This window comes from Streptomyces sp. P9(2023) (genome assembly GCF_032436795.1).
Lineage (GTDB): Bacteria > Actinomycetota > Actinomycetes > Streptomycetales > Streptomycetaceae > Streptomyces.
This window is the reverse complement of record NZ_JAUPWM010000007.1, coordinates 1-57,132: the sequence shown is the minus strand read 5'-3', so window position 1 is coordinate 57,132 and position 57,132 is coordinate 1. Positions and strand designations below refer to the sequence as shown.

The 57,132-nt window shown below is 71.9% G+C and carries 48 protein-coding genes and 3 pseudogenes; 21 read left to right on the top strand and 30 right to left on the bottom strand.

What is annotated here, in order from left to right; translation table 11 throughout:
• Window positions 1–207: 207 nt before the first annotated feature.
• Together Q5762_RS12545 and Q5762_RS12540 are read left to right on the top strand one after the other, a co-directional pair.
• Complete coding sequence (locus tag Q5762_RS12545; protein WP_315892117.1) at window positions 208–3,924, top strand: ABC transporter ATP-binding protein; 3,717 nt, start codon at window positions 208–210, stop codon at window positions 3,922–3,924.
• Between the two features lie 287 nt (window positions 3,925–4,211).
• On the top strand, window positions 4,212–4,619 hold the full coding sequence (locus Q5762_RS12540; RefSeq protein WP_399495004.1) for a hypothetical protein: 408 nt from the start codon (window positions 4,212–4,214) through the stop codon (window positions 4,617–4,619).
• 70 nt (window positions 4,620–4,689) lie between these two features.
• Here the strand turns inward: Q5762_RS12540 and Q5762_RS12535 are convergent, their stop codons facing one another.
• Window positions 4,690–4,860, bottom strand: coding sequence for a hypothetical protein (locus tag Q5762_RS12535; protein ID WP_315892116.1), 171 nt, complete (start codon window positions 4,858–4,860; stop codon window positions 4,690–4,692).
• Between the two features lie 86 nt (window positions 4,861–4,946).
• Between Q5762_RS12535 and Q5762_RS12530 the strand changes: the two genes are divergently transcribed.
• Window positions 4,947–6,110, top strand: coding sequence for a transposase (locus Q5762_RS12530; RefSeq protein WP_315892115.1), 1,164 nt, complete (start codon window positions 4,947–4,949; stop codon window positions 6,108–6,110).
• Here the strand turns inward: Q5762_RS12530 and Q5762_RS12525 are convergent.
• On the bottom strand, window positions 6,107–6,388 hold the full coding sequence (locus tag Q5762_RS12525; protein ID WP_315892114.1) for a hypothetical protein: 282 nt from the start codon (window positions 6,386–6,388) through the stop codon (window positions 6,107–6,109). The genes Q5762_RS12530 and Q5762_RS12525 overlap by 4 nt on opposite strands.
• A gap of 238 nt (window positions 6,389–6,626) precedes the next feature.
• On the opposite strand from Q5762_RS12525, the gene Q5762_RS12520 reads away from it, so the two are divergent.
• Complete coding sequence (locus tag Q5762_RS12520) at window positions 6,627–8,078, top strand: aminopeptidase (protein WP_315892113.1); 1,452 nt, start codon at window positions 6,627–6,629, stop codon at window positions 8,076–8,078.
• 69 nt (window positions 8,079–8,147) lie between these two features.
• On the opposite strand, the gene Q5762_RS12515 is transcribed toward Q5762_RS12520, so the two are convergent.
• The 3 genes from Q5762_RS12515 to Q5762_RS12505 all read right to left on the bottom strand — a co-directional run bounded on the left by Q5762_RS12515 (window position 8,148) and on the right by Q5762_RS12505 (window position 11,987).
• Window positions 8,148–8,804: a hypothetical protein gene (locus tag Q5762_RS12515; RefSeq protein WP_315892112.1), complete on the bottom strand. Its 657-nt coding sequence runs from the start codon at window positions 8,802–8,804 to the stop codon at window positions 8,148–8,150.
• Window positions 8,805–8,859: 55 nt separating this feature from the next.
• A complete protein-coding gene (locus Q5762_RS12510; protein ID WP_315892111.1) occupies window positions 8,860–10,695 on the bottom strand; it encodes a glycoside hydrolase family 3 protein in 1,836 nt (611 codons plus the stop codon).
• A 377-nt stretch (window positions 10,696–11,072) separates the two neighbouring features.
• Complete coding sequence (locus Q5762_RS12505; RefSeq protein WP_315892110.1) at window positions 11,073–11,987, bottom strand: LysR family transcriptional regulator; 915 nt, start codon at window positions 11,985–11,987, stop codon at window positions 11,073–11,075.
• Between the two features lie 102 nt (window positions 11,988–12,089).
• Here Q5762_RS12505 and Q5762_RS12500 point away from each other — a divergent pair, with 102 nt between their 5' ends.
• Window positions 12,090–13,076: an EamA family transporter gene (locus Q5762_RS12500; protein WP_315892109.1), complete on the top strand. Its 987-nt coding sequence runs from the start codon at window positions 12,090–12,092 to the stop codon at window positions 13,074–13,076.
• 68 nt (window positions 13,077–13,144) lie between these two features.
• Here Q5762_RS12500 and Q5762_RS12495 read toward each other — a convergent pair whose 3' ends face one another.
• A complete protein-coding gene (locus Q5762_RS12495; protein ID WP_315892108.1) occupies window positions 13,145–14,197 on the bottom strand; it encodes a LacI family DNA-binding transcriptional regulator in 1,053 nt (350 codons plus the stop codon).
• Window positions 14,198–14,375: 178 nt separating this feature from the next.
• Here Q5762_RS12495 and Q5762_RS12490 point away from each other — a divergent pair, with 178 nt between their 5' ends.
• From Q5762_RS12490 to Q5762_RS12480, 3 genes are read left to right on the top strand one after another with little or no spacing between them, the layout of a single operon-like run.
• On the top strand, window positions 14,376–15,527 hold the full coding sequence (locus Q5762_RS12490; protein WP_315892107.1) for a Gfo/Idh/MocA family oxidoreductase: 1,152 nt from the start codon (window positions 14,376–14,378) through the stop codon (window positions 15,525–15,527).
• Complete coding sequence (locus Q5762_RS12485) at window positions 15,524–16,726, top strand: dihydrodipicolinate synthase family protein (protein WP_315892106.1); 1,203 nt, start codon at window positions 15,524–15,526, stop codon at window positions 16,724–16,726. Before Q5762_RS12490 ends, Q5762_RS12485 begins: the two co-directional genes overlap by 4 nt.
• Window positions 16,723–17,544 carry a sugar phosphate isomerase/epimerase family protein gene (locus Q5762_RS12480; RefSeq protein ID WP_315892105.1) on the top strand — a complete coding sequence of 274 codons (822 nt, stop codon included), beginning with the start codon at window positions 16,723–16,725 and terminating at the stop codon, window positions 17,542–17,544. Before Q5762_RS12485 ends, Q5762_RS12480 begins: the two co-directional genes overlap by 4 nt.
• Window positions 17,545–17,655: 111 nt before the next feature.
• Here the strand turns inward: Q5762_RS12480 and Q5762_RS12475 are convergent, their stop codons facing one another.
• The 3 genes and pseudogenes from Q5762_RS12475 to tnpA form a co-directional block, all read right to left on the bottom strand.
• The gene (locus Q5762_RS12475) at window positions 17,656–18,165 is read right to left on the bottom strand and encodes a DUF937 domain-containing protein (protein WP_315892104.1); all 510 of its coding nucleotides are present in this window, start codon (window positions 18,163–18,165) and stop codon (window positions 17,656–17,658) included.
• Window positions 18,166–18,226: 61 nt separating this feature from the next.
• Window positions 18,227–19,693, bottom strand: coding sequence for a membrane-associated oxidoreductase (locus Q5762_RS12470; RefSeq protein ID WP_315892103.1), 1,467 nt, complete (start codon window positions 19,691–19,693; stop codon window positions 18,227–18,229).
• A 193-nt stretch (window positions 19,694–19,886) separates the two neighbouring features.
• Window positions 19,887–20,305, bottom strand: a pseudogene (tnpA, locus tag Q5762_RS12465) (IS200/IS605 family transposase).
• A gap of 25 nt (window positions 20,306–20,330) precedes the next feature.
• Here tnpA and Q5762_RS12460 point away from each other — a divergent pair.
• Window positions 20,331–21,551 (top strand): RNA-guided endonuclease TnpB family protein, encoded by a 1,221-nt coding sequence (locus tag Q5762_RS12460; RefSeq protein WP_315892102.1) that lies wholly within the window; start codon window positions 20,331–20,333, stop codon window positions 21,549–21,551.
• 96 nt (window positions 21,552–21,647) lie between these two features.
• Here Q5762_RS12460 and Q5762_RS12455 read toward each other — a convergent pair whose 3' ends face one another.
• On the bottom strand, window positions 21,648–21,998 hold the full coding sequence (locus tag Q5762_RS12455; RefSeq protein WP_315892101.1) for a hypothetical protein: 351 nt from the start codon (window positions 21,996–21,998) through the stop codon (window positions 21,648–21,650).
• 182 nt (window positions 21,999–22,180) lie between these two features.
• Between Q5762_RS12455 and Q5762_RS12450 the strand changes: the two genes are divergently transcribed.
• Window positions 22,181–24,424, top strand: coding sequence for an ATP-dependent RecD-like DNA helicase (locus Q5762_RS12450; protein WP_399494997.1), 2,244 nt, complete (start codon window positions 22,181–22,183; stop codon window positions 24,422–24,424).
• A 191-nt stretch (window positions 24,425–24,615) separates the two neighbouring features.
• Window positions 24,616–25,905 (top strand): citrate synthase, encoded by a 1,290-nt coding sequence (locus tag Q5762_RS12445; RefSeq protein ID WP_315892099.1) that lies wholly within the window; start codon window positions 24,616–24,618, stop codon window positions 25,903–25,905.
• A gap of 521 nt (window positions 25,906–26,426) precedes the next feature.
• Here Q5762_RS12445 and Q5762_RS12440 read toward each other — a convergent pair.
• Both Q5762_RS12440 and Q5762_RS12435 read right to left on the bottom strand, forming a co-directional pair.
• Window positions 26,427–28,669, bottom strand: a pseudogene (locus Q5762_RS12440) (heavy metal translocating P-type ATPase).
• A 74-nt stretch (window positions 28,670–28,743) separates the two neighbouring features.
• Window positions 28,744–28,977, bottom strand: coding sequence for a cation transporter (locus Q5762_RS12435; protein ID WP_315892098.1), 234 nt, complete (start codon window positions 28,975–28,977; stop codon window positions 28,744–28,746).
• Between the two features lie 138 nt (window positions 28,978–29,115).
• On the opposite strand from Q5762_RS12435, the gene Q5762_RS12430 reads away from it, so the two are divergent.
• Complete coding sequence (locus tag Q5762_RS12430) at window positions 29,116–30,330, top strand: cation:proton antiporter (protein ID WP_315892097.1); 1,215 nt, start codon at window positions 29,116–29,118, stop codon at window positions 30,328–30,330.
• Here the strand turns inward: Q5762_RS12430 and Q5762_RS12425 are convergent.
• Complete coding sequence (locus Q5762_RS12425) at window positions 30,308–31,018, bottom strand: TetR/AcrR family transcriptional regulator (RefSeq protein ID WP_315892096.1); 711 nt, start codon at window positions 31,016–31,018, stop codon at window positions 30,308–30,310. The genes Q5762_RS12430 and Q5762_RS12425 overlap by 23 nt on opposite strands.
• Before the next feature lie 163 nt (window positions 31,019–31,181).
• On the opposite strand from Q5762_RS12425, the gene Q5762_RS12420 reads away from it, so the two are divergent.
• A complete protein-coding gene (locus tag Q5762_RS12420) occupies window positions 31,182–33,452 on the top strand; it encodes an MMPL family transporter (RefSeq protein ID WP_315892095.1) in 2,271 nt (756 codons plus the stop codon).
• 130 nt (window positions 33,453–33,582) lie between these two features.
• Here Q5762_RS12420 and Q5762_RS12415 read toward each other — a convergent pair whose 3' ends face one another.
• Both Q5762_RS12415 and Q5762_RS12410 read right to left on the bottom strand, forming a co-directional pair.
• Window positions 33,583–33,780, bottom strand: a complete 198-nt coding sequence (locus Q5762_RS12415; RefSeq protein ID WP_315892094.1) for a MerR family transcriptional regulator — start codon at window positions 33,778–33,780, stop codon at window positions 33,583–33,585.
• 245 nt (window positions 33,781–34,025) lie between these two features.
• Window positions 34,026–34,934 carry a sugar phosphate isomerase/epimerase gene (locus Q5762_RS12410; protein ID WP_315892093.1) on the bottom strand — a complete coding sequence of 303 codons (909 nt, stop codon included), beginning with the start codon at window positions 34,932–34,934 and terminating at the stop codon, window positions 34,026–34,028.
• Between the two features lie 182 nt (window positions 34,935–35,116).
• Here Q5762_RS12410 and iolC point away from each other — a divergent pair, with 182 nt between their 5' ends.
• From iolC to Q5762_RS12380, 6 genes are all read left to right on the top strand, one after another.
• Complete coding sequence (iolC, locus tag Q5762_RS12405) at window positions 35,117–36,145, top strand: 5-dehydro-2-deoxygluconokinase (RefSeq protein ID WP_399495091.1); 1,029 nt, start codon at window positions 35,117–35,119, stop codon at window positions 36,143–36,145.
• A gap of 374 nt (window positions 36,146–36,519) precedes the next feature.
• Complete coding sequence (locus Q5762_RS12400; protein ID WP_315892319.1) at window positions 36,520–37,410, top strand: deoxyribose-phosphate aldolase; 891 nt, start codon at window positions 36,520–36,522, stop codon at window positions 37,408–37,410.
• On the top strand, window positions 37,407–38,225 hold the full coding sequence (iolB, locus tag Q5762_RS12395; protein ID WP_315892091.1) for a 5-deoxy-glucuronate isomerase: 819 nt from the start codon (window positions 37,407–37,409) through the stop codon (window positions 38,223–38,225). Before Q5762_RS12400 ends, iolB begins: the two co-directional genes overlap by 4 nt.
• A complete protein-coding gene (gene iolD / locus Q5762_RS12390) occupies window positions 38,225–40,093 on the top strand; it encodes a 3D-(3,5/4)-trihydroxycyclohexane-1,2-dione acylhydrolase (decyclizing) (protein WP_315892090.1) in 1,869 nt (622 codons plus the stop codon). The genes iolB and iolD overlap by 1 nt, the downstream gene beginning before the upstream one ends.
• Before the next feature lie 11 nt (window positions 40,094–40,104).
• Window positions 40,105–41,607, top strand: coding sequence for a CoA-acylating methylmalonate-semialdehyde dehydrogenase (gene mmsA / locus Q5762_RS12385; RefSeq protein ID WP_315892089.1), 1,503 nt, complete (start codon window positions 40,105–40,107; stop codon window positions 41,605–41,607).
• A gap of 229 nt (window positions 41,608–41,836) precedes the next feature.
• Window positions 41,837–42,814: a helix-turn-helix transcriptional regulator gene (locus Q5762_RS12380; protein ID WP_315892088.1), complete on the top strand. Its 978-nt coding sequence runs from the start codon at window positions 41,837–41,839 to the stop codon at window positions 42,812–42,814.
• A gap of 3 nt (window positions 42,815–42,817) precedes the next feature.
• On the opposite strand, the gene Q5762_RS12375 is transcribed toward Q5762_RS12380, so the two are convergent.
• The 15 genes from Q5762_RS12375 to Q5762_RS12305 form a co-directional block, all read right to left on the bottom strand.
• A complete protein-coding gene (locus tag Q5762_RS12375) occupies window positions 42,818–43,432 on the bottom strand; it encodes a GPP34 family phosphoprotein (RefSeq protein ID WP_315892087.1) in 615 nt (204 codons plus the stop codon).
• A 33-nt stretch (window positions 43,433–43,465) separates the two neighbouring features.
• Complete coding sequence (locus Q5762_RS12370) at window positions 43,466–44,341, bottom strand: lantibiotic dehydratase C-terminal domain-containing protein (protein WP_315892086.1); 876 nt, start codon at window positions 44,339–44,341, stop codon at window positions 43,466–43,468.
• Complete coding sequence (locus Q5762_RS12365; RefSeq protein ID WP_315892085.1) at window positions 44,338–46,863, bottom strand: lantibiotic dehydratase; 2,526 nt, start codon at window positions 46,861–46,863, stop codon at window positions 44,338–44,340. The genes Q5762_RS12370 and Q5762_RS12365 overlap by 4 nt, the downstream gene beginning before the upstream one ends.
• A complete protein-coding gene (locus Q5762_RS12360; protein ID WP_315892084.1) occupies window positions 46,860–47,912 on the bottom strand; it encodes a PqqD family peptide modification chaperone in 1,053 nt (350 codons plus the stop codon). Before Q5762_RS12360 ends, Q5762_RS12365 begins: the two co-directional genes overlap by 4 nt.
• Window positions 47,913–48,130: 218 nt before the next feature.
• Window positions 48,131–48,310 carry a thiocillin family RiPP gene (locus tag Q5762_RS12355; protein ID WP_315892083.1) on the bottom strand — a complete coding sequence of 60 codons (180 nt, stop codon included), beginning with the start codon at window positions 48,308–48,310 and terminating at the stop codon, window positions 48,131–48,133.
• 66 nt (window positions 48,311–48,376) lie between these two features.
• A complete protein-coding gene (locus Q5762_RS12350; RefSeq protein ID WP_260615470.1) occupies window positions 48,377–48,562 on the bottom strand; it encodes a thiocillin family RiPP in 186 nt (61 codons plus the stop codon).
• Between the two features lie 45 nt (window positions 48,563–48,607).
• Entirely contained in the window at window positions 48,608–48,775 is a 168-nt protein-coding gene (locus Q5762_RS12345) for a thiocillin family RiPP (RefSeq protein WP_141302866.1), read from the bottom strand.
• Between the two features lie 72 nt (window positions 48,776–48,847).
• Window positions 48,848–49,012, bottom strand: a complete 165-nt coding sequence (locus Q5762_RS12340) for a thiocillin family RiPP (protein WP_107105427.1) — start codon at window positions 49,010–49,012, stop codon at window positions 48,848–48,850.
• 70 nt (window positions 49,013–49,082) lie between these two features.
• Window positions 49,083–49,850, bottom strand: a complete 768-nt coding sequence (locus Q5762_RS12335) for a nitroreductase family protein (protein WP_315892082.1) — start codon at window positions 49,848–49,850, stop codon at window positions 49,083–49,085.
• A complete protein-coding gene (locus Q5762_RS12330) occupies window positions 49,847–51,466 on the bottom strand; it encodes a tpaE (protein WP_315892081.1) in 1,620 nt (539 codons plus the stop codon). Before Q5762_RS12330 ends, Q5762_RS12335 begins: the two co-directional genes overlap by 4 nt.
• Window positions 51,467–51,530: 64 nt before the next feature.
• Entirely contained in the window at window positions 51,531–52,190 is a 660-nt protein-coding gene (locus Q5762_RS12325; protein ID WP_315892080.1) for a TOMM precursor leader peptide-binding protein, read from the bottom strand.
• Window positions 52,191–52,212: 22 nt separating this feature from the next.
• Window positions 52,213–53,655 carry a YcaO-like family protein gene (locus Q5762_RS12320; RefSeq protein WP_315892079.1) on the bottom strand — a complete coding sequence of 481 codons (1,443 nt, stop codon included), beginning with the start codon at window positions 53,653–53,655 and terminating at the stop codon, window positions 52,213–52,215.
• Window positions 53,655–54,710, bottom strand: coding sequence for an ABC transporter permease (locus tag Q5762_RS12315; RefSeq protein WP_315892078.1), 1,056 nt, complete (start codon window positions 54,708–54,710; stop codon window positions 53,655–53,657). The genes Q5762_RS12320 and Q5762_RS12315 overlap by 1 nt, the downstream gene beginning before the upstream one ends.
• The gene (locus Q5762_RS12310; RefSeq protein WP_315892077.1) at window positions 54,707–55,633 is read right to left on the bottom strand and encodes an ABC transporter ATP-binding protein; all 927 of its coding nucleotides are present in this window, start codon (window positions 55,631–55,633) and stop codon (window positions 54,707–54,709) included. Before Q5762_RS12310 ends, Q5762_RS12315 begins: the two co-directional genes overlap by 4 nt.
• A gap of 113 nt (window positions 55,634–55,746) precedes the next feature.
• Window positions 55,747–56,004: a hypothetical protein gene (locus tag Q5762_RS12305; protein ID WP_315892076.1), complete on the bottom strand. Its 258-nt coding sequence runs from the start codon at window positions 56,002–56,004 to the stop codon at window positions 55,747–55,749.
• A gap of 286 nt (window positions 56,005–56,290) precedes the next feature.
• On the opposite strand from Q5762_RS12305, the pseudogene Q5762_RS12300 reads away from it, so the two are divergent.
• A pseudogene (locus Q5762_RS12300) lies at window positions 56,291–56,623 on the top strand (LysR substrate-binding domain-containing protein); the annotation flags it as partial.
• 179 nt (window positions 56,624–56,802) lie between these two features.
• Entirely contained in the window at window positions 56,803–57,009 is a 207-nt protein-coding gene (locus Q5762_RS12295; RefSeq protein ID WP_315892075.1) for a hypothetical protein, read from the top strand.
• Window positions 57,010–57,132 lie beyond the last annotated feature (123 nt).

Here is a 57,132-nt window from a genome sequence, read left to right as displayed (position 1 = left end):
CTTGAACGGGACGGCGCCCCGATTGCTGACAGGAGTCGAATGTGAGGTGGGTCACATGGTTCGCCGAGGGCGTGAGTCGAACGTGTGTTCAAGGTGGGTCCTAGGACCAGCGACCGGTCCTGCCGGGCACTTTGTTGCGGCGGGATGAAATCGCACGCCACCCGCGTTGGAGCCTTCCGGTAGAGCAGGACGAACGGGAGGCATCACGTGGCCGCGGCGGGGCGAACAGAGCAGGGGTGGGCGCGCAGGCTCGCCGGGTATGCCTGGCGGTACAAGGCCAACGTCGTGCTCGCGCTCGGGTCCTCCCTGGCCGGCATGGCCGTCCTCGCCCTCGTACCGCTCATCACCAAGGTGATCATCGACGACGTCATCGGCGCGAAGATCCGGTCCCTCACCGTGTGGACCGGCCTCCTCATAGCCGCGGCCCTCGTCGTCTACGTCCTCACGTACATCCGCCGCTACTACGGCGGCCGGCTGGCCCTCGACGTGCAGCACGACCTCCGTACCGAGATGTACGGCACCATCACCCGGCTCGACGGGCGACGGCAGGACGAGCTGTCCACCGGGCAGGTCGTCGGGCGCGCCACCAGCGACCTCCAGCTCATCCAGGGCCTGCTCTTCATGCTCCCGATGACGATCGGGAACATCCTGCTCTTCCTGATCTCGCTGGCCGTCATGGCCTGGCTCTCCCTCCCCCTCACCCTCGTCGCCCTCGCCGTCGCCCCCGCCCTCTGGTACATCGCCAAGCGCAGCCGCACCCGGCTCCACCCCGCCACCTGGTACGCCCAGGCGCAGGCCGCCACCGTCGCCGGGGTCGTCGACGGCTCCGTGACCGGCGTCCGGGTCGTCAAGGGCTTCGGGCAGGAGGACCAGGAGACCGGGAAGATCCGCGAGGCCAGCCGCAAGCTCTTCGCGGGCCGCCTGCGCACCATCCGGCTGAACTCCAGGTACACCCCCGCCCTCCAGTCCGTCCCGGCCCTCGGCCAGGTCGCCGTCCTCGCCCTCGGCGGCTGGCTCGCCACCCAGGGCCAGATCACCCTGGGCACCTTCGTCGCTTTCTCCGCCTACCTCGCCTCCCTCGTCGGCCCGGTCCGGATGCTCGCCATGGTCCTCACCGTCGGCCAGCAGGCCCGCGCCGGCGTCGACCGCGTCCTGGAGCTCATCGACACCGAGCCGGTCATCGAGGACGGCACGAAGGAGCTGCCCGCGGACGCCGAGGCGACCGTCGAGTTCGACGACGTGAGCTTCGCGTACGAGGACGGGCGGCCCGTCCTCGACGGCTTCTCCCTGGAGATCGGCGCCGGCGAGACCGTCGCCGTCGTCGGCGCCTCCGGCTCCGGCAAGTCCACCGTCTCGCTGCTCCTCCCGCGCTTCTACGACGTCACCCACGGCGCCGTCCTCGTCGGCGGCCACGACGTCCGCGAGCTGACCCAGGACTCCCTGCGCGCCGCCATCGGCCTGGTCCCCGAGGACAGCTTCCTGTTCTCCGACACCGTCCGCGCCAACATCGCGTACGGCCACCCGGAGGCAACCCAGGAGCAGATCGAGACGGCCGCGCGCGCCGCCCAGGCGGACCGTTTCATCGCCGAGCTGCCCGAGGGCTACGACACCAAGGTCGGCGAGCACGGCCTCACCCTCTCCGGAGGCCAGCGCCAGCGCATCGCGCTCGCCCGCGCCATCCTCACCGACCCCCGGCTGCTCCTCCTCGACGACGCCACCTCCGCCGTCGACGCGCGCGTGGAGCACGAGATCCACGAGGCCCTCGCCTCCGTGATGGCCGGCCGCACCACGCTCCTCATCGCCCACCGCCGCTCCACCCTCGGCCTCGCCGACCGGATCGCCGTCCTCGACGACGGCCGGCTCTCCGACATCGGCACCCACGAGGAGCTGGAGGCGCGCTCCGCCCTCTACCGGCGGCTCCTCACCGACCCGGACGAGCTCGGCGGCGTCTCGCCCGGCCACGCCCTCCCCGTCGAGCTGCCCGAGGACCGCACCCTGCGCGCCGAGCTCGACGCGGAGTTCGACGCCGAGCGCGGCATCACCCCCACGCTCTGGGTACGGGAGGAGGACCCCGCCGAGGAGTCCCAGGCCCCCGGGGCCACCCCCGAACTCCTCGCCGCCGTCGAGGCGCTGCCGCCCGCCACCGACACTCCCGACATCGACGAGGCGCGTGCCGTCACCCCGGAGGAGTCGTACGGACTGCGCCGCCTGCTGCGCGGCTTCCGCACCCCGCTCCTCATCAGCCTCGGCCTCGTCGCCGTCGACGCCGGCATGGGGCTGCTGCTGCCGGTCCTGATCCGGCACGGCATCGACGACGGCGTGAACAAGCTCGCCATGGGCGCCGTCTGGGTCGCCTCCGCGCTCGCCCTGCTGACGGTCGTCGTGCAGTGGTTCGCCCAGACCGCCGAGATCAAGATGACCGGCCGCACCGGCGAACGCGTCCTCTACGCCCTGCGCCTGAAGATATTCGCCCAGCTCCAGCGGCTCGGCCTGGACTACTACGAGCGCGAGCTGACCGGCCGGATCATGACCCGGATGACGACGGACGTGGACGCGCTGTCCACGTTCCTCCAGACCGGGCTCGTCACCGCGTTCGTCTCGGTCACGACCTTCTTCGGGATCATGGGCGCGCTGCTCGTGCTCGACCTCCAGCTCGCCCTGGTGGTCTTCGCGACGCTCCCGGTGCTCGCGATCGCCACGTACTTCTTCCGCCGCTCCAGCGTGAAGGCGTACGAGCTGGCGCGTGAGCGGATCGGCGTCGTCAACGCCGACCTGCAGGAGTCGGTCTCCGGTCTCCGCATCGTCCAGGCCTTCCGCCGCGAGCGTTCCGGCGTCGCTCAGTTCACGGCCCGCAGCGACGAGTACCGCGAGGCCCGCGTCCGCGGTCAGTGGCTGATATCGATCTACTTCCCCTTCGTCACGCTGCTGTCCTCCGTGGCCGCCGCCGCCGTCATGATCGTCGGCGCGAACCGGATCGAGGCGGGCAGCCTGACGACCGGCGCGCTGGTCGCGTACCTCCTCTACATCGACCTCTTCTTCGCGCCGGTCCAGCAGCTCTCCCAGGTCTTCGACGGCTACCAGCAGGCGACCGTCTCCCTGAAGCGCATGCAGGAACTGCTCCAGGAGCCGACGTCGACGGCCGCCGCCGAGAAGCCGCTGGACGTGCTGTCGCTGCGCGGCGAGATCGCCTTCGAGGACGTGTCCTTCGCGTACGGCTCCGACGAGGCGGCGCTCACCGGCATCGACCTGCGGATCCCGGCAGGGCAGACCGTCGCCTTCGTCGGCGAGACCGGCGCCGGAAAGTCCACCCTGGTCAAGCTCGTCGCGCGGTTCTACGACCCCACCTCCGGCCGGGTCACCGCCGACGGCACCGACCTCAGGGAGCTGGACCTCACCTCGTACCGCCACCGGCTCGGTGTCGTCCCGCAGGAGGCGTACCTCTTCGCCGGGACGGTCCGCGACGCCATCGCGTACGGCCGCCCCGAGGCGACCGACGCCGAGGTCGAGGCGGCGGCCCGCGCGGTCGGCGCGCACGACATGATCGCGACGCTGGACGGCGGCTACCTCCACGAGGTCGCCGAACGCGGCCGCAACCTCTCCGCCGGCCAGCGCCAGCTGATCGCCCTCGCCCGCGCCGAACTCGTCGATCCGGACGTCCTGCTGCTCGACGAGGCCACCGCCGCGCTCGACCTGGCCACCGAGGCCCAGGTCAACCAGGCCACCGACCGCCTCGCCGGCCGCCGGACGACCCTGGTCGTCGCCCACCGCCTCACCACGGCCGCCCGCGCGGACCGCGTGATCCTGATGGCGAACGGCCGTGTCGCCGAGGACGGCACCCACGACGAACTCCTCGCGAGGGGCGGCCGCTACGCACAACTGTGGCGCGCCTTCATCGGCGAGGAGGAGCCGGTGACAGCGGCCTGAGCCCAAGCCGCCTGGTTGTGGGCAATCGTTCCGCCGGGGCGGAACGGGTGGGCACAACGGAACGGCGCCCTTGCCGGGCCCAGGCTCCCGGTGCCCTGGCGGTGCCCTGGCGGTGCCCACGGGTGCGGCGCCGTCGTGGGTTGTGCCCACCCGTTCCGCCCTGCGGAACGATTGCCCACAACCCCGGGGGCGGGGGGCGAGTGGGCACCGCCCTGCGGAGGAAGGCAACCGCTCGGGGCTCCGCTGCGTCGTACGCATGTACGGCACGGCGTCGGGAGGGGATCCAGGTGTTCGGAGGCATTGGTGTGACGGCGCGCGGCAGACGGCTGCTCGGGGCGCTCCTCGCGGTTCTGCTCGCCGTCGGCACCCTCACCTTCGCCGGGCCCGGAGTCCGGGGTGCCGACGCCGCCTCGGCCTGCGTCGGACGGGCCGCCAAGACGGTCACCTTCGCCACCGGCGAGCTGCGGCTCTACCGGAGCCGGCAGTACGTCTGCGCCGTCACCGTCGCCAAGAACCCCGGCGCCCGCCGCGCGATGTCCGTCTCCCTGCAGCCCCGGGGCGGACGTCCCGCCGTCGACAGCGGCCGCTTCACCCGCCAGGCCGGACCCGTCACCGTCCACGCCCTCAACCGCTGCGTCCGGGCGTCCGGTTCGGTCGCCGGACGCAGCGTGTCGACGGGCTGGGTGCTCTGCTGACCCGTAGGTAGACCCGTAGGTGGACCCGTAGGCGGGGGAGAGGGGACCCCCGCCAGTCCCTACAGGTCCCCTACGGGGTGATGCTGAACAGCATCCGCTGCCCGGGATGTTCGGTGACCGTCCACAGCTGGTTCGTCGATCCGGGCCAGACCGAGTAGTCCTCGACCCCGATCGCCGACGTCCGGCGCGGGGACGTCTCGACGAGCCGTCCGGTGCTCGTGTCCGGCTCGGCGACGAGCACCCGGCCGGTCGTGAACGCGTCTGTGACGTCGGTGTGTTCGGAGGGCAGGTTGCCCTCCGACGGTCGGTTGCACTAGCGTCTTTTGCGTGAAGATTGTCGCGCAGGTGAAGTTGTTGCCGGCGTCCGCGTATGACTCGGACGCTCTGGCGGCGACCCTGCGTGCCTGCAACCGTGCCGCGAACCATGCTTCCGAGGTGGCGTTCGCCAAAGACCTCAAGCGGCGGAACGTGTTGCAGGACGCCGTGTACCACCGGGTCAAGGCCGACTTCGATCTGGGTGCACAGGCGGCGGTGCGGGTGGTGAAGAAGGTGTGTGACGCCTACGCCACGTTGAAGGGCAACATCAAGGCCGGCAACCTCGGCCCCGAGCGTTCGAAGCGCCGCACACGGGCGGAGTCGAAGCCGATCGTCTTCCGCGAGGACGCGGCGCAGCCGTTCGATGACCGCATCCTGACGTGGAACCTCGACCGGCGCACCGTCAGCATCTGGACCGTGGCGGGCCGGTTGAAGGGCATCCCGTTCGTCTGCTCCGAGCAGACGGTCAAGCTCCTGGCCTCCCGTAGGGGGGAGTCGGACCTGGTGATGCGCGATGGCATGTTCTTCCTCATCGCCACGATCGACGTCCCGGAACCCGAGGTGTACGAGCCGGACGGGTTCCTAGGCGTGGACCTGGGCATCGTCAACATCGCCACCACCAGTGACGGTCAGATCATGGCCGGGCGCACGCTCAACCGCTACCGCAAGCACCACCGTGACCTGCGGACCAAGCTCCAGAAAAAGCGCACCAAGTCCGCGAAGCGCGTTCTCAAGCGCGTCCGGCGCCGGGAGGCCCGGCACGCCGCCAACACCAATCACATCATCGCCAAACAGCTCGTGACCACCGCTGAACGCACCTCTCGCGGGATCGCCCTGGAAGACCTTTCGGGTATCCGGCAGAGGGTTACGGCCAAGAAAGACCAGCGGGCACGACTGCACTCCTGGGCCTTCGCCCAACTCGGCAGCTTCGTCGAGTACAAGGCACGCCGAGCGGGGGTGCCCGTGGTCCATGTGGACCCGCGCAACACCTCCCGCCAGTGCTCGGAGTGCTGGCACACCCACCGCACCAACCGGGTGGATCAAGCGCGGTTCGTATGCCGGTCCTGCGGGATCGTGCTGCACGCGGACCACAACGGCTCCCGCAACATCGCCCACCGGGGCGAGGCTGTGTGGCAGCGGGGCGCAGTCAACCGCCCCAGAACCAGCGCAAGCTAGTTCCGGACGCAGGGGACCACGCGACAGCCAGCCGCGCTCCACTTGCAAGCCTGGCCGTTCAGGGCCGGGTAGTTGACGCCTATGTTGGGCAGGTCGGCCTTCAGCTTGTCGACCCTGCCCTGGAGCTCGGCCTTGTTGGCGAGCGGGCGCAGCTCGAAGTTGCTCAGCTCGAGACTGGGATCGGCGGCGGCCTGCGCCGGTGCCGACGTCGCGAGCAGTGTCGCGGCGAGGGTCGCCATGAGCGCCACCATCGCCCTTGCTTTGTACCTCTTTGTCATGCAAATCCTCCCGTGGACTGCCATGCAATGCCCATGCATTGCCATGCACATGGCTTGCGGGAGTTTAGGTGATGGCTACAACTGCTTGCCGAATGTCCCCTCGTGGCCCGGTGGCGGCGACCTCCCGCCACCGCCGCGTACGACGGTGATGATCGCGGTAAGGGGCAACTGGGTCTGGCGGCACACACGTTGACCCCGCTAGGTTCGCGGACACCGTTGTGAACCAAGGGGAGGGTGAATGCGCAAGTCGCTGAGATGGCTGATGTCGCTCACGGTGCTCATAGGCACCGTCGGCGCGAGTGGCGCGGCTACCGCCGCCGAGCCGGCCACCGGCAGTCCGACCGCCGCCGCTGACAGCGCCGTCGGTACGGACATCAAGGACCGCATCCTGGCGATCCCCGGGATGAGCCTCATCGAGGAGAAGCCGTACGCCGGTTACCGCTACTTCGTCCTCGAGTACACCCAGCCGGTGGACCACCGCCGCCCCTGGAAGGGCACGTTCAAGCAGCGGCTCTCCCTGCTGCACAAGGACACGAACCGGCCGACCGTCTTCCATACCAGCGGTTACGGGCTGAGCACCACGCCCAGCCGCCGCGAGCCGACCCGGATCATCGACGGCAACCAGGTCTCCATGGAGTACCGGTTCTTCACGCCGTCCCGGCCGCAGCCCGCCGACTGGTCCAAGCTGGACATCTGGCAGGCCGCGAGCGACCAGCACCGCATCTTCACCGCGCTGAAGAAGGTCTACGGGCAGAAGTGGCTCTCCACCGGCGCCAGCAAGGGCGGTATGACGGCGACGTACTACGAGCGCTTCTACCCGCGTGACATGGACGGCGTCATCGCCTACGTGGCGCCGAACGACGTCGACAACAAGGAGGACTCGGCGTACGACCGGTTCTTCGAGAACGTCGGCACCAAGGAGTGCCGCGACCGGCTCAACGCGATGCAGCGCGAGGCGCTCGTCCGCCGCGAGCCGCTGCAGAAGAAGTTCAAGGAGCGGGCCGACGCCGACGGCGCCACCTTCAACACGGTCGGCTCCGTCGACAAGGCGTACGAGGCCGTCGTCCTCGACTTCGTCTGGGGCTTCTGGCAGTACTACGGCCAGGACGTCTGCGCCGACGTGCCGGACGCGGCCACCGCGAGCGACGACACCGTCTACGAGACGATCGACGCCTACTCCGGCTGGGCCAACTACACCGACCAGGGCCTGGAGCCGTACACCCCGTACTACTACCAGGCGGCCACCGAGCTCGGCGCGCCCGACATCGCGCTGCCGCACCTGGACGGCCTGTCCCGCTACGGCTACCAGCCGGCGCGGAACTTCGTGCCCAAGGACATCCCGATGAAGTTCAAGCCGGCGGCCATGCGGGACGTCGACACCTGGGTCCGCCACAACGCCAACCAGATGCTGTTCGTCTACGGCGGCAACGACCCGTGGGGAGCCGAGCCGTTCCGCCTCGGCAAGGGCGCCCGTGACAGCTACGTCTTCACGGCCCCGGGTGCCAACCACGGCGCCCAGGTCGCCGGTCTCGTCGAGGCCGAGCGCACCAAGGCCACGGCCCGCATCCTCGCCTGGGCCGGGGTCGACGCCCCGGCCGCCCAGGCCGGACAGCCGCTGGCCCGCTTCGACGCCCGCCTCGACAAGCCGGTGGACGACGAGCTGAGCAGGGAGCACGGCCTGCGCCCGTAGGCGTGTGAGGGCGTGCCCGGTGGCTTCGGATTCTCGGAGCCGCCGGGCACAGCCACACCGGCCCTCGCCTCACAGCCGCCGGGCACAGCCCACCGGCCGTTCCCCGCCCAGCGCCACGAACAGCGCCGTCGAGGGCGGGCAGCGGTCCCGGCTCGTGACCGCCGAGGTGACCCGGAACGCGGGCGGACGTTCCCCCGACCCGTCGCAGGCGGTCTCCTTCACCCGGCCTTCGCCCGCGCCCTTGCCCGCGTCCTGGCCTTCGCCCGCGCCCGCGCCCTCGCCCTCGCCGGAGGCCGAGACGCAGTCCCCGACGATCGTGTGCGGCCCGCCGCCCTGACCGGGATCGCCCGGATGCGGCGGTTCCAGATTGCGCATACAGGCGTACCCGCGCGGCACCGAGCCGTCGCCGTCCTCGTCCGCCGTGGGCACGCTCTCCGACACGTGCAGCACGAAGTCGGTGGTCGCCGGGCAGGTCGGACCGCCCGAGGTGAGCCCGTCGTACCGGGTGGTCACCCGCGCGACGGCCTTCTCGCCCGTGCAGGGGACCTCGCGGAACACCGCCCCGCGCGTCGAGCAGTCGCCGGGCCCCAGGAACACCGCCCCGTGGTCGTGGGGCGGGGAGGTGTACGTGACGGGGCGCGGGGGTCTGGCGTCGTCGGGGGTCTGCTGACAGCCGGTCACGGCAGCGAGGAGCAGCGCCGCCGTGAGAACCGTACGAGCACGCATGAAGGACCCCCCGTTCTCCGTGGCCGACGCCAGGGAGAACGGGGGGTCGGTGGTCTTAGTTACGTTCTCCGTAGGACAGGCCGTGGCCGACCGGGTACAGCACGAGCGTCGGATCGTCCGCCCGCTGGACGGGGACGGGCAGCCGGCCCCGCGGCCGGGCGTGTCCGGCGATCACCCGGACCGCGGCCCGCAGTTCGACGTCGGTCCAGGAGTAGGCGGCGAGCGTGGCGCGCTGGCCGGTGAGCTGGGCGATGTCGTACGGGTTGCGGATCGCGACCGTCACCACCGGGACCCCGGTCGCGACGAGCCTGGCGACGAGCGTGCGCTGCGGGCTGGTCGCCGACACGTTGTACGTGCCGACGACGACCACGTCCTGCCCGGCGGCGGCCGCCACCGCCTCCTCGATCTTCGCCGCCGTCGGGGTGATCCCGGTGGACAGCGCGGTGGCGGTGAAGCCGAGTGCGCTGAACTCGGCGGCGAGGGTGGTGGTCGGGGGACCGGTCGTACCCGACGGCGAGGCCGGGTCGGCGCCGACGACGAGGACCTTGCCGTGGGTGCGGCGGCTGATCGGCAGGAAGCTCTCCTCGTTGCGGAGCAGCGTCGTGGTGTCCTCGGCGATCCGGTCGGCCCGGGCCAGGTGGGCGCGGGTGCCGACCGTACGGTCGACGCCGGCGGCGGTCACGTACGGGCGCCGGAACAGCCCCAGCTTGGCCTTGAGGCGCAGGATCCGCAGGATCGATTCGTCGAGCCGGGCCTCGGTCAGTTCGCCGTCCTGGACGGCCTTGAGGACCGCGTTCCAGGCGACGTCCAGGCTCGGCGGGTTGAGCAGCTGGTCGACGCCCGCCTTGAGCGCGAGAACGGGCACGCGCGCGTCGCCGTACTTGGTCCGTACGCCCTCCATGCCGAGGGAGTCCGTCACCACCACGCCGTCGTAGCCGAGCTGTTCGCGCAGGATGCCGGTGAGGATGGGGCGCGAGAGGGTCGCCGGGTCCTCGCTCGGGTCGAGCGCGGGGACGACGATGTGCGCGGTCATGATCGAGTCGATGCCGGCGGCGATCGCGGACCGGAACGGCGGGGCGTCGAGCTCGGCCCACTGCTCGCGGGTGTGGCTGATGGTCGGCAGGCCGTAGTGGCTGTCGACGGCGGTGTCGCCGTGACCGGGGAAGTGCTTGGAGGTCGCGGCGACCCCGGCCTCCTGGTAGCCCTTCACCTGGGAGGCCACCAGACCGGCGACGGCCTGCGGGTCGGAGCCGAAGGAACGGACGCCGATGACCGGGTTGGCGGGGTTGACGTTGACGTCGGCGACGGGCGCGTAGTTCTGCCGGATGCCGACGGCGGCCAGTTCGGCGCCCGCGATCCGGGCGGCCTCGCAGGCGTCGGAGCGCGAGCCGCCGGCGCCGAGCGCCATCGCGCCGGGGAGCAGGGTGGCCGGCTCGCCGACCCGGCAGACGATGCCGTGCTCCTGGTCGGTGGAGATGAGGGCGGGGACGGGCGTGGGCTGGGCGAGCGCGGCCCGCTGGATGCCGTTGGAGAGATCGGCGATCTGGTGCGGGGCGCGGGTGTTGTGCGCCCAGGCGAAGTAGATGACGCCGCCGACGTGGTACTTCTCGACGAGATCGGCGGCCGTGCGGACGCCGATCTCCTTGAGGTTCAGGTCGATGTCGGTCTGGTCGGGGGCGGTGGCGGAGTGGCCGTACACCCGCATGACGAAGAGCTGGCCGACCTTCTCTTCGAGGGACATCCGGGAGATGAGCCGTTCGAGCGTGCGGTCGTCCGTGCGGTCGCTCGTCGCGTACGCGGGGGCGCTCACCCCGGTGACGGCGGCAGCCGCGGCTGCGGCGGACACCGTGAGAAGGGTGCGTCGGGAGGGGGCGGGGGCGCGGTGGTGCACTGATGCTCCTTCCGGCCGTGCAGGGTTGACGGAAGTGGGTGAAGGAAACTTCCAAGGAGCAACGGATAGTCCGAAAGTAACTGCCAGGTCAAGGACCTGAGCAGGAATCGGTGGTTCAGGTCGGGGCTCGGGGTGTGGCAAGAGGTGTCGCTCGGGTCGCGCTCGGGTCGGGCTCGGGTCGTCGCTCGGGTCGAGCCCGGGTCGTCGCCAGGGGGTGTCGCTCGGGTCGCGCTCAGGTCGGGGCTCGGGGTGTCGCAAGTGGCGTCGCTCGGGTCGCGTGCAGGCCGCCGCTCGGGTCGTCGCCGGGGGCGTCCCGTACGCTGCCCCAGGCCGTCCCTCTGCGCGTTCCTCTCAGCGCCTTCCTCTCAACACCTTCCTCAGCTCGTCGCCGCGGCCACCTCGGGCCAGAGTTCCTGGAGCGTGCGGACGGTCTCGGTGATCGCGGGGCGGCGGGCCGCTCCCGTACGCCACAGGGCGTGCAGCCGGCGCATCGGCACCGGGTCGAGCCGGACCGGGGTCACCTCGGGCGGCAGCGCCCCGCGCCCGAGGCGCGGCACCATCGCGATGCCGAGGCCGGCCGCGACCAGGGCGACCTGGGTGTGGTTCTCCTCCGCCTGGTGGACGACGTCCGGCTCGTAGCCGGTGGCCCGCAGCGTCTGCATCAGCCAGTCGTGGCAGACCGACCCCGGCGGCTGGGTGATCCACCGCTGCTCCGCCAGCTCCTCCCGCCGTACCGCCGCCCGCGCCGCCAGCGGATGGCCGCGCGGTACGAGGACGTCGCACAGGTCGTCGCCGATCACCGCCTGTTCGAGTCCGGGCGGGGACGGCATCGGGGAGATGTCCCAGTCGTGGGCCACGGCGAGGTCGATGACGCCGCGCGCGGCGAGCTCGATGGAGATGTGCGGATCGACCTCGGTGAGGCGGGCGTCGAGCCCGGGGTGACGGACCGCCAGATGGGCCAGGACCCGAGGCATCAGACCGCGCGCGGCGCTGGCGAAACAGCCGATCGACAGGCGCCCGGCGGGCAGTCCGCGCCGCTCTTCGAGCCGTACCTCCGCCTCCTCGACGATCGACAGCAACTGCTCGGCGGTCGCAGCGAGTTGGTGCGCCTCGTCGGTGAGCCGGACCCCGCGGCCGCGGCGTTCGAGCAGGGTCGTACGGGTCTCCCGCTCCAGCTTGGCGATCTGCTGGGAGACGGCCGAGGGGGTGTAGCCGAGGGCGGCGGCCGCGGCGTTCACCGAACCGTGGACGGAGACGGCGTGGAGGGCGCGCAGGCGACCGAGATCGAGCATGGGCGGGCTCCTTGTCGGGAGGTTGGATGAAGCGCTGCTTCATCCAACCGTGAAGGAATCAGCGCTGGTGCTACACGGTAGTGGCGGGTGACGCTTACGCGCATGCGCCCTGCACACATCGCCCTGGCCGCACTCGTCGCCGCCGTCTGGGGGTTCAACTTCGTCGTCATCGAGGTCGGTCTCGACCACTTCCCGCCGCTGCTCTTCAACGCCCTGCGCTTCCTCGCGGCGGCGCTCCCCGCCGTGTTCCTGGTCGGCCGTCCACTGGTCGCCTGGAAGTGGATCGTGGGGGTGGGTCTGGTCCTGGGCGTGGCCAAGTTCGGGCTGCTGTTCACGGGCATGGACCTCGGCGCCCCGGCCGGGCTCTCCTCGCTGATCCTCCAGATCCAGGCGGTGTTCACGGCCCTGTTCGCCTTCGTCGCGCTGGGCGAACGGCCGGGGAGGGTGAAGATCGCGGGCATGGCGGTGGCGCTTGCGGGCATCGGCGTGGCGGCGGTGGACGAGGGCGGCGGGGGCGCGCGGGGCGCGCTGCTCGGCTTCGCGCTGTGCGTGGCGGCGGCGGCCTGCTGGGGCGTCTCCAACGTCCTGACCCGCAAGGCCTCCCCGCCCGACGCCCTCAACTTCATGGTCTGGGTCAGCACCGTGCCCGTCCTGCCGCTGCTCGCCCTCTCCCTCCTCCTGGAGGGCCCGGAACAGGACCTCGCGGCACTGCGCGGCCTCGACTGGACCGGCGTGGGCGTCATCGTCTACGTCGCGTGGATCACGACCATCTTCGGCTTCGGCGCCTGGGGCTGGCTGCTGCGCCGCCACCCGGCGTCCTCGGTGGCCCCCTTCTCCCTCCTGGTCCCGGTCTTCGGCATGACCTCGGCGGCCCTCTTCCTGGACGAGTCCATCACCCCGCTGCGCTGGTGCGCGGCGGCCCTGCTGGTGGGCGGCGTGGCACTGGCGTCGCTGGCGGGGCGCGGGGGAGGAGGGCCGGGAGAGGCTGTCCCGGCGGCCGAGGAGACGGCGGCCGAGGAGACGGCGGCCGAGGAGACGGCGGCAGCGGCACCGGCCGCGAGGGGGCCGGTGACCGCCCGGAAGCCTTAGGAGTGCGGGAGGCCCAGGGCCCCGGGAGGCCGGCGGTCGGCCTGCGGTCGGCCTACGGTCGCGGGCGCCTAGCCCGCCGTGCGGGGCCGGGCCGTCGACTCCCGTACCAGCAGCTCCGCCGGGATCGTCGTCACGCCGCCCGGTGGGGGTTCCTCCGTGCCCACCGCCAGGCGGCCCGCGCGGGCGCCCGCCTCGTGGAGGGGGAGGCGGACGGTCGTCAGGGCCGGGACCGCGTCGATCGAGAACGGCAGGTCGTCGAAGCCCGCCACCGAGACGTCCTCCGGTATCCGCAGCCCCCGGTCCCGCAGCGCCGCGCACGCGCCCAGCGCGACGGTGTCGTTGGCGGCGAGGATCGCCGTCAGCCCGGGGTCCCTGCGGAGGAGTTCCAGCGTCGCGTCGTAGCCGGAGCGCCGGTCGTACGGGCCGTGCACCGTCGGCCCGTCGGGCAGCCCCGCCGCCGCCAGCGCGTCCCGGTGGCCCTCCAGCCGGTGCCGGGTCGTCGTCCGGTCGGCCGGCCCCGCCACGTAACCGATCCGCCGGTGCCCGAGCGAGAGCAGGTGCTCGGTGAGCCGCCGCGCGCCCGCCCGGTTGTCGAAGGTGAGCGCCGCGACGCTCGCGTCGCCCGCCACCGGCGGCCGGCCGCACAGCACGATCTTCGTCCCCGCGTCCGTCAGCTTCGCGAGCTTCGCCGACACCGCCGCCACGTGGTCCGGGTCCTCCAGGGAGCCGCCGGTCAGGATGACGGCGGCGGCGCGCTGGCGCTGGAGGAGCGTGAGGTAGGTGAGTTCGCGCTCCGGGGAGCCGCCCGTGTTGCAGACGACGGCCAGTTTCTCGCCGCCCGCCCGCCCCGGAGCGCCCTCACCGATCGCGTTCTGCGCCGCGCCCGCCATGATCCCGAAGAAGGGGTCGGCGATGTCGTTGACCAGGACGCCGACCAGGTCCGACGTGGCGGCGGCCAGCGAGCTCGCGGGCCCGTTCAGGACGTAGTCCAGCTCGTCCACCGCCCGCAGGACCCGCTCCCTGGTGGAGGCGGCGACCGGGTAGTTGCCGTTCAGGACGCGGGAGACGGTGGCGGGGGAGACCTGGGCACGCGCGGCCACATCCGACAGCGTGACGGTCATCGCGTACCTCCGGTGAGAGTCGGGCGAGTTGGGATGTTTCGAGCGGTGTTGCGGACGTTCCGGGGGTGCCGAGCCGGGTCCGGCCGACCCCTTGTCCGGTGTGTTGTCGGCAGGCTAGCGTCTCCGTTCGTAGAAAGCGCTTTCTGTTGGAGTACGGGTACGTGAGGGAGGCACCTTCGTGACACGCAGGACAGTCCGGATCGCCATGAACGGCGTCACCGGACGCATGGGCTACCGCCAGCACCTCGTCCGGTCGATCCTCGCCCTGCGCGAGCAGGGCGGCCTCGACCTCGGCGACGGTACGACCCTCTGGCCCGAGCCCGTCCTCGTCGGCCGCCGCGAGCCGGCCCTGCGCGCGCTCGCCGAGCGCCACGGCCTCACCGAGTGGTCCACCGACCTCGACGCCGTCCTCGCGGACGAGACCGTGGACATCTACTTCGACGCCCAGGTCACCTCCGCCCGCGTCGACGCGATCCGCAAGGCCGTCGCCGCCGGAAAGCACGTCTACACCGAGAAGCCGACGGCCGGAGACCTCGCGGGCGCCCTGGAACTGGCCCGGCTGGCCGAGGCGAAGGGCGTCAGGCACGGCGTCGTCCAGGACAAGATATTCCTGCCGGGGCTGCTCAAGCTGAAGCGCCTGATCGACGGCGGCTTCTTCGGCCGGATCCTCTCCGTGCGCGGGGAGTTCGGCTACTGGGTCTTCGAGGGCGACTGGCAGGACGCCCAGCGCCCCAGCTGGAACTACCGCGCCGAGGACGGCGGCGGCATCGTCGTCGACATGTTCCCGCACTGGGAGTACGTCCTCCACGAGCTCTTCGGCCGGGTCACGAGCGTCGCCGCGCACGTCACCACGCACGTCCCGGAGCGCTGGGACGAGCACGGCAAGCCGTACGCCGCGACCGCCGACGACGCCGCGTACGGCATCTTCCAGCTGGCGGGCGGGGCGGTCGCCCAGATCAACTCCTCCTGGGCGATACGGGTGAACCGCGACGAGCTGGTGGAGTTCCAGGTCGACGGCACGCACGGCTCGGCCGTCGCCGGGCTCCGGAACTGCCGCGTCCAGCACCGCTCGGCCACCCCGAAGCCGGTCTGGAACCCGGACGTCCCGGCGACCGAACCGTTCCGCGAGCAGTGGCAGGAGGTCCCGGACAACCGCGAGTTCGGCAACGGCTTCAAGGCCCAGTGGGAACTGTTCCTGCGGCACGTCGTCCTGGGCGAGCCGTACCACTGGGACCTGCTGGCGGGCGCGCGCGGCGTGCAGCTGGCGGAGCTGGGCCTGAGGTCGTCGGCCGAGGGCCGGCGCCTGGAGGTCCCGGAGGTCACGCTGTGATCCGCCTGCCTGACGCGTCCGGTGGGCTACGGGAGTACAGCCCGCGCGCGCCGCGTACCGCGGCGTCCGGCCCGGCTTCGGGGGGCGGCGCGCGCCAGACGCCCGCTTCGGCCGTCGGGGCCGGCGCGCTGACCTCCCGTACGGTCTTCGCTGCCGCGCACGTAGTGGCCGACCCGTACGCCGACACCACCCCCGACTCTCCCGCCGCCGTCGACTGGGACGCGACGCTCGCCTTCCGCCACCACCTCTGGGCGCACGGCCTGGGCGTCGCGGAGGCCATGGACACCGCGCAGCGGGGGATGGGCCTGGACTGGGCGGGCGCGGCGGAGCTGATCCGCCGTTCGGCTGCGGAGGCGAAGGCGGTCGGGGGCGCCCTCGCGTGCGGGGTGGGCACGGACCAACTCGCGGGCGACACCGCCGACCTGGCGACGGTCCGCAAGGCGTACGAGGAACAGCTCGCCCTGGTCGAGGAGGCCGGCGCCCAGCCGATCCTGATGGCCTCGCGCGCGCTCGCGGCGGCGGCGAGGGGCCCGGAGGACTACCTCGACACGTACGGCCGGCTGCTCCGCCAGACGAGCGAGCCGGTGATCCTGCACTGGCTGGGCCCGATGTTCGACCCGGCGCTCGACGGGTACTGGGGCTCGGCCGACCTCGACACCGCGACGGAGACCTTCCTGGAGGTCATCGCGGCGCACCCGGACAAGGTCGACGGCATCAAGGTGTCCCTCCTCGACGCCCGGCGCGAGATCGAACTGCGCCGCCGGCTCCCGCAGGGCGTCCGCTGCTACACGGGCGACGACTTCCACTACCCGGAGCTGATCGCGGGCGACGAGCGGGGCTTCAGCCACGCGCTGCTCGGCATCTTCGACCCGCTGGGACCGCTGGCGGCGGAGGCGGTACGGACGCTGGACACGGGGGACGTGAAGGGCTTCCGGGAGCTGCTGGACCCGACGGTGGAGCTGTCCCGCCACCTCTTCGAGGCGCCGACGCGCTTCTACAAGACGGGTGTGGTGTTCCTGGCGTGGCTGGCGGGCCACCAGGACCACTTCACGATGGTCGGCGGCCTCCAGTCGGCGCGCTCGCTGCCGCATCTCGCGCGGGCGTACGAACTGGCGGACGGACTGGGCCTGTTCCCGGACCCGGAGAGGGCGGAGTCGAGGATGAGAGCACTGCTGACGGTGTACGGGGTGACTCGATGAATCTCGCGCGTTTCAGCATCAACCAGATGACGGTGAAGCAGCTGTCGCTGCCGGAGCTGGTGGAGAGTTGCGTACGGCTCGGGGTCCCGGGTGTGGGCCTGTGGCGGGAGCCGGTGGCGGAGTACGGCCTGGAGGCGACGGCGAAGCTCGTACGGGACGCGGGCCTGACGGTCACGTCCCTGTGCCGGGGCGGCTTCTTCACGGCGGCGGAGTCCCTGACGGCCGCCCTGGACGACAACCGCGCGGCGATCGACGAGGCGGCGGCCCTGGGCACGAACACGCTGGTCCTGGTCTCGGGCGGCCTGCCCCCGGGCAGCAGGGACCTGGCGGCAGCGCGCACTCGGATCACGGAGGCGATCGCCGAACTGGCCCCCTACGCGGGGGAGCGCGGCGTACGCCTGGCGATCGAACCACTGCACCCGATGTACGCGGCGGACCGCTGCGCGGTCTCCACCCTGGACCAGGCCCTGGAGATCGCGGAACGCTTCCCGGCCTCGCAGGTGGGCGTGGTCGTGGACACGTACCACGTCTGGTGGGACGACCGCGCCCCGGCAGCGGTAGCCCGCGCGGGCGCGACGGCCCGCATCCACGCCTTCCAACTCGCCGACTGGACCACCCCACTGCCGGCCGGAGTCCTCAACGGCCGAGGCCAGTTGGGCGACGGCGCGATCGACCTCCGCGCCTGGCACACCCTGGTCGAGACGGCCGGCTACACGGGCCCGATCGAGGTGGAACTCTTCAACGACACCCTGTGGGCGAGGAACGGGGTCCAGGTCCTGGAGGAGACGGTGGCCCGTTTCGTACGGGAGGTGTGCTGACGGGGGGTGAGAGCCCCCCGCCCGTGGTCGCCCCGCCAGGGGGGCACCCCACCCAAGCCAGGCCGGTCGACCGACGCCGGGCCGGTCGAAGCGGTTCGGGGCGGCGGGCGGCTACTTCTTCTGGCCGCCGCCCAGGATGTCGCCCAGGCCGCCGGCGCCCGTACCCGTACCCGTACCTGCACCCGCACCTGCACCCGCGTCCGCCTTCTTGCCCGCCGCGCGCTTGGTGATCACCGCCAGGACCACGGGGATGAGGATCTCGATGGTGCGCTGGGCCGTGGCCGCCGGGATGCCGGTCTTCTTCGCGACCGCGTTGGCCGCCGGCCTCGACAGCTTGGCGAGCACTCCGGCCATGAGCCCGCCGCTCGCAAGACCGCCGAGGCTCGCCACGCCCTGGAGCGGCGGCTCGTCGGAGGTCGTCTCCTCGACGGCCTGCCGCACCTCGTCCGCGCTGCCCGGCTCGGACGCCGCCTGCCGCAGCTCACCCGAGAGCGCGGACGCCGAGCTGCCGACGGCCTGCTGCGCCTCGGCCGCATCGGTCCCGAGCAGCGCGGCGACCTCCTGGAGCCGGTCGTCGCCGAGCTCCTGCAGTACGTCCTTCTCGAAGGAATCGTCACTCATGCCGGAAACGCTACGTTTCCCGCCGCCCTTCGGCACGCCGAGACGGGCCTGCCGGGTTCGGTCATTGGCGGCTGACCGTGCGGGTCACGCCCGTGACGATCGTCGTCGCCAGGATCCAGCCGGTGATGATCAGGGCGTACGACAGCCACTGGTGCCAGCCGTCCGGCGCGAACGCCGACTCCTGGCCGAAGGTGATGACCGGCAGGAGCAGATCGAGGGTGTAGAAGGCGGGATTGAACTCGGGGGCCTCGTCCGCCTTGAGCGGACGTGGGTGGTCCAGGCCGTACGCGACGGATCCGACGGCCATGAGGGACAGCAGCCAGAGGGCCGCGCGCAAGGGGCGGAAGCCGTAGCCGACGGTCGCGTCCTGGACGTACCCCCACAGCCGCCCGTACCAGGCGAGTGTGGTGCGCCGGCGGCGCTGCTTGGCGAGCTGGACGAGCCGGGCGGCGTCGTCGTCACCGACGTGGCGGTACGCCGCCATCAACTGCTCGTACCCGTACGGCTCGTACCGGTCGCCCTCCCGCTCCAGCATCGGAAGGCGGCGCTCGGCGGGCTCGTGCGGGGTGAGCACGGTGTACGTGAGATTGCTGAGATACACCTGGTCCGGCAGCATCTCCGGTTCAAGGGTCAGGATCTCTATCTGGGAGCGCCGCAGATTCAGGGCGCCCTCGATGCGATCGCCGCCGCGCAGCCAGAGTTCACCGATGACACAACTGCTCGCCCGCAGCGCCGTGTCGCCGGGATGCGACAGGCGGGCGTGGAGCAGGTCAAGACGGCCCGGTATGCGCGCGCCTCGGAACTCGATCCGGCCCCGCGCACGCAGGCACCGTGCCCGTACGTGGGCTCCGACGGTGAGGTTCTGCGCGTCGAGCGCGATCCCGTCGGGTGTGTCGAACTCGGCGTCCTGAAGGTTGATCCGCCCGGCGACCGAGGCGCCGGTGAGACGTACCTGCCCGTGGGCGCGCAGCTCCGGCGCCCACAAGTCGTCCCCGATCGCGGCCTGGTTGAGCTGCAGCACCGGCTCGGAGTCGTCCGGTGCCGTGAACTCCGTCCGTTCCATGAACAGCGCCCCGGAGATCTGAGCGCCGCCGAGCCGTACCGGCCCCCGCATACGGCAGTCCGTCATCCGCAGCACTCCCTCGACCCGCACGGTCGCCGAGGTCAGGCCCGGCAGGGCGGACCCGCTCAGGTCGAGCTGGCGCAGCTGGGCGCCGTACAGGTCGGGAACGTCGTCGAACCAGCAGTGGCTCAGCCGGACGGCGGCGTCGATCGTGGCGTACTTCAGGTCCAGCGCGCCGGTGATCCGCGCCCCCGTGATCTTCAGGGCGGCGATCTCCCCCTCGTGTCGCGGAGAGGTGAGCAGCAGCGTCCGCAGCACACTCGCCCGTACGGTCCGCTCGGCGCCCCAGGAGGTGCCGAGCGCCCGATCCTCGTTCTCGGCGGCGCGGAAGTCCACGGATTCGCCGCGCGGAAAGGCTCGCCGGACACGCGACTCGGCCGGCGTCAGATCGTCTGTCTCGCTCACGCCGGGACTCTACGTGCCGCGTTCGAGGCGTCAACTGCCGTCCTCGCATCCCGAAGTTGTCCACAGGCTGTCGTCCACAGGCTCCGCACCGCCCCGGCGCGATGTCCGAGCCCTTCGCTACCGCGACTCATTGCAGTGCATCGGGCTCCAGCCCGGTGGTGAAGCGATTCTCAGAAGTGCTCTAACCCGCAGGTCACAGCGGACGGTTCTGCTGCTCGATGTACTGGCGGACGATCGACAGCGGCGCCCCGCCGACAGGGCCGGCGAAGTATGAGCCTGACCACAGCCGCCCCGCCCGCCAGTAGTGCCGGACCAGCTCCGGGTACTCCTGGCGGAGCCTGCGGGAGCTGACGCCCTTCAGGCTGTTGACCAGCTTGGAGAGGGCGACGTTCGGCGTGAAGTTCACGAGTAGGTGGATGTGGTAGTTCTCGCCGTTGAACTCGACGATCTCTCGCATTCGGAGTCTTTCGCCACGTCCGGCAGGATCTCCTCCATCCGGCGAAGGTGGGCGTCGGCGAAGACCTTGTGCCGGAACTTCGTCACGAAAACCAAGTGGGCGTGCAGGATGAAGGTGCAGCGCCTACCAGTGCGGATGTTCTGATACTCAGCCATAAACAACTGTCGTACGCTGATCGACATGCAGCTCCGGTACTCCTTCCGGATGTACCCGAACGGTCCTCAGCGCTCCGCGCTGGCCAGGGCGTTCGGGTGCTCGCGGGTGGTCTATAACGATGCGCTCCGCGCTCGTGAGACCGCACGCGCCGAGGGTGCGCCGTTCCCGAAGACCGGGGACCTGTCGAAGCTGCTGATCACCGAGGCGAAGAAGACCGGCGAACGCGCCTGGCTGGCCGAGGTGTCCGCCGTCGTCCTCCAGCAGTCTCTTCGCGACCTGGACACCGCCTACCGGAACTTCTTCGACAGCCTCAAGGGCAAGCGCCCGCGCAGGGGATCACCCCGCTTGAAGTCGAAGCGGGACAACCGGCAGGCCGTACGGTTCACCGCCAACGCCCGGTGGAAGATCACCCCCGGCGGGGACCTGTCGCTCCCGAAGATCGGGGACGTGCGCGTGAAGTGGTCCCGAACTCTGCCGTCCGCTCCGTCCACGGTGACCGTGATCAAGGACGCGGCCGGGCGGTACTTCTGCTCTTTTGTCGTCGAGACCGGCACGGACGAGACGCTGCCCGAGACCACCGGTCAGGTCGGCATCGACCTGGGCCTGACGCACTTCGCGATCCTCTCGGACGGCACGAAGATCGACAGCCCGCGCTTCCTGCGCCGGGCGGAGAAGAAGCTGAAGCGGGAACAGCGCCGCCTGTCCCGCAAGGCCAAGGATTCCAACAACCGCACGAAGGCCCGAATCAAGGTCGCCCGCGCCCACGCGCAGGTCGCCGACGCACGGCGCGAGTTCCACCACCAGCTCTCAACAAAGATCATCCGTGAGAACCAAGCGGTTGCCGTTGAAGACCTGGCGGTCAAAGGGCTCGCCCGTACGCGCATGGCCAAGTCGATTCACGACGCCGGATGGTCGGCGTTCCTCGCGATGCTGGAGTACAAGGCCGCCCGGTACGGGCGCACCCTCGTACGGATCGGACGATTCGAGCCGACCTCACAGGTGTGCTCGCAGTGCGGCGTCAAGGACGGCCCCAAGCCCCTCCACGTGCGCGTCTGGCAGTGCCAGGCGTGCAACGCGTGGCTGGACCGGGACATCAACGCGGCGGTCAACGTCGCCAAGGCCGCAGGACTTGCGGTATCAGCCTGTCGAGCGCGGGTAAGACCGGGACTTGTCCCGGCGCAGCGCGAAGAAGCAGGAACCCACCGAGACAGTCAGCCGACCGTGGTAGGAATCTCCTCCCTTTAGGGAGGGGAGCGGAAGTCAACTTCGGGTCATGTCCAACCAGCACCCTCCGGCATGCGCAACGCGTGCTGAGTGGCCCTGAGAAGGCCTTGCAAGGGTTCAGGCAGGGTCGCCGCTGTGCCCGAAGATCAGCGCGGCCTTGACCGTGTCGAGATGGTCGGGGCATGAAAAGTAGGCCTTGCGCTTCCTGAACAGTCCCCGTGACGTGGATATCCGATGCGTGGCCCATGCCGGACCTTCGTGGAATGAGGCTGTTTCAGGGGCCACGTAGGTGCAGCCCTTGACATCGCAGGCAGGCGGGTCGGTCTGGAACGGGTCGATCAGGTACCAGCCCATAGACAGAACATCCCGTGTGATGATTCCGGCGATCTTCTTTTGCTCCGGGGTCATGTAACTGACCTCTTGGGTAACGATGTCACGGCCGTGAATAAGTTCTCTGTCAGCAGGCATGAGCGGACCTTACTCACAGGATGAACCCTCGCGGAACAGGGCTCGGTTCGCTGTCGGATTGCGGCACTTTTTGAGCACGCCGTACGGCGTTCCCAAGCGGATCACCTCAGGGGGCCGAGCCTGCTGTCGGTGGCAGCCGGTAGCCTCGCTGGCATCGCAGACACCGAATGAGCAGGAGGGCCGTGTCGGGTAGGGGAGTTGGCGACAAGCGGGGCAGCCGCGAAGGTGTTTGTGAGGTCACGGGTGTCTTGGAGCGGATCACCTACGCCAACGAGGAGAGCGGGTACACGGTCGCCCGCGTCGACACCGGCCGCGGTGGCGGCGACCTCCTCACGGTCGTCGGCGCGCTGCTCGGCGCCCAGCCGGGTGAGTCCCTGCGGATGGAGGGGCGTTGGGGCTCCCATCCGCAGTACGGCAAGCAGTTCACGGTCGAGAACTACACGACGGTGCTGCCCGCCACCATCCAGGGCATACGCCGCTACCTCGGCTCCGGACTCATCAAGGGCATCGGTCCCGTCTTCGCCGACCGCATCACCACGCACTTCGGCCTGGACACCCTCGACATCCTCGAAGGGGCCCCCGCGCGTCTGATCGAGGTCCCAGGCCTCGGCCCCAAGCGCACCGGGAACATCACCGCCGCCTGGGAGGAACAGAAGGCCATCAAGGAGGTGATGGTCTTCCTCCAGGGCGTCGGCGTCTCCACCTCCATCGCCGTGCGGATCTACAAGAAGTACGCGGACGCCTCCATCTCCGTCGTCCGGAACCAGCCCTACCGGCTGGCCGCCGACGTCTGGGGCATCGGCTTCCTCACCGCCGACCGGATCGCCCAGGCCGTCGGCATACCGCACGACAGCCCGGACCGGGTCAGGGCGGGGCTCCAGCACGCCCTGTCCCAGTCCAGCGACCAGGGGCACTGCTTCCTGCCCGAGGAGCGGCTCATCGCCGACGCGGTGAAGCTGCTCCAGGTCGACACCGGCCTGGTCATCGAGTGCCTCGCCGACCTGGCGGCGGATCCCGAAGGCGTCGTACGGGAGTCGGTGCCCGGACCCGAGGGGGAGCCCGTCACCGCCGTGTACCTGGTGCCGTTCCACCGGGCCGAGCTGTCCCTCGCCGGGCAGATCCGCAGACTGCTCCGCGCCGAGGACGACCGCATGCCCGGTTTCCAGGACGTCGCCTGGGACAAGGCGCTCGCCTGGCTCGCCGACCGCACCGGGGCCTCGCTCGCGCCGGAGCAGGAGGAGGCCGTGCGCCTCGCCCTGACCCGTAAGGTCGCCGTGCTCACCGGCGGCCCCGGGTGCGGCAAGTCGTTCACGGTCCGCTCCATCGTGGAGCTGGCCCGGGCCAAGCGGGCCAAGGTCGTCCTCGCCGCGCCCACCGGCCGGGCCGCCAAGCGGCTCGCCGAGCTGACCGGCACCGAGGCGTCGACCGTCCACCGGCTCCTGGAGCTGAAGCCGGGCGGCGACGCGGCCTACGACCGGGACCGCCCGCTCGACGCCGACCTGGTCGTCGTGGACGAGGCCTCCATGCTCGATCTGCTCCTCGCCAACAAGCTCGTCAAGGCCGTGGCACCCGGTGCCCACCTGCTCCTCGTGGGGGACGTGGACCAGCTGCCGTCGGTCGGCGCCGGGGAGGTGCTCGGCGATCTGCTCGCCCCGGACAGCCCGGTCCCGGCCGTCCGGCTGACCCGGATCTTCCGCCAGGCCCAGCAGTCGGGGGTGGTCACCAACGCCCACCGGATCAACGCCGGTCAGCCGCCCGTCACCACCGGCCTGCCGGACTTCTTCCTCTTCGCGGAGGACGAGACCGAGGACGCCGCGCGGGTCGCCGTCGAGGTCGCGGCCCGGCGGATTCCCGCCAAATTCGGCCTCGACCCGCGCCGGGACGTGCAGGTGCTCACCCCCATGCACCGGGGCCCGGCCGGCGCGGGCGCGCTCAACGGACTGCTCCAGCAGGCCGTCACCCCGGCCCGCCCCGACCTCCCGGAGAAGCGGTTCGGCGGCCGGGTCTTCCGCGTCGGCGACAAGGTCACCCAGATCCGCAACAACTACGAGAAGGGCGCCAACGGCGTCTTCAACGGCACGGTGGGCGTCGTGACCGGGCTCGACACCGTCGAACAGCGCCTGACCGTACGGACCGACGAGGACGAGGAGGTGCCGTACGACTTCGACGAGCTGGACGAGCTGTCCCATGCCTACGCCGTCACGATCCACCGCTCGCAGGGCAGCGAGTACCCGGCGGTCGTGATCCCCGTCACCAACAGCGCCTGGATGATGCTCCAGCGGAACCTGCTCTACACGGCCGTCACCCGGGCGCGGAAACTCGTCGTCCTGGTCGGTTCCCGCAAGGCGATCGCCCAGGCCGTCCGTACGGTTTCCGCGGGCAGACGCTTCACCGCCCTGGCCCACCGGCTCGCGGCAGCCAGGTGAGCAGCCCTGCGAAAGGGAACCCCGGACTTCCCCAAGCGGGGCGAAGGGGGCAAGATGAGCAGGTTGGCGGCACTCAGTGCCGCCAAACGGCCCAATGGTCGACCCCGAGTGCACTCTCCTGAGCCAAATGGGGGATGGTAGAGACAGTCAGGGCACCTCGAAGAAGAGGCACTACGTCGGTGAGGGATGACGTGAGCGACAACTCTGTAGTACTGCGGTACGCGGACGGTGAATACACCTACCCGGTGGTCGAGAGCACCGTCGGCGACAAGGGCTTCGACATCGGGAAGCTCCGAGCCCAGACCGGTCTGGTCACCCTGGACAGCGGATACGGCAACACCGCCGCCTATAAATCCGCCATCACCTATCTCGATGGCGAGCAGGGCATTCTGCGGTACCGCGGCTACCCCATCGAGCAGCTGGCGGAGCGCTCCACCTTCCTTGAGGTCGCGCACCTGCTGATCAACGGTGAGCTTCCCAAGGTCGACGAGCTGTCGACCTTCCAGAACGAGATCACCCAGCACACGCTGCTGCACGAGGACGTCAAGCGCTTCTTCGGCGGCTTCCCGCGGGACGCCCACCCGATGGCGATGCTCTCCTCCGTGGTCTCCGCGCTGTCCACCTTCTACCAGGACAGCCACAACCCGTTCGACGAGCGGCAGCGCCACCTCTCCACGATCCGGCTGCTCGCCAAGCTGCCGACGATCGCGGCGTACGCGTACAAGAAGTCGATCGGCCACCCCTTCGTCTACCCGCGCAACGACCTCGGGTACGTCGAGAACTTCCTGCGGATGACCTTCTCGGTGCCGGCCCAGGAGTTCGAGCTCGACCCGGTCGTGGTCTCGGCGCTCGACAAGCTGCTGATCCTGCACGCGGACCACGAGCAGAACTGTTCGACGTCCACGGTCCGTCTGGTGGGTTCGAGCCAGGCCAACATGTTCGCGTCGATCTCCGCCGGCATCTCGGCCCTCTGGGGCCCGCTGCACGGTGGCGCCAACCAGTCGGTCCTGGAGATGCTCGAGGGCATCAAGGCCAACGGCGGCGATGTCGACTCCTTCATCAACAAGGTGAAGAACAAGGAGGACGGCGTCCGCCTGATGGGCTTCGGCCACCGGGTGTACAAGTCCTTCGACCCGCGCGCCAAGATCATCAAGGCGGCGGCGCACGATGTCCTCTCCGCGCTCGGCAAGTCCGACGAGCTGCTTGACATCGCGCTCAAGCTGGAGGAGCACGCGCTCTCCGACGACTACTTCGTCTCGCGCAACCTCTACCCGAACGTGGACTTCTACACGGGCCTCATCTACCGCGCGATGGGCTTCCCGACCGAGATGTTCACCGTGCTCTTCGCGCTCGGCCGGCTGCCCGGCTGGATCGCCCAGTGGCACGAGATGATCAAGGAGCCCGGCTCCCGCATCGGTCGCCCGCGCCAGATCTACACCGGCGAGGTCCTGCGCGACTTCGTCCCGGTCGAGGGCCGCTGAGCTTCGGGCCGTTGACCCCGGCGACCCCCTGCCGGGGGTCCGGGGGTTGTCCCCCGGGCTAGCACAGCCACCGGCGAGGTCCTGCGCGACTTCGTCCCGGTCGAGGGCCGCTGACGCACTTCTTCCTCACGAGGCGCCGCACACGGCGGCGCCGCACGAGGCGCTGAACGAAAAGCGCCCCGCCGCCGATCCCCCCACGGGTCGACGAGCGGGGCGCTTCCCATATCCCCGGTGCGGATTCCCCCCACGGGATCCGGGCCGGGCGTCTGCCGGGTTCAGCAGAAGCTACGCGGGTCTGCGCGGTCTGCCGGGGTACGTACGGGAGGGCCGCTCAAAGCTCCCCGTGCACGTGCCCCGGCCAACGCTTGCCTATGGGACGTCCCCCAAGACATCCCATGAACGTCCCCCAAGACGTTCTTGGCATCGCCCACTTAGACTCGCGAACGGCCCGAATGGTTACCCCTAAATATCTGTGATCTAGGTCTCTTTGTGAAGGTCCTGTGCGTCACGTGTAGGTGAATTCACTTGAACCTTCGAAGTCGCAGGCTGTTTGTCACGACAAAGACGGACGAAAAGGCCATGGTCAGACCCGCGATCATCGGGTTCAGCAGGCCGAGCGCGGCCAGCGGAAGCGTCGCCACGTTGTAACCGAAGGCCCATCCCAGGTTTCCCTTGATCGTGGCGAGCGTCCGGCGGGCGAGCCGGATGGCGTCCGCGGCCACCCGCAGGTCGCCCCGGACCAGCGTCAGATCGCTCGCCTCGATCGCCGCGTCCGTCCCCGTGCCCATCGCCAGGCCCAGGTCGGCGGTTGCCAGCGCGGCGGCGTCGTTCACGCCGTCCCCGACCATCGCGACCGTCCGGCCCTCCGCCTGGAGCCGGCGTACGACGTCGACCTTCTCCTGCGGCAGGACCTCGGCGAAGACGAGGTCCGCGTCGATGCCGACCTCCGCCGCCACCGTCTCGGCCACCGCCCGCCCGTCCCCGGTCAGCAGGACCGGCGTCAGGCCGAGCGCGCGCAGCCGTACGACCGCCTCCGCGCTGGTCTCCTTCACCGCGTCGGCGACCGTGAGCGCCCCGCGCGCCCGCCCGTCCCAGGCGACCTGCACGGCTCCCGGCTCCGGCACCCCCGGCACCTCGACGCCCTCGGCCTCCAGGAGGGCCGGGCGGCCGACCAGGACGCGGTGGCCGTCGACCGTGCCGCGCACCCCGAGGCCGGGCACGTTCTCGAAGGACGTCGGCACCGGCAGCTCGCCGAGCCGTTCCGCGGCGCCCGCCGCGACCGCCCGGGCTACCGGGTGCTCGGAGGCGTGCTCCAGGGCGCCCGCGAGGCGCAGCAGCTCGTCCTCGTCCACACCCTCGTACGCGTACGTCTTCCGCAGTCGCATCCGGCCCGTGGTGACCGTGCCGGTCTTGTCGAGGACGACCGTGTCGACGCGGCGGGTGGACTCCAGTACCTCGGGGCCCTTGATCAGGATGCCGAGCTGCGCGCCCCGTCCGGTGCGAGCGCGGTCGGCGTCGCGAGGCCCAGGGCGCAGGGGCAGGCGATGATCAGTACGGCGACGGCGGCGGTGAACGCCCCCGTGGTGTCCTCGACGACGAACAGCCAGGTCAGCAGGGTGCCGAGGGCGATGTAGAGGACGGCGGGGACGAAGACGGCCGAGATCCGGTCGGCGAGGCGCTGCACCTCGGCCTTGCCGTTCTGGGCGTCCTCGACCAGCTTGGCCATCCGGGCCAGCTGGGTGTCCGCGCCCACCCGGGTCGCCTCGACGACCAGCCGTCCGGAGGTGTTGAGGCAGCCTCCGGTGACCGCGTCGCCGGCCGTCACGTCGACCGGGACGGACTCGCCGGTGAGCAGGGAGGCGTCCACGGCGGAGGCGCCCTCCACGACCGTGCCGTCGGTGGCGATCTTCTCGCCGGGGCGGACGACGAAGCGTTCGCCGGTCCGCAACTCGGCCACCGGGATCCGTACCTCCGTGCTGCCCCGCAGTACGGCCACGTCCTTCGCGCCCAGCTCCATCAGGGCGCGCAGCGCGGCGCCGGCCTTCCGTTTGGCGCGGGCCTCCAGGAAGCGGCCGAGGAGGATGAAGGTGGTGACGCCGGCCGCGACCTCCAGATAGATGGCGGAGGAAGCCTCCGCGCGGCCGACGGTGAGGTCGAAGCCGTGCCGCATGCCGGGCATGCCCGCGTCCCCGAAGAACAGCGCCCACAGCGACCAGCCGAAGGCGGCCAGCGTGCCGACCGAGACGAGGGTGTCCATGGTCGCCGCGCCGTGCCGAAGGTTGGTCCAGGCGGCGCGGTGGAAGGGCAGCCCGCCCCAGACGACGACCGGCGACGCGAGGGCGAGGGAGAGCCACTGCCAGTTGTCGAACTGGAGGGCCGGGACCATGGCGAGCAGGACGACCGGCGCGGAGAGCACGGCCGAGATGGTCAGCCGGCGGCGGAGCGCGCCCAGTTCGGGGTCCGCGTCCGCGTCCTCGTCCGCGGTGTCCGATGTCTCGGGCTGCGGAGGCGCGGGCTCCTCGGCGGTGTAGCCGGTCTTGACGACCGTCGCGATCAGCTCGGCGACCGCCGTCCCGGGCGGGTGCGCGATCCGCGCTTTTTCCGTCGCGTAGTTGACGGTGGCCGTGACGCCGTCCATCCGGTTGAGCTTCTTCTCGACGCGGGCCGCGCAGGAGGCGCAGGTCATCCCGCCGATGACGAGCTCGGTGACGTGCTCGGTGACGTGCTCGGTCGTGAGCGTGGTCGGCGCGGGGCTGGAGGTCATGTGCGGTTCCAAAAGGAGAGCAGGGCCGTACCGGGTAACGGTACGACCCTGCGGGGGTGGGGCGCGTACGAGGTCTACGCCTGGCCGACCAGCTCGTACCCGGCCTCGTCGACGGCGGCGCGGACGGCCTCCTCGTCGAGGGGGGCCTCGGAGACCACGGTCACCTTGCCGGTGGAGGCCACGGCCGTGACGGAGGAGACCCCGGCGATCTCGGAAATCTCGCTGGAGACCGCACCCTCGCAGTGCCCGCAGGTCATTCCCTTGACCTCGTACACGGTGGTGAGTCCGGTCTTCGTCTCGGCGGTCATGGCGGTCTCCTCTTCGAGGGCGTACTGGTTCAGGGTCGTACTGAAGCACAGCTTATACCCCTAGGGGGTATAAATTCCAGCCCGCTACGGGTCGTGCCGCGCGGGCGAGGTGGTGTCCAGGGGTGGTAGATACCCGATATGTCGCAATCGGGGACCACTCTGATCCTGATCATGTCGATCGCCGTCCTGGCACCGCTGCTGGCCTACGCGGCGGGGCGGCGGCTGCCCGTACCTCTCGTCATCTTCGAGATCCTGCTCGGCATCCTCGTCGGCCCCGGCGTGCTCGGCTGGGCGCACCCGGACGAACTGATCGACGGACTCTCCGAACTCGGGCTCGCGATGCTGATCTTCCTCGCGGGGTACGAGATCGAGTTCGGGAAGGTACGGGGCGACACGCTGAAGCGCTCGGTGTGGGCGTGGGTGATCGCCCTGGCGCTCGGCCTCGGGGCCGGGATCCTGCTGGCCGACGGGTTCCACGAGGGCGTCTTCATCGGCGTCGCGCTGACCAGTACGGCGCTCGGCACGGTCCTGCCGGTGCTGCGGGACGCGGGCGATCTGCACGGCCGGTTCGGCACGGTGGTGATGGCCTTCGGCGCGGTGGGGGAGTTCGGGCCGATCATCGCGATGGCGCTGCTGCTGAGCGGCCGTGGCGCGGCCGAGTCGACGGCGCTGCTCGCCGTCTTCGCCGCCCTGACGGCGGGCGCCGTGTTCTGGGCGCTGCGGCCGAGGCCGCCGTGGTTCGCCACGATCATCCGGAAGACCCTGCACAGCAGCGGCCAGTTCGCGGTCCGGTTCGTCTTCCTGCTGCTCGCGCTGATGCTGGGCGCCTCGCAGGCCCTCGGACTCGACGTGCTGCTCGGCGCGTTCGCCGCCGGAATGATCACCCGGCTCGTGCTGACCGGCGCCGCACCGGAGTCGGGGCCGGCGATCCTGGAGAAGGTCGAGGCGGTCGGATTCGGCTTCCTGGTACCGGTCTTCTTCGTCGTCACCGGCATCGAGTTCGACCTGGACTCGCTGCTCGACGGCGGCCGGACGCTGCTCCTGCTGCCGCTCTTCCTGCTGCTGTTCCTGGTGGTACGGGGCGGTCCCGTCCGGTTCCTGGCCCCGGGCGACCTGTCGGCGAAGGAGCGCCGGGCGCTGGTGCTCTACGAGTCCACGGCCCTGCCGCTCGTCGTCGCGATCACCACCATCGGCGTGGACGACAAGGTGCTCTCGGCGGGCGAGGCGGCGGCGCTGGTCGGGGCCGCGATGCTGTCGGTCCTGATCTTCCCGATCGTCGCCCTGAAGATCAGGGCGGGGGCGGGCGAGAAGGCGCTGCCGAAGGATTCGATCAGCGGCTCGGAGTCGTGGTGACGGAGCGGGTGGGGGCGGTGCGTCCGTTGCCTGGGCCGTCCGCGTCCTCGGTGGCGGGGCAGTCGTCGAGGGCCGAGCCGACGATCGGGTCGAGGTAGCGGAAGAGGACCCGCTTCAGCTCGGCCGAGGTGGCGTCCCGCTCGGGCCCCTCGGGCGCGGCCAGGACCAGGGCGAGGCCGCCCTTGAAGACGGCGAAGGTCATGTCGGCGATCAGGGCGCGTTCGGGTTCCGGCAGGTCCGGGAGGTAGAGCCCCAGCAGGTCCCGCACACGGGTGAGGAGCGAGGCGTGCAGGGCGTCGTGCTCCTCGGCGATCCGGCCGGGGATGTCGGAGCCGTGCATGAGGGCGAGGAAGACCGGGTTCTGGCAGTTGAACTCGATCAGCGGGTCGACGACGGCGTCGAGCATCTCGGGCAGCGGCAGCGCGAGGTTCTCCGGCGTGAAGGCCTGGCCGTGCGCGTCCCGCATCTCGTGCAGGAGGCGGTCGCCGAGCTCGATGGCGATGGCCTCCTTGTTGGGGAAGTACTGGTAGAGCGTGCCGGGCGAGACGTGCGCCTCGCGGGCGATCGCGTTGGTGCTTGCCGCGGTGTACCCGGAGGTGCAGAAGACGCTCGTGGCGGCCTGGAGCAGCTCCGCGATGCGGCGCTCGCCGCGGGCCTGGCGGCGGCGCGGCTTCGGTTCCTCGGACATGGTTGTCCACAGCCTCCTCGACACGTTTGACAAACACGAGAGGGCGCTCGCATTCTTGGGAAACGCGAGTGGTCGCTCGTGTTTGCTATTTTATGGCAATGGTCGACCCATGCGGCCTGCCGGGGAGCCGAGCGCATGGGTCAGGTGAAGGGGACACCGCGTCATGGCCGAAGTCAAGAATTCAGCGCCCGCCCGGGGCGGGGGGTGGACCCGGTTCGTGACGGCCCGGCCACGCCTGTCGCTGCTGGTCGCGCTCGTGATCAGCGGGCTGGCGGTCCTCGCGGGCGGCGGCGTCGCCGACCGGATGGGCAGCGGCGGCTGGGAGGACCCGGACGCCGAATCCACGTACGCGACGAAGGTGCTGGAGCGGGAGTTCCCCGCCTCCCAGCCCAACCTGCTGCTGCTCGTGGAGGCGCCGAAGGGCCGGGTCGACGATCCCGCCGTGGCCGCCGAGGCCCGTCGGCTCACCGAGCGGCTCGACGCCGAGCCGGGCGTCAGCGGCATCGGTTCGTACTGGGGGACCGGCGCCCCGGCCCTGCGCTCCGAGGACGGCCGGCAGGCCGTGATCGCCGCCCGGGTCGAGGGCGACGAGAAGGCGGCCGGCGAGATCCTGGAGCGGATCGCCCCGGAGTACCGCGGCACGCACGGGCCGGTCGAGGTCTCCGTCGGCGGACCGCTGGCCGTGCAGCACGAGATGCAGACGGTCATCCAGGAGGACCTGCTGCGCGCCGAGATGATCGCCCTGCCCGTGACGCTCGTGCTGCTCGTCATGGTCTTCGGCAGCGCGGTCGCCGCCCTGCTGCCGCTGGGGATCGGCATCGTCGCCATCCTGGGGACGAACGCGGTGCTGCGCGGCCTCACGGAGTTCACCGACGTCTCGGTCTTCGCCCAGAACCTCACCACCGCCCTCGGGCTCGGACTCGCCATCGACTACGCCCTGTTCGTGGTCCGCCGGTTCCGCGAGGAGCTCGCCGGGGGAGCCGACACCCGGACCGCGATCGGCACCACCCTGCGCACCGCCGGGCGGACGGTGCTGTTCTCGGCGCTGACCGTGGCCGTCTCGCTCGCCGCGATGCTCGTCTTCCCGCAGTACTTCCTGCGCTCCTTCGCCTACGCGGGCATCGCGGTGGTGCTGCTCGCGGCGGCGGCCGCGCTGATCCTGCTGCCCGCCGCGCTGATGCTGCTCGGGGATCGGGTCAACGCGCTCGACCTGCGGCGGCTGTTCCGGCGCCGGAGGGCGGGGGCCGAGCCCGCGACGACCGGCGAGGCCGGGGCCGGGTGGGCTCGGGCGGCGGGGCTGGTGATGCGCCGGGCCCCGGTGTTCGCCGTGGCCACGGCCACCGGCCTCGTCCTGCTCGGGCTGCCCTTCCTGGGGGTGAACTTCGGCACGGTCGACGACCGCCAGCTGCCCACCACCGCCGAGTCCCGGGTGGTCCAGGACGAACTGCGCGAGAGCTTCCCCGGCAGCCCCGGCGGCGGGCTCACCGTCCTCGCCGAGGGCGGCGCCACCCCGGACGAGTACGCCGGCTACCGCGACCGGATCCAGGGGCTCGACGGCATCGCGCGGGTGGACGGTCCCGTGACGCGCGACGGCGGCGCGTCCGGCGTGGCTGCCGGTGGCGAGGGGCACGCGTACTTCACCGTCGTCCCTGAGGGCGAGGGCGTCGGCGCTACTGCCCAGAGCGTGGTGGGCGAACTGCGGGCCGCGCCCGCCCCGTTCGACACCTCGGTGACCGGGGCGGCCGCCGTCCTCGTCGACTCCAAGGACGCCATCGCAGACCGGCTGCCCTGGGCGCTGGCGATCATCGTGGTGGTCACGCTGCTTCTGGTCTTCCTGCTGACCGGCAGCGTGGTGATCCCGATCCAGGCCGTCGTCCTGAACGCCCTCAGCCTCACCGCGATGTTCGGCGCGGTCGTCTGGGTCTTCCAGGACGGCCACCTCTCCGGACTGCTCGGCTTCACCCCGACCGGCGACATCGAGACGAACCTGCCGGTGCTCATGTTCTGCGTCGCCTTCGGACTCTCCATGGACTACGGCGTGTTCCTGCTCTCCCGGATCAAGGAGGAGTACGACGAGACGGGCGACCACGACCACGCGGTCCGCTTCGGCCTGCGCCATACCGGCGGCCTCATCACCGCCGCCGCCGTGATCCTCGCCGTCGTCATGGTGGCCATCGGCACCTCCCGGGTGACCAACACCAAGATGCTGGGTCTCGGCGTCGCGCTGGCGGTGCTGATGGACGCCATGGTGGTCCGCAGCCTGCTCGTGCCCTCCGTGATGAAACTGACCGGCCGTCTGACCTGGTGGGCACCGGGCCCGCTGCGCCGCTTCCACGACCGGTTCGGGATCAGCGAGGGCGGCGCGCCGGCGCCGGGGCCGGCGCCCTCGCCGGTCCCGGCGGCCGAGCGGGACAAGGAGTCCGTCGGAGGCTGAGGGGTACGGGAACGGCCCGAAGGCCCCGCGTCGGTGGCGACGGGGGCCTTCGTGGACCGGGCGGGCCGGACGGGGCCGGGATGGGGTGGTGCCGGATGGGGCGTCGGGGAAGGCGGGGCCGGGAGGGGGGTCAGTCCCGGCGGGCCCGGTTGCCGGGACGGTTGGCGACCCAGGAGCGGATCGTGTCCGGGTACCAGTAGGGCTTGCCCGACTCGACCTGGTCGGGCGGCGGCAGCAGACCGTGCTTCCGGTAGGAGCGGACGGTGTCCGGCTGCACCTTGATGTGCGCGGCGATGTCCTTGTACGACCAGAGCCTTCTGTCCGTCATGGGTGGCACCTCCCTGCGCGCCTCGCAGCGGCGGCGGGGGTGCCGTTCGGGGGAGCTGCGGGGCCAGCGCTGGCGATCACTGAGCCTGTGCCCCCTGCAACGACCCGTTCCAACAGAGGAGAGCGGCTGTCGAACGGCTGTGACGGAAAGCCCGCGTAATGGAGATATGTGTGACGACAGGGGGACGGATGTGACATAAGTGACGCATGGTCACATCGGCGTGGCGGCAGGCCGGATGGAGGTTCCTAGGCTCCGCAGGAGCGCAGGAAGCGGCGCGTGCGGACCGCGATCGGATACGGCTTGTCGGGCTCGCACGGGTACATGTCCTGCTCGACGATGGCGAAGAGCTCCACGTCGAGGGCCTGGGCCGCCGCCAGGACCGGTTCCAGGGCAGGCATGCCCGAGGGCGGCTCGCACATCACGCCCCGCGCCACGGCAGGACCGAACGGCACCTCGTCCCGGACCACCCCGGCGAGGATCTCCGGGTCGACCTGCTTGAGATGGAGGTAGCCGATCCGCTCGCCGTACGTCTCGATGAGCTTGACGCTGTCGCCACCGCAGTACGCGTAGTGCCCGGTGTCCAGGCAGAGCGAGACCAGGTCGGGATCGGTCGCGTCCAGGAACCGGGTCACGTTCTCCTCGCTGTCGACATGGGTGTCCGCGTGCGGGTGGACGACGATCTTCAGCCCGAAGCGCTCCCGGACCTCGTGGCCCAGACGCTCGGTCAGACCGGTCAGATTCCGCCACTGTTCGGGGGTGAGCGTGCGGTTCTCCAGGACCTCGCCCGTCTTGTCGTCCCGCCAGAAGGACGGGATGACGACCAGGTGCTCGGCGCCCATCGCCTGGGCGAGCGCCGCGTTGTCGGCGACGTGGGCCCAGGTCTTCTCCCAGACGGCCGGACCGTGGTGCAGCCCGGTGAAGACCGTGCCCGCCGAGACCCGCAGGCCCCGGCGGCCCGTCTCCTCGGCCAGGACGGCGGGGTCGGTGGGCAGATAGCCGTACGGGCCGAGTTCGATCCACGAGTAACCGGCGTCGGCGACCTCGTCGAGGAAGCGCTGCCAGGGGACCTGCCGGGGATCGTCGGGGAACCAGACGCCCCAGGAGTCCGGGGCGGAGCCGATACGGATACGGGACAGCGGCGACGGCTTCGTCATGAGAGCCACCTTGGCCGGGCCCCGAACGACGCGTCAAGACGCTCGTCCGAATGTAAGGACATAGCGTTGACAGGGTTCGGGGAGGGCGGCTAGACCTGGGTGCGGGGCCGAGGTGAGAGGTGGCGCGCGTGGATGCGGAGCCGGAGCCGTACGAGCCGGATGAGCCGTACGAGCTGATCACGATGGGGCGACTCGGGGTGGACCTCTACCCGCTCCAGATCGGCGTTCCGCTCGCCCGGGTGGAGACCTTCGGGAAGTTCCTGGGCGGCTCGCCCGCGAACGTGGCCGTCGCGGCGGCCCGGCTGGGCCGGCGGACGGCGCTGGTGAGCAGGACCGGGGCGGACTCCTTCGGGGAGTATCTGCACGAGGAGCTACGGGGTTTCGGGGTCGACGACCGCTGGGTGACGCCGGTGGCGGCGTATCCGACACCGGTCACCTTCTGTGAAATCTTCCCGCCCGACGACTTCCCGATCCACTTCTACCGGCAGCCCCGCGCGCCGGACCTGGAGATCCACCCGGCGGAGCTGGACCTCGCGGCGATCCGCGCGGCGCGGGCGTTCTGGGTGACGGGGACGGGACTGAGCGTCGAGCCGAGCCGGTCGGCGACGCTGGGCGCGCTGCGGGAGCGGGGCGGTGCGGACCTCACGATCCTCGACCTGGACTGGCGTCCGGCGCTCTGGCCCGACCCGGGCGAGGCGGGGCCGCTCTACCGGGAGGCCCTGCGCTCGGCCACGGTCGCCGTCGGCAACCTGGACGAGTGCGAGGTCGCGACCGGGGAGCGCGAACCGTATGCGGCGGCCCGCGCGCTGCTCGCCGCCGGGGTGCGGCTCGCGGTCGTCAAACAGGGCCCCAAGGGCGTCCTCGCCCTGACCGCCGACGGGGAGAGCGCGGAGGTCCCGCCCCTGCCGGTCGAGGTGGTCAACGGCCTCGGCGCGGGCGACGCGTTCGGCGGGGCGCTGTGCGACGGCCTCCTCGCCGGCTGGCACCTGGACCGCACCCTCCGCCGCGCCAACGCGGCCGGCGCGATCGTCGCGGGCCGCCTCGCCTGCTCCCCGGCGATGCCCCACCCCGCCGAAATCGACACCGCCCTCACCACCGGCACAGGCACGACGGGCCCAGGGGGCGCGGGCGCCATCGGCGCCGACTCGGCCGGCACCGGCACGACAGGCCCCGCGCCCGGTGCCGACCCGCTCCCGGAGCGCACCCCATGACCCACCACCCCACCGACTCCTGGCGCACCCGCGCGGCCCACCGCCGCGCCGGCGGCCCCAAGCCCGGCCCCGGCCCGGAGCCCGCCCCGGCCGGCCCGGAGCCCGCCCCGGCCGGCCCGGAGGCCGGACCGCCCGGCCCGGAGCCCGCCCCGGCCGGCCCGGAGGCCGGACCGCCCGGCCCGGAGGCCGGACCGCCGGAAGGCACCGCGCCGGACGCGGCCCCCACCACCTCCGACCCCCTCCGCCAGGCCGCGCACCCCGCCCCGCCGCGCCGGCTGGCGCGGCCCGCGCCCGTCCTCGCCCCTGCCGCCGGCCCCGGCACCCGCCCCACCCTCCACGGCCTCGAACCCGTCGACGTCGAGTGGCTCGTCACCGTGCGGGCTCGGCATCCGGAGGCGGTCGCCGAGGCGGCCGCGCGGCGCCGGACTCGTGGGTTGTTCGAGGAGCGGGACCGGCTGCTGATCGTCGCCGCCGACCACCCCGCCCGCGGCGCGCTCGGCGTCGGCACGCGGCCGTACGCGATGGCCGACCGCGCCGACCTCCTCGGGCGGCTGCGGCTCGCGCTGTCCCGGCCCGGCGTCGACGGCGTCCTCGCCTCCGCCGACATCCTCGACGACCTCCTCCTGCTCGGCGCACTCGACGACCGCCTCGCCGTCGGCTCGATGAACCGCGGCGGCCTCGCCGGTGCCTCCTTCGAGCTCGACGACCGCTTCACCGGCCACCGACCCCAGGACCTCGCCCGGCTCGGCTTCGACGCCGGCAAGCTGCTCCTGCGGATCGACCCCGACGACCCCGGTTCGCTCACCACCCTGCACGCCGCCGCCCGCGCCGTCGACGAGATGGCCGGCCTCCGTCTGCCCGTCTTCGTCGAGCCCTTCCTCTGCCGCCGCGACCAGGAAGGCCGGCTGCACAACGACCTCTCCGCCGAGGCCGTCATCACCTCCCTCGCCGTCGCCTCCGGCCTCGGCGGCACCTCCGCGTACACCTGGCTCAAAGTCCCCGTCACCGACCGCCCCGAGGAGATGGCCCGCGTCCTGGAGACCACCACCCTCCCCACCGTCCTCCTCGGCGGAGACCCGGGCCCCGGCCCGGACGCCCAGGACGTCACGTACGAGAGATGGCGCGCCGCGCTGCGCCTGCCCACCGTCCGTGGCCTGGTCGTCGGCCGCGCCCTGCTCTATCCCGAGGACGGCGATGTGGCCGGAGCCGTCGATACCGCTGCGCGCCTGCTGTGCGAGACGGTAGGAAGGACCCTGCACGCGTGAACGATCACCTCCACGAGCTCCATCTGCCCGCCGGGACCGCCTCCCACGGGCCGTATACGCTCCACGTCGACCCCGACCGGGCAGGCTGGGGGCACTCCGCACTGCGCGTCCTCGAACTCGGTCCGGGAGCCACCCACCTCCTGGACACCGGGGAAAGCGAGTGGATCGTGCTTCCGCTGACCGGCGGCTGTACGGTGCAGATCGACGGCCAGACGCTTCAACTCCTGGGCCGCGAGGGCGTGTTCGGCGGAGTGACGGACTTCGCGTACGTGCCCCGCGACGCGCGGGTCCAGATCGCCTCCGGTGCGGGAGGCCGCTTCGCTTTGGCAGGAGCGAAGTGCGAGCGACGACTCCCCGCACGCTACGGCCCCGCGCCGGAGGTACCCGTCGAGGCCCGCGGCAGCGGCAACCAGGCCCGGCAGGTACGGAACTTCGCCGCCGCCGACACGTTCGACTGCGACCGCCTCATCGCCGTCGAGGTGATCACCCCCGGCGGGAACTGGTCCTCCTACCCGCCGCACAAGCACGACGAGCACCGCCCCGGCGTCGAGTCCGAGCTGGAGGAGATCTACTACTACGAGATCGCCGGCGGTGGCGTCGGCTACCAGCGCATCTCCCCCTCCCGGCCCGGCGGCGCCGACCTCCTCGCCGAGGTCAGGACCGGCGACGCCGTTCTCGTACCGGACGGCTGGCACGGCCCGTCGATCGCGCAGCCGGCGCACGACATGTACTACCTGAACGTGATGGCCGGACCGGGGCCGGACCGGGAGTGGAGAATCTGCTTCCACCCCGACCACACGGAGGGATACAAGTAGTGGGTACTCTCACCGTCGCCCAGGCGCTGGTACGGTTCCTCGCCGCGCAGTACACCGAACGCGACGGCGTACGCCACCGGCTGATCCCCGCCGTCTGGGGCATCTTCGGCCACGGCAACGTCGCCGGGATCGGCCAGGCGCTCGTCGAGTACGCCGACGAGATGCCGTACCACCAGGGCCGTAACGAACAGGCCATGGTGCACGCGGCCGTCGGCTACGCCCGCCAGTCCGGCCGGCTCTCCACGCACGCCGTGACCACCTCCATCGGCCCCGGCGCCACCAACCTCGTCACCGGCGCCGCGCTCGCCACGATCAACCGCCTCCCGGTCCTGCTCCTGCCCGGCGACACCTTCGCGACCCGCCCCGCCGACCCGGTCCTCCAGCAGCTCGAAGTCCCGTACGCCGGCGATCTGTCGGTCAACGACTGTCTGCGGCCGGTCTCCACCTACTTCGACCGGGTCACCCGCCCCGAGGCGCTGATCCCGGCCGCGCTCGCCGCCGTGCGGGTCCTCACCGACCCCGCCCAGACCGGCGCGGTGACGCTCGCGCTGCCGCAGGACGTGCAGGCGGAGGCGTACGACTGGCCGGCGGAGTTCTTCGCCGAGCGGGTCTGGCGGGTGCGCCGGCCGTCCCCCGACGAGGACGAACTGGACGCGGCGGTCGCGGCGATCGGCCGGGCGGCCCGGCCGCTGATCGTCGCGGGCGGCGGGGTCAAGTACAGCGGCGCCGAGGAGGCGCTCGACACGTTCGCCTCGCTGACCGGCATCCCGGTCGCCTCCACCCAGGCCGGCAAGGGCGCGCTGCGCCACGACCACCCGCAGGACATGGGCGCCCTCGGCCACACCGGCACCGCCGTCGCCGACCACCTGGCCCGTACGGCGGATGTGGTGATCGGGATCGGCACCCGCTGGACCGACTTCACCACCGCCTCCGGGACCCTCTTCACCCACCCGGACGTGCGGTTCGTCAACCTCAACATCGCCGCCTTCGAAACCCACAAGATGGCCGCGCTGCCGCTGGTGGCGGACGCCCGCGAGGGTCTCGAACAGCTCCACTCCCTCCTCGACCCGCACCACGTCACCGAGCACTACGTGCACGAGTACGCCGAGGAGAAGCTCCGCTGGGACGCCCGCGTCACCGCCGCGTACACCGCCGCCGACGAGGACGCCCGCCCCACCCAGGCTCAGGTCCTCGGCGCACTCGACACCCTGGTCACCGGGGACGACATCCTGATCAACGCGGCCGGCTCGCTCCCCGGCGACCTCCACAAGCTGTGGCGGGCCCGGTCCGCGGACCAGTACCACGTCGAGTACGGCTACTCCTGCATGGGCTACGAGATCCCGGCGGCGATCGGGGTGGCGCTGGCGGCGCCCGGGCGACCGGTGTGGGCGCTGGTCGGCGACGGTACATACTTGATGAATCCCACTGAAATCGTCACAGCTGTCCAGCAGCGACTGCCCATCAAGGTGGTGATCCTGCAGAACCACGGGTACGCGTCCATCGGAGGGCTCTCCGAGTCCGTCGGCGGTGAGGGGTACGGCACCGCGTACCGCTTCCGGGCCCGGGACGGCGGCTTCACCGGCGCGCCGCTCCCGGTCGACCTGGCGGCCAACGCGGCGAGCCTCGGGATGCGGGTGCTGACCCCTCGTACCGTATGTGACCTGCGAGAAGCTCTCGCCGACGCGCGGGCGTCGACGGTTCCCACATGTGTCTATGTGGAGACCGAAACGGCAGACACAGTGTCGGGCCCGCCCCCCGCCCAGGCATGGTGGGATGTGCCCGTGGCCGAGACCTCGACCCGCCCGTCGGCGGTCAAGGCCCGGGAGGAGTACGACCGGCACGTCACCGCCCGACGCCGCCATCTCTGAAGGAGCACGCAATGACGAAGACCGTCAACCACTGGATCGGTGGCAAGACCGTCGAGGGCACGTCGGGCAACTGGGGCCCGGTCACCGACCCGGCCACCGGCGCCGTGACCACGCAGGTGGCGCTGGCCTCGGTCGAGGAGGTCGACGCGGCGGTGGCCGCGGCGAAGACCGCGTTCGAGACCTGGGGTACGGCGTCGCTCGCGCAGCGCACCACGATCCTGTTCAAGTTCCGCGCGCTGCTCGACGCGAACCGGGACGCGATCGCCGAGCTGATCACCGCCGAGCACGGCAAGGTGCACTCGGACGCGCTGGGCGAGGTCGCCCGCGGTCTGGAGATCGTGGACCTGGCGTGCGGGATCACGACGCAGCTCAAGGGCGAGCTGTCGACGCAGGTGTCGAACCGCGTCGACGTGGCGTCCATCCGCCAGCCGGTCGGTGTCGTGGCGGGCATCACGCCGTTCAACTTCCCGGCCATGGTGCCGATGTGGATGTTCCCGCTCGCCATCGCGTGCGGCAACACCTTCATCCTCAAGCCGAGCGAGAAGGACCCGTCGCCGTCGCTGAAGATCGCGGAGCTGCTCGCCGAGGCGGGGCTGCCGGACGGCGTCTTCAACGTCCTGCACGGTGACAAGGTGGCGGTGGACCGCCTCCTGGAGCACCCGGACGTCTCGGCGATCTCGTTCGTGGGCTCGACCCCGATCGCCCGCCACATCCACACGACGGCCTCGGCGGCGGGCAAGCGCGTCCAGGCGCTCGGCGGCGCGAAGAACCACATGCTGGTCCTGCCGGACGCGGACCTGGACGCGGCGGCCGACGCGGCGGTCTCGGCGGCGTACGGCTCGGCCGGTGAGCGCTGCATGGCGATCTCGGCGGTCGTCGCGGTCGGTGCGATCGGCGACGAGCTGGTGGAGAAGATCCGCGAGCGCGCCGAGAAGATCAAGATCGGCCCCGGCAACGACCCGACCTCGGAGATGGGCCCGCTCATCACGGCGGTCCACCGCGACAAGGTCGCCTCGTACGTGAAGGGCGCGGCGGACGAGGGCTGCGAGGTCGTCCTGGACGGCACGGGCTACACGGTGGGCGGCTTCGAGAACGGCCACTGGATCGGCCTGTCCTTGTTGGACAAGGTCCCGACGACGGCCGCGGCGTACCGGGACGAGATTTTCGGCCCGGTGCTGTGCGTGCTGCGCGCGGACACGTACGAGGAGGGCGTCGCCCTCATCAACGCCTCGCCGTTCGGCAACGGCACCGCGATCTTCACCCGCGACGGCGGCGCGGCCCGGCGCTTCCAGCTGGAGATCCAGGCGGGCATGGTCGGCGTCAACGTCCCGATCCCGGTCCCCGTCGGCTACCACAGCTTCGGTGGCTGGAAGGACTCCCTCTTCGGCGACCACCACATCTACGGCAACGACGGCGTCCACTTCTACACCCGCGGCAAGGTGGTCACCACCCGCTGGCCGGACCCCGCGGACGCCCCGTCGGGCGTGGACCTGGGCTTCCCGCGCAACCACTGACGTACGCCCGCTCGCCCGGACGACGTCGAACCCCCACCGGCTCGGCCCGGTGGGGGTTCCCCCATGCCGTGATCTCCGTCACATCGTGATCACGCCACCCTGCGCCGGATTTGCCCGGGCATTACGATCCATCCCACCATCCGGACGCGTGGTTGATCCCGCCTGACCAGCGGAACGCGACGCCGGTGTGCACACAGGGCTTGGGGGGCTCGAGATGGTGGCAACGGGCATGCGCGTATTGGGACTCTCCGAGCTGGAGGAGAGCGTCTACCGCCACTTCCTGCGGAACCCCGACACCACCGACGGGGACATCCATCTCCTGCTACGGGCCGACCGCGGGACCGTGGCCGCCGCCGAGGCTCGGCTGCGCGAGCTCGGGCTGCTGTACGCGACCGACCGGCAGACCGTGAGCCCGACCGATCCTGCGATCGCGGTGGACCGGCTCACCGACCTGCGGCTGCGCGAACTGCACCAGGAACTGCAGGAGGTCACCCGCTCCCGGCACCTGGTCGCCGAACTGCGCGAGGAGCAGTGCCCGGCGCTCGCCTCGCCGCAGTCCGTCGAGCGGATGGAGAACGTCGCGCAGATCCGCGGCCGGATCTACGACCTCGCCTTCTTCGCCCGCGAGGAGATCCTGTCCGTCGAGCCGTACACGGCGCTGACGCCCGAGAACATCGAGCACTCGCGCCCGTTGGACATGCGCTGTCTCAGCCGGGGCGTCCGGATCCGGAACGTGGTGCTCCTGGGGGCCCTCGACGATCCGCCGACCGCCGGCTACCTGCGCGAACTCGCCGCGAAGGGGGCGCAGATCCGGGCGGTCCCCGACCTCTCGGAGCGCATCCTCGTCTACGACCGCCGCACCGCTCTGGTCCCGATCGACCCCGAGGACACCTCGCGGGGCGCCCTGGTGGCCCAGGAGACCGGTCTCGTCTCCGGCATCCTCGCCCTGTTCGAGAAGATCTGGTGCCACGCCACGGACCTCTCCGCGATCACCGCGGACGCGGAGGAGTCCCCGGACGGGCTGGCCGAGACCGAGCTGCAGGTCCTGAAGTCCATGTGCCACGTCGGCAAGGACGAGATCGGCGCCCGCGACCTGGGCATGTCGGTGCGGACCTACCGGCGGCACGTGGCCGACCTCCTGCGCGTCCTCGGCGCGTCCAGCCGCCCGCACGCCGCCCTGCTGGCGCGCGAACGCGGCTGGATCTGACCGTTACGAGACGGCCGCGCCCTGGAGGTCCTGGACGGCCCGGCGGACCGCCGCGGAGACCGGGGCGGCGCCCTCGGACAGGGCCGTCAGCCGGTCCTTGAGTGCGCGGCGCCGGTCGGCGGACAGGGCCGTGCCCAACTGGCCGCCCGCGTGGGCGAGTCCGGCGAGCAGCGCGGCCCGGTCGCCGGCCGCCGGCTCCTCGGCCGCGGCGACCACCGTGGCCCGTACCTCCCCGGCGGCGGAGAGGCCGTCCGGGGTGAGGCCGGCCCGGTTCAGTGGGAAGACGCCGAAGACCCGGCTGGTGTTCTGCTCCAGCAGTCCGTCCTTCTCCAGGCCGCGCAGCACCTCGTGGATCGATGCGCGGCCGTCCTTGCGCACCCAGTGCAGCCACTTCCTGCCGGGCTCCGCGGCCACCTGCTGCCACGCCTGCCGGAGCGCGGCGTCCTGCGGAGCCTCGCCCACGGCCTCGGCCGTACCCGCCTCGTCCGTCAGGGCGCCACCGTCGAGCAGTTCGGCCAGCAGCGCACCGCGCACCGCCGGAGCCAGGGACTGCCGGACGGGGAGTTTGCCGCCCTCCGCGTCGAAGGCGAGCAGGATCATGTCGCCTGCCAGGGTCATCTCAGGTGTTCCTCTCCCTACGGGCACCGCGCTTCATGCGGGCACCGCGCCGGCAACAGCCGCCGGTTTCCTGGCAGTCTGCCCCGACAGCATTCCAAGTGCCGCTTCCTCACCCGGTTGGAAGCCCAGCCGGTTCATCACCATGTGCAGGTGGTGGAGCAACTGGTGGTCCCGGGAGCCGGGGGCCCGCAGGACGAGTTCGGCCAGCGCGTCGGCATGCGCGTCGACGCGCTCCCGCACGCCGGGTACGGGTACGCCCTGTTCCCGTACCCCGGCCGAGATCTCGCCGAGCAGCGGCCGGAGCTGCTCGCCGGCGGCGGCCATGCGCAACTGCCAGCCCCACCGGGTGCGGTGGCGGACCCAGAAGACGTCCCGCTCCTCCTCGGTCAGCACCCGGGAGGTCAGCGCACGGGCGAAGTGGACGGCGTGCGCGGCCCGTTCGTAGCGTCGCGGCAGGGCGGAGAGATCGAGCCCGGCGGAGAACGCGCTGTCCAGGTGGAAGACGCGCTCGGCGACGGCGACGCCGTCCGGGCCGCCGTACTTGGCCAGCTCGGGTGCGTACAGCGCGGGCGTGACGCCGCGGGTCGGCGCGCCGGGCGGCAGCGCGCCGGGCAGGAGGCCGACGGCGTCCTCGGGCCGCTCCTCCAGCGTGTCAAGCAGGCCGGTCAGCTCCTCGCGGGCGGTGCCGTGCAGCGCGTCCACCGCGTCGGTCCCGGCGCGCAGTCTCAGCCGCAGGTGGTGGCCGGTGGCGTCCCAGTACCTGATGAAGAACCAGTCCTCGCTGCCCAGCCGCCCGGCCTGCTCGGCCAGCCACGGCACGAGGGTACGGACCGCCGCGTCCATCAGCCGGGGGCCGCCCGGGTAGACCCGTACGTACCACCAGTCCCGCTCGGGAACCGTCACGCTCATGCCTCCTCCTCCGGCCGCCGCCAGCGCAGCAGCGATATGTGCTCGGCGGCCCGCGTGCCGCCCGCCCCGTCCCGCAGCGGATGCGCGGACCTGCCCGGCAGCGCTTCGACCAGGCGCAGGTGGCCGGTGGCCGGGCCGGCCCACTGGGCCAGCACGGACAGCGAGAGCGGGGAGGCCAGCGAGACCCACAGGGGTTTGCGGTCCGCGCCCTGCTCGCCCGGTCCGAAGCCGGTCAGCCGGTGGCAGAAGACCTCCTCCGGCAGCCCGTGCGCGCGCCGGAACTCCTCGGCGCGCAGCACGGTCTCGGCGTCGCTCTCGCCCGGCCTCGGCACCGGCAGCTCGGCCGCCGGGACCACCCACGAGGCGCGGGAGGCGGTGACGCGGCCGAAGGTGGTGCGTGCGCTCGACACGACCTGGTCGCGGCGCTGCTCCTGGAGCCCGAACGGAAGGACGTAGTCCGAGTGCGGTGATCCGTTGACCCACGGGTCGGCGAGCACGGCGAGCAGCCGGGCGAACGGCGGGAAGAGGTGGGGCGGGACGAGCCCGAGGTAGGCCAGTCCGACCGGGTCGCCCGTGCGGTCGCGCAGGGCGAGGGTGCCCTGGCCGGGGTCGTGCGTGAGCACGGTGTCGGTCAGGTCCAGTCCGTCGGCCGCCGGGGTCTCGCCGGGCAGCAGCAGGGGCGGCAGCAGGCCGGCCGACCGCGACTGGGCGGTGTTGATCTCCGTCCACAGGACGAGTTCCCGGCAGGTCCGGCCGGGCCAGCAGGCGCGGACGTGCGCGCGCAGCCGCTCGCGGAAACCTTCGCCGAGGAGCGGTCCGAAGCGGGTCACGAGCCCGCCCGTGCCGGGATTGAACTGGTTGACGACCAGCTGGTAGTCGCCGCCCCGCACGGCCTGCGGGCCGGTCGCGGCGAGCTGGAACAGTACGGCCGCGGCGGGCGGCGCGCTGCTCGGTCCGACCGGCAGCCAGGCCCGCCCGCCCGCGGTCTCCCGCTCGGCGCGGTCGGCGACGGCGGCCTTGTCGAGGTCGGGCTGCGCGTCGCCGTCGACGGCGACGCGCATCAGGAACCCGAGCACGTCGGTGCAGGTCCCGCCCGGCCCGTACTCGGCGGTGAAGCGGTCCACGAGCACGTCGTAGAGGTGCGAGCGGAAGATGAACGGTCGCATGCGACGGCCCAGTTCGATCAGGTCGGCGCGGACCTCCGGCACGTCGAGGACATCGGGCAGGGCGAGGTCGCTCACGACGTCCTCGTACAGCACCTCCCCGGATACGAAGCGGTCGAGACCGGCCTGCCGGGCCCAGCGTCGGGCGGTGTGGCGGGCCCGGGTGACCGTCTCGGTACGTTCGCCCTCGCCGGCGGCGGCGAGGGCGGCGGCGGAGTCCCGCAGCTCCCGCACCTCGGCCGCGATCCCGTCGTCCGGCCGGCCCGCGAGCAGCTCCGCGACGGCGCCCACCGGGTCGCCGCCGCGCCGCCAGGGCGGTACGGGCGTGATCAGCCCGGTGTCGAGGAGACGCCGGAAGCGGCGGAAGGGGTCGGGGCCGCCGAGCCCGGACAGCAGGCCGTCCAGGGAGTGTTCGGCGTCGGGCGCGAAGGCGGAGAGCCAGGGCGCCGCGTGGTCGGCCTCCACCACCCGGTCGAGCCGCCAGGCCAGACCGCCGTCGGCGACGGCTTCGGGGAGCAGGACGAGGCCGCCCGGAGCGTCGGGACCGCCGGGGCGGAGCGGCGCGAGCCGGTAGCGCAGCAGACCGGCGGTGTCGGCCTCGCGGGCCAGGCAGCGCAGGGCCAGCTGGGCGAGGGCGGTGGCGGCATAGCTGTGGGCGGTGGGGGCCGCTGCCCCGGCGGTACCGGTGGAGCCGCCCTCGCCGACGGTGGTCAGGGTGGAGAACGGGCTGGTCTTCACGGCGGCCCGGGACACGTAGGAGTACAGGGTGCGCAGGTTGCGGGTCTCGGCGGGGCGGCGGCGCGGGCGGCCGTGCCGCAGCCAGTCGGGGGCGGCCAGCGCCGCGGCCCGGGCGAAGCCCGGGTCCGCGAGGTGGGCGGCGAGCGCGGACGGGGCCGCCGCGCGGTCCTCGGCCAGCAGGGCTTCGAGCCGTCGGGTGGCCTCGTCGCGCAGCCGGACGGCCGCCTGCCAGCCGATGAAGGCCGCGGCCGCCGCGGGCCCCGCCAGCTCGGCGATCCGGGGCGGCAGTTCGTCGCCCCAGGGCAGGGTGCGCAGCCGGTGCACGGCCCGCTTGGCGGCCAGCACCTGGCGGCGCAGCGGCACCTCGTCGTCCAGGAGGGGCACCAGCGGGAAGCAGATGTCCTCCAGGTCGGGCCGTCGGCGCTCCAGTTCGGCGTGCGCGTCGGCGGCCTCGGTGATGGCCCGCCGGGTGGCGGGACCGGTGAGGTCCAGGGCCTCGGTGGGCAGTCCGCCCACCCGGGTGAGCAGCGGTCCGGAGATCTCGGGGGCGGTGGCCGGGGTGGTGGCCGGGGTGGTCGCCGGGGTGGTCGCCGGGACGGTGGCGGTGGCGGGGGCGGTCACGGCATCGACCGTCCGACCAGTGCGAACGACCAGATCAGCGACTGGACGACGAAGTAGCCGAGCGCCACGGTGTAGACGCAGCACACGATGCCGTACGTGACGTGCAGTCGGCGGCTGCGGGCCGGCATCCGCTCCAGGAAGCCCGGCAGCGCGCGGCCCAGCAGACGGTGCTTCAGCAGGGCGAAGGCGCGGCCCCGCGCGTCGACGAGGCCGAAGCCGGCTTCCAGCGCCGCGTAACCGTCGCTCGGGAGCATCGGGTTGATGTTGGTGACCAGGTTGAGCATCTGGAAGAGCAGCAGCGCCCCCGCCACCTGGGCGACCGGTCCGTGCGTGGTGAGCACGAGCAGCGCGGCGGCGCCGGTGAACCAGCCGTCGCTGAGCGGTCCGGCGAGGGCGAGCAGGACCCGGCCGCCGCGGGAGCGGACGCGGTAGGCGTCGGTACGGTCGACGTAGGCGAGCGGCATGAAGTAGAAGAGCAGCGCCACTCCCAGGCCTCGTACGGGCACCTTGAGCACTTGGCAGACCATGGCGTGCGCGCTCTCGTGCACGAGGATCTGGCAGAGCATCAGGCCGATGGCGACGAGGGTTCCGGTGCCCAGCAGGTCCTTGGCCGGCGGGGCCGAGGTCAGGACCGCGTACAGGCCGAGCAGGATGCCGAGGACGCCGCCGCCGGCGAAGACAGCGACCGACAGCCGGGCCGGGACCCGGCGCAGCAGCCGGGCCGCGGGCTCCAGGACCGTCGGCAGCGAGCGGGTGATGACGAAGCGGGGCATGAGCATGGTGGTGCCGAAACGGCCGCCCGCGCGCTTCTTGGGGGTGCCCTCGGTTTCGGTTCCGACGAGCAGGCCGCTGCGGGTCAGCTCGTCGACGAAGGTGTCGAGCTCGCCGCGCACGCCTTCGGCGGGTACGCCCCGGCGTGCCGCCATCAGGGCCGAAAGCTCGTCCAGCGAGTGCGTTCCGTCGAACTGGCGCAGCAGGGCCGCCGCCGACTTGGTCAGCCGGTGGTACGTCCCGCCCTGCGGGTCGAACACCAGGGGGTGGTCGTCCATCCCCCGGATGATCTCCAGATCCTCCCGGAGTTTGGGTGCAGTGCACACATCCACGGCGCGGTTCCTCCCTCCGCAGCGGCGGCCGGCCCGCTACCGTGCCGGGCCGCCTGGTTCTAATCTGGTGTGGTTCAGTCCGGTTCGGGAAAAGCGGACCGGGCTGGGGCCCTGGGCCCCGGGGTACTAGGACCACCCCGGAGCCCAGGGAATCGACCGGCTGATCAGCCGCCCTGGCTGGAGACGCTGCTCATCGAGCTGGCACAGCCGACGGGGCAGCTGGCCGAGCCGGCGCAGGCACCGCAGAACGCGGTGGTGAAACCGGGGCTCACGGCGTCCTGGAGGACCTCAAGATCGAGGGACTCCGACCACAGTTCGAGCTCGTTGTCGAGGTTCTCGTTCATGGCCTTCACTTCCTTTCGTCTGCCTGACGTGCAGGCGGTTGGGGTTGCGGAGGTGCCGCGGGCGCTCTAGCCGAAGCTGGAGGCGCTCGCCGAGGAGGAGGCGGTGCTCGTCGGGCACGAGGCCGTCGAAGCGGTGCCGGCGGTCGCCCAGGTGCCGAGGGCGACGCCCTCCTTCAGGGGCTCCAGACCGAGCGCGTCCGAGGCCAGCTCGTCGGCGGACAGGTCCAGTTCGAGGTCGTCGAAGTCCTGCATGTGAGGAATCCCTTCTTCGTGATGACGGTCGGATGTGACCTGGGGTCAGCCGATGGTCGACGCGGACGACGCGGTGGCCGCGGACGTGCCGGGGCAGGACGCGGTCGAAGCGGATCCGGCGCAGAAGAAGCAGCCGAGGGCGTTGCCCTCCGGAAGCTCCTCGATCGCCAGCTCGTCACCGTCGATGACGTAGAGCTCGAGGTTGTTCTCCATGGTGTTCACCTCCTTCCGGTGTGTGGTGCGGACGGCCGGGCGGGCCGGCCGGTGGGGGCTCGGGTCAGCGGATCACCCGTAGGTGGACGCGCTGCTGACGGACGACGCGGACGTCGCCGGGCAGGACGCGGTCGAGGCGGATCCGGCGGACGCCCAGCTCGCGAGGGCGTTGCCCTCGGGCAGCTCCTCGATCGCCAGTTCCTCGGCGTCGACCGCGTACAGCTCGATGTCCTCCATGCGAGGCACCTCCTCAGGTGTCGTGGTGTTGTTCACGGGCTCCCGCACCCGAACGTCGGGGCGGGAAGTCTCAGGGGGCCGGCGGCAGGCCCAGGGCCAGCGCGAAAATCTGCTGGCGGCTCGTTCCGTCGCTGAGCAGCGGGCCGCGGACGGCGGCCGGGATGAAGCCGGCGAAGACGCTGCCGACCAGTCCGTGGGCGACCCCGTCCAGCCACATCGCGTACGCGGCGGAGCCGGCGCGGGTCAGCAGCAGCCGGTAGCCGTGCCCGCCGTGGCGGTGGATCGCGGCGTCCAGCGGCACGCCGATGGAGATGATCGCGGCGGCGTCGGAGAACTCCGGCTGGAGCGTCAGTCCGTAGCGGGCCGCTCCGGTGGGCAGGTCCATCACCGGGGTGAAGGAGCGCGCCGCGGCGTCGAAGCGGTGGATGGCCGGGGTGATCCCCGTCAGCCGGTGGGCGACGACGGTGAGTTCGAGCGGGCAGCCCGCCCCGTCCTCGTCGAGATCCCCGTCCAGGTCCAGGGCGCGGGCCATGAGATCGGCCAGCAGTCCGGCGGGCAGGGGCTCCGGGGAGAAGCCGCGCAGTGAGCGCCGGTGCTCCAGGGTGGTCAGGAGGTCGTGGGGCACGGTCCTGGGGGTGTACGGGTCGACCGTGACGGCCGGTCCGAGGGCCGCCGGGGCCGGTGCGAGTGCTGTTGCGGTGCCGGCGTGCTGCTCGCCGAAGGACCGCTCGCGGAAGGTCTGGTCGCTGAAGGACCGTTCGCGGAGGGTCTGCTCGCGGAGGGTCTGCTCGCGGAAGGACACCAGCATGTCCATGGCCAGTTCGTGCGGGGCGCTCACGGAGCTCCTCCCAGGTCGACGACGGCGGTGATCGGTTCCAGGTCGGGGTCGACCCCCAGGGCCGCGGCCACCGCGAGGTCGTCCCAGCGGGTGCGGATCGCGAACGGCAGGTCCAGCGCGCTCGCCGCGGCGCGGAGCGTGGCGGTGGCGCAGCCGGCGTCGAGCAGGACGATCCGCAGGGCGAACGCGGCGTATTTCTTGGCGACCTTGGTGAAGTCGCCGGTGAGGACGACCGTGAGAGGCGCCTCGCCGGGGACCGCGCCGGGGTCGGCCGCGAGCTTGGCCAGCCGGTGTTCGGACGCCACGTAGCCGTAGACGCCGGGCTCCAGACCGGGGACGTCGCGGACCACGAGGTGGGCGACGACGGAGCCGATGTTGCCGCCGCTGGCCGTCCAGCGCTGCACGCGGCCGGGGAGCAGGCCCCTGCGGCCAGCGGTGACGGCGAGGAGCAGGGCGGCGGTCCGGTCGTCGAGGGCGGCGGACCGTGGGGACCGCAGCGACTCGAGCGGGGGTGCCGGGAGGGGCACGGCCGCCGCGACGGGCCAGGTCTTCTCGTCGTTCTGCAGGGCGATGTTCGAGGGCTTGTAGTGGGCCTGATGGGCCTTGCCGTCGGCGTACTCCCGTGGCGGGAAGGCGATCGCCGCCTCGTAGCGCGCGGCGAGCGGTGGGGCGACCGGGTCGCCGGGCGCCGCCGAGCAGTTGGGGCAGCCGGGCCGGGTGGCGGCCGAGCGGCGCTGCTGGGAGAGGTCCGCCAGGTCGACGGTGCGCCACTGGGACGGCAGCGGACTGGGCGTACTCCGCGAGAGCAGCGCGAACAGGTCCCGGGCGAAGAGCGCGGCGGCCAGTTCGGCGTCGCCGGGCAGCGGCGGCCGGTCGTCCGTCGGGTCCTCCGCCGTGCGGCAGGCCAGGCAGGGGGTGAAAGCGAGGTCGACGTACGGCCCGAGGTGGGCGGTGCGGCCGGTGAGCGCGAGGCGGATCAGCGGGACGCCGGCCAGAGCGCAGGAGGCGGCGAGCGCCGCCGAGGCGTCCGGGTCCGGTCCGGCGGCGACCACGAGGGTGCTGCCGGGTGCCGGTTCGGTACCGGTGCCGGTGGCGGTGTCCACGAGGGAGCCGGCGAGGTGGCGGCGGGCGGCGTCGGCCAGCGGGCCGGTGCCGAAGACCTCGACGCGGGCCCGGGCCAGCCGGTCCAGGGCCTCCTCCCAGGCGTGGTTGGCTCCGGTGGAGTCGCCGATGCGGGAGAGGAAGTCGGCCAGGGGCTCTGGCACCGTCGCCGCCCGGGAGGCGAGCTGCGGGGACGCGGCCTCCTCGATCAGGCCGCAGGTCCACAGCAGGGAGAGGGCCTTGAAGACGGTGCCGGCCGGAATGTCCAGGGCGTCGGCCACGTCCTTGTGGCCGCGGCTGCCGTCGAGCAACGGGAGCATGCGAGGCAGCAGTTCCCGGGCGGCGGCGCCGCGCAGCAGCTGCTTCTTGGGGGTCCCTTCGACGACGAGGGCCTCGGGCGTGTGGTGCAGGGAGAGCCCGCGCCGGAGCCTGGGCCGCGCCGGGACATGGAACTGCGGGTCGTTCAGGGCGGCCGAGGCCATGGCTTCGGCGGTGATCACAGAGTGGTCCGGCATCGAGGCCTCCTTTCCGGTTCGGGACGTACGGGATGCGGTACGGGTTCGTGCGCGGGGATCGGGGTCACCGGGCCGGAGTGGCCGGGAGCGCCGCGAGCTCCGCCGCGATCGACGCGAACCGCTCCAGACGGCTCTCGGGGGTGCGGGGCGGCCGGCAGCGGGCGCACCGGTCGACGGCGACGACCGCCGAGGTGGAGGTGGCGCCCTCCACGAGTCCGAAGATCCGGACGGTGGCGCCGATGCCCTCCGCCGCGCCCGGCTCGCCGGGTCCGGCCAGGGCCTCGCGTACCGCCTGGTCCGCCAGGCCCACCGCGATGGCGGCGTGGTGCGGGGCGTGTCCGGAGACCGGGGGCGCGGTGGTTCCGCCGCCCGGGGTGTGGTCCGTCGTCGGCGCGGTGTGCTGGGCGCGGCGGCGGGTGTAGCAGCGGTGGCACGCGGTGCGGCCGGGCACGACCACCGGTCCGCACCGCAGGTCGAGGGGGCCCGCCTGGACGGGGAACCAGGGCCGGGTCCAGGCGTGGGCGCTGGCGTCCACCATGTCGGCCAGTACCTCCCGGCCCTGTCCGGTGGCCAGCACGATCAGATCGCTGTCGGGCCACAGGCTGGGGTGGGTGCCCTGGGTCACGTCGAGCACGGTCGACCCGGGGTGGCGGGCGGCCAGCCCTTCGGCGACGGCCGCGCCGAACGCTCCCGCGGTGAGGATCAGCAGGCGCGGATCGGTCATCTTCGGACTCCTCGTCGGGGTATCAGGCGAAGGGCTGGGGATGCGGGTTGACGTCGGCCTCGCCCCGTACCGGGTGGCCCATCGCGGCGGGCGCCGCGTAGAGCCGGGGGTGCGCCAGGTAGCGGGCGCGGTGGACGAAGGACAGCGGCATGAGCTGGGGGATGAGCATCCGTACGACAGTGGCTCCCACCTGCTCGGCCTCGTCGGTGGTGAGGTCGACGGCGACGACCTCGCAGCCGGCGGCGTGCAGCCGTTCCAGCAGCCAGGCCAGGGCCGGCAGCGGCTCCTCGGACGGGGCCCGGGGAAGGTCGCGCAGCCCGTGCACCGGGCGCTCGCCCTCCAGCAGGAAGTCGAAGCGGTGCCGCTGGGACAGCGGGCCGGACAGCAGGGCGCCGTCGACGACGCTGACGATGTCCTCCTCCGCGATGGCGGCGGTGGCGTCGGTGGCGTCGGCGGTGGCGGCGTCCTTCTCGGCGGCCCGCGCCATGTGGCGCAGCGCGATCCGGAGGGAGGACGCCTCGCGGTAGAGCTTGGCGATCCCCTTGCCGGGGTCCAGCTCCGCCGTCGCCGCGACGAGTTGGGCGATGACCCGGTCGTCGTCGGCGAGCTGCACCCCGTAGATCACCGGGATGCCGAGGTCGGTGGTCGCGTCGTAGAGCTGCGTCCGCAGCCGTTCGCTGCTGCCCCGCTCCACGAAGGCCCGGAACTCCGGCGCGAGTTCGGCCGGGTCGAACTCCAGCCGGGGCAGCCGCAGCCGCTGGAGCCAGGTCAGTGCGATGGCGTCGCGCTCGACGATCTCGAGGATGCCGTTGACGACGGCGGCGGCCGGGTCGGAGTGCGCGGCGCAGCCGGTCGAGACCGGGTGGACGTAGCGCTCCGCCATGGACTCCACCGGGTTCTTCAGCCAGACCTGCATGGCCGGCACGTACACCGCACGGTTGCGGGTGAAGGACCAGCCGCGTACCCAGCGCATGGGACCGTCGGGGTCGGTGGGGACCAGTCCGCTGCGCGGGTCGGCGAGTTCGGCCGGCGAGCACAGGGGCCAGCGGTCGCTGGGAACGGCGTCCTCGCCGAGTTCGGCGGCGGTCGCCCAGACGATCTGCTCCGGGTCCCGGGCGCAGGAGGAGTAACGTTCCAGCGATTCGGCGACCGCGAGGTGCGCGGCGCGCTCCGGGTCGAGGTCACCACCGGCTCCGTCGAAGTTCCCGGAGCTGGGGTTGTGCTCCCAGCCGGTCTGTTCGCTGAGCACTTCGCCAGGGTTGCCGAGCGAGGCCGTGAAGATCGGGAAGTCGGGTTCGCCCTCGGCGACGGGGAGCCGTGTCACTCGGTTCACCAGGCCGTAGGAGGAGGCCAGTTGACCGATCCGGCGGAGCGATTCGGGTAGGGCGGGGTGTTCCTGGCCGCCCGTGGTGGTGCCGCCGTCTCCGCCGGTGATCCTGGTCTTGGTCGGTGTGTACGCCGTCATCATCCACGCTCCGTGTCCCAGCGGAACGTCCGTGCCGCGAGGGCCGTGAGCCCCGCGGCCGTCGCCGCCATCACTGTCCAGTCGAGCCACAGGGCGTGGCGGGTGATCCCGCCGACCACGTCGTGGCGCAGGGCGTCTCCGAACATCGCCAGCGGGGTCCAGGAGAGCGGCCCGGCCACCGAGTCGGGGAGAAGTTCGAGGGGGAAGAGCAGCCCGGTACTCATCAGCAGAACCGGTGTGAGCAGCCCGGAGATCGCGTTGGTCACCTCGGGCGAGGAGAGCAGTCCGCCGAGCAGGTAGCCAAGGGCGAGCAGCATCACCAGGCCGATGGCCGTGGTCAGCAGCAGCCGCAGCATCGAGGCCGGCTCAAGGAGTCCGCCGGCGACGGCGCCCGCTCCCATCAGGGCCAGCACGGCCAGCGCCAGCAGGCCTCGGCCGGGGAGCAGCGAGAGCAGTACGGCGGGCCGCCGTGCCGGTGTCGTGGACAGCAGCCGCAGGGTGCCGCTGGCCCGCATCGCCACGAGGGCCGAGGCGGTACCGGTCAGGGCGAGCGAGAGCAGCGCGAAGGCGAGTACACCGGGGATCACGAAGGCCATGGGGTCGAAGAGCGCGGACCCGTCGTTGCCGACTGCCGTCACCTCCCAGCCCTGCCAGCCGGTGCCGTCCAGCGCGGCGCGCACCGCGGCGACCACCGACGGCTGCTCCGGGTCGACGGCCATCCGCAGGGTGCGGGAGGCCGCGTCGGGGACGATCACCGCCGCCTTGCCCGGCTGCGGGCCGGCCTCGGTCACGGCGACGGCGGTGCTGCCGCCGCCCAGGGCCTCCTGCAGGGCGGTCGCCTGGGTGGCGGGGCCGACGACGGCGAGGTCGAACGGGCCCCGTACCCAGGTGAGCTGCATGAGGACGACGAAGAACACCGCCATCAGCAGCGGGAAGACCACGCTGAAGAAGAGTGCCGCGGGATCCCGCAGAAGCTGCCTGGTCATGGCCCGGGAGAGCGCCTTCCATTGGCGCGTCGTCGACACGGGTGGTGCGCTGAGGCCGATCGGGGTCATCGCTTCTCCTCCTGTTCCGGTCCCGCTTCCGGCGAGGTTCCGGTGAGCCGGAGGAACACGTCCTCCAAGGTCGCGGGGCGTGGCCGGACGTCGGCCGTGGAATCGAGCCCGGTGATCCACGCGGCGGTGGCGTGCGAGTCGTCGGCCGTCACCTGGAACCGCATCCGGCCCGAGCGGCCGGTCGCCTCGACGGCCGTCATGGCGTCGCCGAAGCGTGCGCGCACCCGGTCGGTGAGGTCGGTGTGTTCGGTCCGTACGGACACGACGCCGCCCGGGGCGTGCCGGGCGATCAGTTCCGTCGGGGAGCCGGCCGCCACCACCCGCCCTTCGTGCATGACGGCGAGCCGGTCGCACATCTCCTCGGCCTCGGCCATGGCGTGGGTCGTGAGCAGGAACGTGGTGCCGCCGGCCTGGGCCCTGCGGATCAGGTCCCAGACGGCGTGCCGGGCGTGCGGGTCGAGTCCGGTGGTGGGTTCGTCCAGGACGACCACGGGGGTGTCACCGACCAGCGCGGTGGCGAGCAGCAGCCTCTGCTGCTGACCGCCGGAGAGCCGGGCGGAGCGTGCCCCGGCCTTCTCGGCCAGGCCGATCTCGTCGAGCAGGGCGTCCACGTCCCGGGGCGCCGGGTACAGCGCGGCCCAGGTCTCCAGGGTTTCCCGCACCTTCAGCCTCGGGAAGAGGCTGGCCTGCTGGGGCTGAAGGGCGAGGGAGGCGCGCAGTACGTCGGTCCGGGCGAGCGCGTCCTCACCGAGGATGCGGACCCGTCCCGAATCGGGCCGGCGCAGACCGGCGATGGCCGAGATGGTGCTGGTCTTGCCGGCTCCGTTGCGGCCGAGGAGACCGAAAATCTCGCCCGGAGCGACGGAGAAGGAAATCCCCGCCACCGCTTCGACGTCGGCGTATCTCACCCGTAGGTCGGCCACTTCGAGGATGTTTTCTGAACTTCCCCGGTATTCCGTGGCACTGGGGAGCTGACTAGTCATGACCATCTCTGCTCTCGCCCTTCGAAATCAGCAGTCGGAGAAAGGGGCGGGAACTACTGCCAGCCGTTGACCGGCTTGCATTGCGGGATCTGGATCGGACGCGGCCAGTCCGGCAGGTACGACGGCTGCGGCAGCTGCGGCAGGCTGGCCCGGATCTCGCAGACCAGCTCACCGACCTCGGGCGGTACCGCCACCGGCCACTGCGGGCCGCCGTGCTGACCGCCGTGCTGTCCGGCGCTCTGCCCGTCGCCCTGCTCGGCGGCTGCCGCACTGCCCGCCGCCGCGGTGAGACCGGCGATCGTCAGAGCCACACAAACCGCTGCCGAAGTGAATCGGTTCCGCACTGTTTCCCCCTGGGTTCCGTTTCCGTGTTCCCTCTGCGTTTCCGCTGAGAAGGACAATGCCAGCGGGGCAGGGGCCACTCCATGGAACCCGGTGTCAGCTTGCTGCAGAATGCCTTGCAGCAAGCTGACGGACGAGCGAAATCGCAGGTCGGAGCTGCGAACGCGGCGCCGGTCCCTATGGTGGACGAGATCCGGTTCGCCGGCCTCGACGTGGACGCCCTGCTGTGGGGTACGGCCGCCGAGTGCACACTCGCCCGCCGTGGCGGCCGTGCCCGAATCGGGCGCATGGCGCGACTACTGGCTGGCCACCGACGTACGCGACGGCCTCCCGCCCCGCATCGGCGCGGTCACCGAACACCCCGACGACTGGCTCAGCGCGATCGCCAACGGCTACGGCGTCGCTCTCGCCCCGGAATCCGCGTCCCGCTTCTACGCCCGCCCCGGCATCACGTACCGCCCCGTCACGGGCGTGACCCCGAGCGAGGTCGCCGTCGCCTGGTCCCCGACGGACGACGCGAACACGGTGGTCCAGGACTTCGTCCGCTGCTGCCGCGACGCGTTCAGCCGCGGAGGCCACAACCCTTGACGCCGGTGACGAAGTCGGCCCAGGCGGCGAAGAGTGAGTGCCCCGGCTGGCTTCGGCCGACGGGGTCGCTTTATGCGGCAACGCGCATATGCGCGTTGCCGCATGGACGACCCTCGCTTGAGGCTCGTACGGTCGAGGTCAACAGGCCCAACCTGGGCCAGTCGCAAGGGGGTTTCAGCATGGCGCGCGAGGAACTGACCCGGCTTACCGGCAACGGAAACGGCACCTGCGGTGATGAGGACTGCCCGAACGTCTACCTGACGGCGAGCGGCTCACTCGTCGTCCAGGGAAGCGTCTCCAGAGCGTTCACGCCTCCGTCCGGTGAAGCCCTGGTGGAGATCCCGGAAGAAGTCCTGAGGGAGGCTGTACGTGCTCTTGGATGGTGACGAGTGGCGTCGCAGGTTCGCGGAGATCAAGCAGGAGGCGTGGCGGCTAGTACTCCAGCTGTAGATCGTGATCTTCATGGCTGGATTGCGGCTTGTCGCCGGTAATGGCTGGCCTGTGATCGG

Bases quoted from the DNA above. Each gene is read 5' to 3' on its own strand.
- Q5762_RS12430 (WP_315892097.1), top strand. From the start codon at position 29,116: ATGTCGCAATCGGGGACCACTCTGATCCTGATCATGTCGATCGCCGTC.
- Q5762_RS12315 (WP_315892078.1), bottom strand. From the start codon at position 54,710: ATGACCCCGATCGGCCTCAGCGCACCACCCGTGTCGACGACGCGCCAA.
- Q5762_RS12520 (WP_315892113.1), top strand. From the start codon at position 6,627: ATGCGCAAGTCGCTGAGATGGCTGATGTCGCTCACGGTGCTCATAGGC.
- Q5762_RS12320 (WP_315892079.1), bottom strand. From the start codon at position 53,655: ATGACGGCGTACACACCGACCAAGACCAGGATCACCGGCGGAGACGGC.
- Q5762_RS12415 (WP_315892094.1), bottom strand. From the start codon at position 33,780: ATGACGGACAGAAGGCTCTGGTCGTACAAGGACATCGCCGCGCACATC.
- Q5762_RS12505 (WP_315892110.1), bottom strand. From the start codon at position 11,987: ATGCTCGATCTCGGTCGCCTGCGCGCCCTCCACGCCGTCTCCGTCCAC.
- Q5762_RS12495 (WP_315892108.1), bottom strand. From the start codon at position 14,197: ATGACCGTCACGCTGTCGGATGTGGCCGCGCGTGCCCAGGTCTCCCCC.
- Q5762_RS12425 (WP_315892096.1), bottom strand. From the start codon at position 31,018: ATGTCCGAGGAACCGAAGCCGCGCCGCCGCCAGGCCCGCGGCGAGCGC.
- Q5762_RS12350 (WP_260615470.1), bottom strand. From the start codon at position 48,562: ATGCAGGACTTCGACGACCTCGAACTGGACCTGTCCGCCGACGAGCTG.
- Q5762_RS12345 (WP_141302866.1), bottom strand. From the start codon at position 48,775: ATGGAGAACAACCTCGAGCTCTACGTCATCGACGGTGACGAGCTGGCG.
- Q5762_RS12360 (WP_315892084.1), bottom strand. From the start codon at position 47,912: ATGGACGACCACCCCCTGGTGTTCGACCCGCAGGGCGGGACGTACCAC.
- Q5762_RS12380 (WP_315892088.1), top strand. From the start codon at position 41,837: ATGCGCGTATTGGGACTCTCCGAGCTGGAGGAGAGCGTCTACCGCCAC.
- Q5762_RS12455 (WP_315892101.1), bottom strand. From the start codon at position 21,998: ATGCCTGCTGACAGAGAACTTATTCACGGCCGTGACATCGTTACCCAA.
- Q5762_RS12420 (WP_315892095.1), top strand. From the start codon at position 31,182: ATGGCCGAAGTCAAGAATTCAGCGCCCGCCCGGGGCGGGGGGTGGACC.
- Q5762_RS12325 (WP_315892080.1), bottom strand. From the start codon at position 52,190: ATGACCGATCCGCGCCTGCTGATCCTCACCGCGGGAGCGTTCGGCGCG.
- Q5762_RS12330 (WP_315892081.1), bottom strand. From the start codon at position 51,466: ATGCCGGACCACTCTGTGATCACCGCCGAAGCCATGGCCTCGGCCGCC.
- mmsA (WP_315892089.1), top strand. From the start codon at position 40,105: ATGACGAAGACCGTCAACCACTGGATCGGTGGCAAGACCGTCGAGGGC.
- Q5762_RS12340 (WP_107105427.1), bottom strand. From the start codon at position 49,012: ATGGAGGACATCGAGCTGTACGCGGTCGACGCCGAGGAACTGGCGATC.
- Q5762_RS12295 (WP_315892075.1), top strand. From the start codon at position 56,803: ATGGCGCGCGAGGAACTGACCCGGCTTACCGGCAACGGAAACGGCACC.
- Q5762_RS12435 (WP_315892098.1), bottom strand. From the start codon at position 28,977: ATGACCGCCGAGACGAAGACCGGACTCACCACCGTGTACGAGGTCAAG.
- Q5762_RS12500 (WP_315892109.1), top strand. From the start codon at position 12,090: ATGCGCCCTGCACACATCGCCCTGGCCGCACTCGTCGCCGCCGTCTGG.
- Q5762_RS12370 (WP_315892086.1), bottom strand. From the start codon at position 44,341: ATGAGCGTGACGGTTCCCGAGCGGGACTGGTGGTACGTACGGGTCTAC.
- Q5762_RS12355 (WP_315892083.1), bottom strand. From the start codon at position 48,310: ATGAACGAGAACCTCGACAACGAGCTCGAACTGTGGTCGGAGTCCCTC.
- Q5762_RS12375 (WP_315892087.1), bottom strand. From the start codon at position 43,432: ATGACCCTGGCAGGCGACATGATCCTGCTCGCCTTCGACGCGGAGGGC.
- Q5762_RS12460 (WP_315892102.1), top strand. From the start codon at position 20,331: ATGCAGCTCCGGTACTCCTTCCGGATGTACCCGAACGGTCCTCAGCGC.
- Q5762_RS12525 (WP_315892114.1), bottom strand. From the start codon at position 6,388: ATGACAAAGAGGTACAAAGCAAGGGCGATGGTGGCGCTCATGGCGACC.
- Q5762_RS12410 (WP_315892093.1), bottom strand. From the start codon at position 34,934: ATGACGAAGCCGTCGCCGCTGTCCCGTATCCGTATCGGCTCCGCCCCG.
- Q5762_RS12515 (WP_315892112.1), bottom strand. From the start codon at position 8,804: ATGCGTGCTCGTACGGTTCTCACGGCGGCGCTGCTCCTCGCTGCCGTG.
- iolC (WP_399495091.1), top strand. From the start codon at position 35,117: ATGGGGCGACTCGGGGTGGACCTCTACCCGCTCCAGATCGGCGTTCCG.
- Q5762_RS12475 (WP_315892104.1), bottom strand. From the start codon at position 18,165: ATGAGTGACGATTCCTTCGAGAAGGACGTACTGCAGGAGCTCGGCGAC.
- Q5762_RS12480 (WP_315892105.1), top strand. From the start codon at position 16,723: ATGAATCTCGCGCGTTTCAGCATCAACCAGATGACGGTGAAGCAGCTG.